This is a genomic window from Seohaeicola zhoushanensis, assembly GCF_014656415.1.
Taxonomy (GTDB): domain Bacteria; phylum Pseudomonadota; class Alphaproteobacteria; order Rhodobacterales; family Rhodobacteraceae; genus Seohaeicola_A; species Seohaeicola_A zhoushanensis.
Genome location: NZ_BNCJ01000005.1, coordinates 121,717 through 177,742, shown reverse-complemented (window position 1 = coordinate 177,742; position 56,026 = coordinate 121,717). Strand labels below are relative to the sequence as shown.

Below are 56,026 nucleotides of genomic sequence, written 5' to 3'. Positions count from 1 at the left end.
CGCGGGCGGAACCGCGCCACAGTTCCACCTCGTAGTCGAGGCCGAAGCCGCCGCGGTGCTGCCCGGCGCCGCCGGAGCCCTCGTGCAGGGCGTAGCGGCGGTAGAGCACCGGGAATTGCTGCTCCATTATCTCGATCGGCGGCGCCTTGGAGATGCCGATGGTGGAGCAGCCGTTGGCCAGCCCGTCGTGGTCGGCATTGCCGCCATAGCCGCCGCCGCTGATCTGATACATGACGAAGTCGCGGCCGCGCGCCGGGTCGTGGCCGCCAAGGGCGAAGTTGCCCGAGGTGCCGGCGGGGGCGGCGGTGACGCGGTCGGGCAGGGGGGTGACCAGGGCGGCGAAGACCGCCTCGGCGATGCGTTGCGAGACCTCTGCCGCGCAGCCGGAGACGGGGCGGGGGTAATGGGCGTCGAGGAAGGTGTCTTCGATGCCGGTGATGGTCAGCGGCTCAAAGGCGCCGGTGCTCATCGGAACCTCGGGGAAGATGTGGCGCATGGCGAGGTAGACGGCGGAATAGGTCGTGGCGCGGACCGAGTTCATCGGTCCGGCGCAGGGGGCGGAGGAGCCGGTGAAATCGAAGGTGAGGTGGTCATGGTCCTTGGTCACGGTGAGGCGGATGGCGAGCGGTTCGTTCACCACGCCGTCGCTGTCGATCCAGGCGGTGGATCGATAGGCGCCATCGGGGATGTCGGCGATGAAGGCGCGCATCTGGGTGGCGGCGCGGGCGCGCAGTTCGGCGATGGCGGCGCGCACGGTCTCGTCGCCGTAGCGGTCGAGCAGCTCGTTGAGACGCTGTTCGCCGACCAGCAGGGCCGCCGCCTGGGCCTTGACGTCGCCGATGCGCTGGTCGGCGACGCGGATGTTGGAGCAGATGATGGCGAAGATCTCGGCGTCGAGCTGGCCCTGCTTGAACAGGCGCACCGGGGGCAGGCGCAGGCCTTCCTGTTCCACCGCCGTGGCCGAGGCGGAGAATCCGCCGGGCACCGCGCCGCCGGTGTCGGGCCAGTGGCCGGTGTTGGAGAGCCAGCAGAAGATCTCGCCGTTGCGGTAGAAGGGGCGGGCGAAGCGGACGTCCATCAGGTGGGTGCCGCCGAGGTAGGGGTCGTTGACGATGTAGATGTCGTCGGGCTGCGGCGCGGCGGCCTTGCCGGCGGCGATCATCTCGATCAGCGTGCGGGTGGAATACTGCATGGTGCCGACGAAGACCGGCAGGCCTTGCGAGCCCTGCGCGATCAACGAACCGTCCTCGGCGGCGTAGATGCCGTCGGAGCGGTCGTTGGCCTCGGCGATCACCGGCGAGAAGGCGGCGCGGGAGAAGGAGAGGTCCATCTCGTCGCAGACCTGTTGCAGGCCGGCCTGGATGACCGAGAGGGTGATCGGGTCGAGGGTCATCGCGCGACCTCCACGATGAGATTGCCGCCGGCGTCGGTAGTCACGCGGTCGCCGGGTTCGATCAGGATGGTGGTGTCCATCTGCTGGATCACCGCGGGGCCGGTTAGCCTGGCATCGGCGGGCAGGTGGTCGCGCCAGTAGACCGGGGTCTCGTGCCAGTCGTGGAAGAAGACGGGGCGGCGGGTGATCTGTGCCTCGTGGACGGTCGCCTTGCGCTCTTCCTGGGCGATCAAGGTGGCGAGGTCGATTTCGGGGCGAGTACCGATCACCGAGCAGTTGGCGTTCACCAGGTTGGCCCGGATCTCGGGCAGTTCGACGCGGAAGCGGCGGAAGTAGGCTTCCTCGAACAGCCGTTGCAGGGTGTCGGTGTCGACGTCGGGGCGGTCGAGCGGCACGCGCAGCAGGTGGGTCTGGCCGATGAACTGCATGTCGACCGAGTAGAGGCGGCGGATGGCGGCGGCCTCGATGTTCTCGCGGGCGATCAGCGCCTCGCCCTCGGCGGTCTGGGCGGCGAAGACGGCGTGCAGGCGGGCCGGGTCGAGCCGGGCGAGCGGTGTGTTCAGGGTCTGCACGAAGTCGTGCCGCAGGTCGGCGACGAGGCAGCCGATGGCATTGGTGATGCCGGGGCGGCAGGGGACGAGGACGCGGGGGATGCCGAGTTCCTTGGCCAGCGCCGAGGCGTGCAGCGGCCCGGCGCCGCCGAAGGCGAAGAGGGCGAAGTCGCGGGGATCGGCGCCGAGCGAGAGCGAGACCATGCGGATGGCGCCGGCCATCTTGAGGTTGGCGATGCGGATCACCGCCGCCGCCGCATGGGTGGCGTCGAGACCAAGCGGCGTGCCCAGCTTCTCTTCGAAAACGGCGCGGACCGCCTCCAGAGAGGTGCCTTCGACCGAGGCGAGGCGGGCCGGGTCGAGGCGGCCGAGCAGCATGTTGGCGTCGGAGATCGTCGGCTCGGTGCCGCCGCGGCCATAGCAGATGGGTCCGGGCGTGGCGCCGGCGCTTTCGGGTCCGACCTCGAGCAGGCCCGCCGGGTTCACCCGCGCGATCGAGCCGCCGCCGGCGCCGACGGTGCGCACATCGACCATCGGGACGTGGATCGGCATGGCGTATTCGATCTCGATCTCGTTGGAGACGGTCGGTTCGGCGCCGCGGATCAGGGCCACGTCGGTGGAGGTGCCGCCCATGTCGTAGGTGATGAGGTTGGCGATGCCCGCCTGCCGGCCGGTATAGGCGGCGGCCATCACGCCCGAGGCGGGGCCGGACATCACCGTCTTGGCGGCCTCCTCGGCGACGCGGGCGGCCGAGACCATGCCGCCGTTGCCGTTCATCACCAGCACCTCGCCGTCATAGCCGGCGTTCGACAGTTCGGCGGTCAGGCGGCGGATGTAGCGGGCGATCAGCGGTTGCACCGAGGCATTCACCGCCGCCGTCACACCGCGCTCGAACTCGCGGCTTTCCGAGAGGAGGGCGTGGCCCATGGTGATGTGATCGTTGGGCCAGATCGCACGCAGGATCTCGGCCGCGCGCAATTCGTGGGCGGGGTTGGCGTAGGCGTGCAGGAAGTGGACGACCACCGCCTCGCAGCCCTGAGCGATCAGCGTCTCGCCAGCGGCCCGGACGGCGGCCTCGTCCAGCGGGGTCAGCACCTCGCCGGCGGCATCCATGCGTTCGGACACCTCAAGGCGCAGGTCGCGGGGGATCAGCGGGCGGAATTCGCCCTTCATGCCATAGGCTTGCGGCCTTGTCCTGCGGCCGAGTTCGAGCACGTCGCGGAAGCCCTCGGTGGTGATGAGCCCGGTCTTCGCCAGCTTGCGTTCAAGCACCGCGTTGGTGGTGGTCGTCGTGCCATGCACGATGAGGTCGAGCGCCGGCAGGTCGCAGCCCGCCGCCCGGAGCGCGTTCAGGACACCGAAAGCCTGGTTGTCGAGCGTGCTCGGCACCTTGGCGAGGCGGACGCGGCCGGTGGCCGGGTCAAGCTCGACCAGATCGGTGAAGGTGCCGCCGACATCGACGCCCACCACGGCGCCTGCGGATTTCTCTGCCATGACCGCTCCGGAAAATCATTCGTGTGCAAACATTCTTCCGAAGCGTGGCGGCCTGTCAACGGACGTCTATGAGCGCGATGGCCCCGACCGGCTCGCCACCGGCATAAAGCGCGCGGTGATCGTGCGAATTCAGCACCACGCGCAGGATGTGCTGGCCCTTGGGCAGGGCGCCGACATGGGCGGTCGTGCCATACATGCGTTGCAGCTTGAGGCCGCCGAGGTAGAGGTGCGCGTGGCCCTGGCCGGGCACGTTCTGGCCGTCGACCCCCTGGGCGGTGAGCTTGAAGGCCCCCGAATCGAGTGTGATTATCCAGCCCTCGCCATCGGGGCGCAGGTCCATGACCACCTTGGGGGCAACCTCGACGGGGCCGAGGTCGAGCTTGTTGTCCATGCCGTGGGCGGCATGGTCGCCGGGGGCGGGCGTGGAAATGCGCGCGCGGGTCGAGACCTCGCCGGCGGTCTCGAAGACCAGGGTGAGCGGCAGCATCCGGCCTTCGTCGAGCGCGCCGTCGATGCCGGAGAGCTCGACATGCGCGCCATCGGCCGAGAGGCTGGGGGTGCTGCCGGCCGGGATGGGCAGGCCTTCGGGCGCGGTGCCGCCGACAATCGCGGCGCTCTGCGCGGCGTCGGAGCGGACGGCGACCAACCGGTCGGGGCCGCCGCGGTTCTCGATCTGGATGGCCACCATCACCGCGCCGGGCGTGCCGGGCATGGCATAGGCGGTGGCCGAGGAGAGCAGGGGCGCAGGCGGACCGGCCAGCGGAGACAGCAGGTAGGCCCCTGCCAGAACGGCAATGGCCACCGCCAGAATGGCCAGCTGTTTTGCGACTTTCATCCCTGTCTCCGGCGGGTAATGTGGTCCGGCGATGACTCTCACCCAAGAAAACCTCTTTCGCAAGCGCAGGTTGGCCGGTTTTGTGACACTCATACCGGCCAAGGCGGGTGCGCATGCCTCCGAGCAGGGCCTCGTGCTGCTGCTGCCGACCGATGTCTATATCTCGGCCGGGGCGGCGAGCGTGGCCGCGACGGTGTTGTTGCTGGCGCTGGTGCCGGAGCGCTGGCTGGCGCGGCTCTTCGCGCCGTTGTGGCTGGGGCGGTGGCGGCGCGGGCACTGGCGGGTGGTGTCCAGCCTGGCCTCATTCGCGGTGCTGATGGCGCTGCTCTGGGCCGGGATCGCCGGGGCGCGCGATCCGCTGTCGAACCCCTTGCCGCTGGCGGTCTGGACGGTCTGGTGGATCGGTTTCACCGTGGCGGTGGGCACGCTGGGCGACCTCTGGGCCTGGCTGAACCCCTGGAGCGGGCCGGCGGCGGTGCTGCGCGCGCTGGGGCTGCGCAGTTCGTGGCACCTGCCGCATCGTGTTGCGCCCTGGCTGGCGCTGGCGGGGTTCCTTGGGTTCGGGGGCTTCCTGCTGGCCGATCCGGCGCCGTCGGACCCGGCGCGACTGGCGCGGGTGGTGGGGCTCTACTGGCTTGCGGCCTTCCTGGGCACGCTTGCCTTCGGGCCGCGCTTCCTTCTGCGGGCCGAGGCCTTCAGCGTGTTCTTCCGGGCCTATGCCCGGCTGGGTCTGTTCGCGCGCGGGCGGGTGGGGCTGACCGGCTGGCAGATCTTGCGGATGCGCGCGCCCTCGGTGGGGCTGGCGGTCTTCATGGTGGTGCTGCTGGGCAGCGGCAGTTTCGACGGGCTGAACGAGACCTTCTGGTGGCTCGCCCATATCGGCATGAACCCGTTGGAGTTTCCTGGCCGGTCGGCGGTGGTTTTCCAAAATCTGGCGGGGCTTTACGGCGCGAACCTCATGCTGGTTGCGGCCTTCGCGCTGGTGGTGCGGCTGGGGATCGTGCTGGCCGGGGGCGGCATCGGCTGGGCCGAGGGTTTCTGCCGCTTTGCCCCCACCATCCTGCCGATCGCGCTGGGCTATCACGTTGCGCATTACCTGACCGCGCTGCTGGTCGACGGGCAATATGCGCTGATCGCGGGGAGCGATCCGCTGGCGCGGGGCTGGGATCTGCTGGGGCTGGGGACGTTCTATGTCACCACCGGCTTCTTCAACACCACGGCGACGGTCAAGGTGATCTTCCTGACCCAGGCCGGGGCGGTGATTGTTGGGCACATGCTGTCGGTGGTGCTGGCCCATGCCATTGCCCTGCGCGCCTTCCCCAGCCCGCGCCGGGCGCTGCTGAGCCAGCTGCCGATGGCGGCCTTCATGGTGGCCTATACGCTGTTCGGGCTCTGGCTGCTGGCCTCGCCGCGGGGGGCCTGAGCGCAGGTCGCCGAAGCGGGACGCAGGCGGTCGGCGGGGCGGGGCGACGTAGGGGAAAGTGCTGGACAGGCCCACTTGGCCCTTGCACTATAACGACAAATCCCGCCCGAAGGGGCGGGACTCACCGCGCAACAGGGGAAATCTCATGTCCAAGCTGATCCAGCCGAGCCGCCGTGCGGCGCTGAAGACCATCGCCGGCGCCGCCGCCGGGGCGACGCTGCCGCTCTGGGCGCGCTATGCCCAGGCGCAGAGTTCGGCGCCGATCAAGATCGGTTTCCAGATGCACGCGACCGGCATCGGGGCGGCCTATGGGCGCTGGTATGACCGCACCACCCAGGCGGCGGTGAAGAAGATCAATGCCGAGGGCGGGATCAACGGGCGGATGATCGAGATCGTCACCGAGGACGACGGCACCGATCCCAAGCGCGGCGCAGAGGTGGTGGAGAAATTCGCCACGCAGCACGGCTGCGACATCGCTTTCGGCACGCTGTTCAGCCACGTGGTGATCGGCTCGGCCCCGCGGGCGGGCGAGCTGAAGCTGCCCTATTTCGTGGTCTCCGAAGGCCACCACGTCGCCTCGGGGATGCTGAACCGCTACACGCTGCAGCCCGGCATCACCGACGTGAAGAGCCAGGTGCAGGCGATGGCGCCCTATGTCGCCAACACGCTGGGCAAGAAGGTCACCATGATCTTCCCCGACTTCGCCTTCGGCCACGATCACCGCGACTATTTCACCGCCGCGATTGAGGCGCAGGGCGGCAAGGTGCTGGAGCACATCGCGATCCCGCCGACCGAGACCTCGTTCACCAAGTATTTCCCGAAGATTCCGCGGGATACGGAGGTTATCTACCACGTGATGGTCGGTCCCGCCGTGCTGACCTTCGTCAAGGAACTGGGCGAGTTCTTCGGGCCGAGCCGGCCCGAGATGTTCGGCTTCATCGACAGCCTGGAAGCGGTCGACATCAGCTCGCCGGGGCTGGAGTTCCTCGACGGCACCTATTTCTGGGAGGGCAACCCGCGCTATGCGCAGGCCAACCAGAGCGCGTTCGACAAGGCCTATCGCGAAGCGGTCGGGGTCGATGCCAACGGCGCCTCGGTGAGCGATGCCAAGGACATCTCGACCTATGCCCACATGTTCGGCTGCTGGGAGACGCTGCACGTCGTCAATGCGGGCATGGAGGCGGCCGGCTATGCCGGGCCGGCGGATCGCGGCAAGCTGATCGAGGCGGTCGAGGCGATGACCGACATGCCCGAGTCGGCGGCGCATCCGCAGGGGGCGAAGCGGTTCAACGGCAAGACGCACCAGGTCTTCGGGCATCAGTACATCACCAAGGTCGAAGGCGGGAAGCTTGTGCTGCAGCACACCACCTCGATCGAGGACACGCTCTATCCGGACGAAGTCGATTACACGACACAGCCGCTCTGAGGCGCGGAAGGGCCGAGATCCCTCGCGGATTTCGGCCCGTTTTCCTTCAATGAAAACAGCGGCCAGGCAGCGAATTCCTCGCAGGAATTCGGACGTTTTCCGTTCCGGAAAACGCGCGCGGCAGCGTCGTCGGGAACCAATTCACGATTTCGGCATTTAAACCACGACATAGGAAACGTGGGGCCGACAAACATGCCTGGAATAACCTGCAAGACCTGCCCGCTGCGCAAGCACAACCTGTTCACGCCGTTCAGCGAAGACGAACTGGCCTTCATGGGCACCTTCAAGACCGGCGAATTGCGCGTCGACCGGGGCTCGACCATCCTGCTGGAGGGATCGAGTAGCCCGCAGCTCTTCACCGTGCTCGACGGCATGGGCACGCGCTACAAGACGCTCGAAAGCGGGCGGCGGCAGGTCATCAACTTCGTCTTCCCCGGCGATTTCGTCGGCCTGCAGGCCGGCATGATGGGCGAGATGAAGCATTCGGTCGAGGCCACGACCGACATGACGCTCTGCGTGTTCCGCCGCGACGACCTCTGGCGTCTGTTCAGCCATCACCCCGAGCGCGCCTACGACCTGACCTGGATCGCGGCGGTCGAGGAGCATTTCCTGGGCGAGACCATCGCCTCGCTCGGCCAGCGCGACGCGATGCAGCGGATCGCCTGGGCGCTGGTGCGCATCTTCGAGCGGCTGAAGGCCACCGGGTATGGCAAGGGCGACACCGTGCCCGTGCATTTCCGCCAGCAGGACCTGGCCGATGCGCTGGGCCTGTCGCTGGTGCATACCAACAAGACGCTCCAGGCGCTGAAGGCCAAGGGACTCGCCACCTGGCGCGATGGCAAGCTGCAACTGCGCAAGCTGGCGGAACTGGCCGAGTTGGCGCTGATCGACCCGGAGGGTTTGCAACAGCGGCCGCTCATGTAAGAGCGCCGGCCGGTCTCGGCGGAGACCGGCCGAAAATTAAGAAACATTAACCAGGTATGTCACAGTTTATTTCGCGCCCTCAGCGGGTTGGTTAGACAGGCCGGGTAAACCGCGCCGAACTCTCAAGGTTCCTCAGGACAGCGCCGGCGCCGAAGGAAGTGCAACAGTGCCCTTCGGATTTTCTGGCGTAGCCGCGCGGCGGCAGCGCCGAATTTGGGGGTCTGCCGACCATGTGTGACGATTGCTCCGACATGTCTCCGGATCTGGCTTGTCCGGAGGTGGATGAAGTGCCTGCCCTCTACGAGCCGGACGTGGGGCAGGTGCCCGGAAGGCCGGCGCGTCTTGCGGCTGCGCTGATCCTCGAGGACAACATGATCATCGCCCTGGATGTGAAGGATATCCTGGCCGAACTCGGCGCCGGGACAGTGCATGTCGCGAGACGCGTCTCGGAGGCGCTGCGCATCCTCGACGAAACCCATGTGACCTTCGCGCTGCTGGACGCCGACCTAGGCATCGAGACCTCGCAGAGGGTGGCCTGGGCCTGCGTCGAGCGCGGCATCCCCGTGGTCCTCGCTACCGGCTATGGTGACGACGCTGCGGTCATGGCGTCGTTCCCGAAGATCCCGGTGCTGGACAAGCCCTATTCGACCGCCGGGCTGCGCCGGGCCGCGCTCGACGAACCGGACGCCTGATCGTGTTCAGCCGCGACGGGCGGCGTCGATCTGCGCCACGTCGATCTTCTGCATCTCCATCATCGCGGCGAAGGCGCGCTGCGCCTCGGCGCCGCCTGCGGTCAGCGCCTCGGTCAGCGTGCGCGGGGTTATCTGCCAGGAGACGCCCCACTTGTCCTTGCACCAGCCGCAGGCACTTTCCTGGCCGCCGTTGCCCACGATGGCGTTCCAGTAGCGGTCGGTCTCTTCCTGGTCGTCGGTGGCGATCTGGAAGGAGAACGCCTCGGTCTGCTGGAAATGCGGGCCGCCATTGAGGCCGAGGCAGGGGAGGCCGAAAACGGTGAATTCGACCGTCAGCACATCGCCCTGGTGGCCAGAGGGATAATCGCCCGGCGCATGGTGCACGGCCGTCACCTCGCTGTCGGGGAAGGTGTCCGCGTAGAACCGCGCCGCGGCTTCGGCGTCCTTGTCGTACCAGAGGCAGATGGTGTTCTTGGGGGTGGGCATGGGATGCTCCTGTGCATGTCGGGTCCGGGCGCGACATCAACGTCCCGCGCGCGCCGATGTTCCATGTCGGCCCGGCGCGGCGGGGTTCTCAGAAAAAGAACATGTCGCTGTAGATACCGGCATCGACGATGCTGACCTGGTCTTCCCTGATGATCGTGCCGGGCGTGAACCGGATAGCCTCCTGGCCCGAAAGCATCAGGATTCCGCTCGCCGGATCGTATTCGACGTATCTGCCCGGCGTGGAAGGTGTCAGCGCGACGGCATCCATGGAACCGACGATGGTCGCCGCGATCTCCAGCCGGTCGTTGCCGCGAAAGTCGCGGATGTCGGCGCCTACGCCCTTGGGAAAGAAGCCGTTGTAGAACACGAATGTATCGGCCCCCTTGCCGCCCCGGTAGATGGTGGCGTCGCCCGCGTCGCTGCCGGATATCGGCGACAGCAGAAAGGTGTCGCGTCCCGCGCCGCCCAGGACGACTCCACCGGGGTCGTTGTAATAGATGCGGTCGTTGCCGGCGCCGCCCCGAAGGGTCATTTCGTTCCTTGCACCGTCGCGCAGCAGCCCGTTCACGACGATGGTGTCGTGGCCGCCGCCGCCGTCGACCACCAGCCTGTCGTAATAGCCTCCGGTCACGGCGATCCGGTCGTTGCCGCCGCCTGCGTCGAGTCGCAGGGTCAGGTCCTGGGTGTTGCGGAAACCGAAGGCGGCGATGATGTCTTCGCTGCGGGCGGTCCCGGTGACGTCATAGGCAACCACCGGGTCGGATGTGGTGCGGCCTTGATGGTCGGTGACGAAAAAGTCGATGTGCTCCACCGAGGTCAGCGTGCCGCCATAGGTGCCGAGGTCGATCACCGTGTCTTTCGGCTCGTAGATCACCCTGTATTCGATCCGGTCCTGGCCACGTCCGCCGTCGAACCAGACCGCGCGATTCAAAGCGCTCAGGCCGCCGTATTCGTCCCAGATGAACCAGTCCATCCTCAGTTCGTCGGCACCGGCATTGCCGAACAGCCGATCGCGTTCCTCGAACCAGGCAATGGTATAGCTGTCGTCGCCGCCCCGGCCGATGAAGGTCTCGTTCCGGTCGAAATCGGTCGTGAAATCGTTGTCCTGGCCGTCGCCAATTACTCTGTAGCGCATAATATCCCGTCCTCTGAAAATTGCCTGGAGGGTAGGGCGGAGCCGCCTCGGGTTCAACCGCGGGAAACACATTCCATGGGCAATCGGGGGCGCTTTGGTGAGCATAGGGCGCCGGATGCGAATTCCTTGCGCCAAGCCTCTTGCCCGGTGCCTGCTTCGCTGGCAGGGTCGCGCCAATGGACTTTGGCCCCTATCTTTTGCTCGCCTCGCTCGAAGGGGCCGTGACCGCGGCGGTGCTGGCACTGACGGCGGTCGGACTGTCGCTTGTCTTCGGTGTCATGCGGGTGGTGAACGTCGCCCATGGCGAGTTCTTCATGCTCGGCGCGGTGCTGGCCTGGTGGGTCGCGCATCTGGTGGGTGATGCGCATCCGGCGGTGGGCTTCCTGCTGGCGCTGGTGGTGGCGCCGCTGCTGGTGGGCGGTATCGCGGTGCTGGCCGATGTCACGGTGCTGAAACGGGTGAACTACGACCCCGAGCGGACCATCGTGGCGACCATCGGGATTCTCTATATCCTCCAGCAGGTTACGCTGATGACCTACGGCCCGGACGCGCGGCCGGTCGAGCCGCCCTTCAACACTCGCCTGGCGCTGCCCTTTGTCGAATGGGGCGAGAATGGTTTGCAGCTCTACTGGCCCTGGGGTCTGTCGACCACCTCCTACAAGCTGGCGGTGATCGGGGCGGCGGTTGTGGTGCTGCTGGGGGTCTGGGGGCTGATGGCGCGCACGCGCATCGGCCTGTTGATGCGTGCAACGCAGCTCGACCGCGACATGGCGCTGGCCTTCGGGATCCCGGTCGAGCGGGTCTATGCCATGGTCTTCGGCATCGGCGCGGGGCTGGCGGCGCTGGCGGCGGTGCTGATCGTGCCGATCCAGCAGGCGCATTACCTGATGGGGGGCGACCCGCTGCTGCTCTCCTTCATCGTGGTCATCATCGGCGGGCTGGGCAGCCTGCCGGGCACGGTTCTGGCGGCGGTGCTGATTGGCCTCAGCGATGGCATCATCTCGGTCTTCTTCTCGCCGACGCTGGCCAAGATCCTCGCCACGCTGCTGGTGGCGCTGGTGCTCGTGTTCCGCCCGCAGGGGCTGTTCGGGGTGCGGCGCGCATGAGCGACGGCGCGCGGAGCCTGGCGCTGCACGGCGCGCTGCTGGCCCTGCTGCTGGCCGGGGCCTTCGTGCTGCCGGCCTATCACCACGGCGTGCTGGCGCGGGTCATGGTGCTGAGCGTCTATGCCGCCGGCTACAACATCATGTTCGGCTATACCGGGCTGCTGAGCCTCGGCCACGCGCTGTTCTTCGCCGCGGGCATGTATGGCATGGGGCTGGCGGTGCAGCACGGCGGGGTGACGCCGGCGCTGGGGCTGCTGGCCGGGCTCGGCTGCGGGCTTGCGGTGGCCTTCGCGCTGGGGCTGCTGGCGCTGCGCACGGCGGGCGTGGCCTTCATGATCGTGACGCTGATGTTCGCGCAGGCGGGCTACCTGACGGTGCTCTACTTCGGCCCCTACACCCGGGGCGACGAGGGTTTCGTGCTGCAGGGCGCGCAGCGGGTGCTCTTCGGCTTCGACCTGTCCGATGCCGGGGTGCGCTACATCGCGGCGCTGATCCTCTTCGCGGCGGTGCTGGTCGGGGTGCTGGCGCTGGTGCGATCGCGCTTCGGCCGGGTGCTGGTGGCGATCCGCGAGAACGAGGAGCGGGCGCGGATGCTGGGCTATGACACCTTCGCCCACAAGCTGGGCGCGGTGGTGATCTCGGGCGGGATCGCGGCGCTGGCGGGGGCGGCTTATGGGCTGCTCTTCGGCTATGTCGGCGCGACCTTCGCCTCGGTGCAATATTCGATCTTTCCGCTGCTCTGGGTGCTGCTGGGCGGCGCGGGCACGGTGATCGGGCCGTTTCTCGGCACGCTGTTCATGTTCTATCTGATCGACCTTTCAAGCGGTTACACCTCGGCCTACATGCTGATCGCCGGCGTGGTGCTGGTGGCGTTGACGCTCTTCGCGCCGCAGGGGCTGGCAGGCGAGCTGCGCCGCCGCATCTGGCGGGGGCTGCCGTGAGCCTGCTGCAAACCCGCGCGCTGACCCGGCATTTCTCGGGGCTGAAGGCGGTCGAGACCGTCGACTTCGACCTGCCCGAAGGCGAGGTGCGGGCACTGATCGGGCCGAACGGGGCGGGCAAGACCACCTTCGTCAGCCTGCTCTGCGGGCGTATCCCGCCGACCTCGGGGCAGGTGATATTCGACGGGCGCGACATCTCGGCCCTGCCGGCGCACCGGCGGATCAACCTCGGGATGGCCTATACCTTCCAGATCACCTCGGTCTTCGCCAACCTGCCCGTCGCCGAGAACGTGGCGCTGGCGGCGCGCCGGCGCGAGGCGACATCGGCTGGCGTGGCCCGCGCCGTGGCCGATGCGCTGGAGCGGGTCGGGCTGGGCGACCGGGGCGACCAGAACGCGGGCGACCTAAGCTATGGCCACCAGCGGCTGCTGGAAATCGCCATGGGCCTGGCGCAGGCGCCGCGGCTGCTGATCCTCGACGAGCCGACCCAGGGGCTGGCCGATGCCGAGATTGCCGCCTTCAAGGCGCTGGTGCGCGAACTGGCCTCCAGCACGACGATCCTGCTGATCGAACACAACATGAGCGTGGTGATGGAAACCGCCGACCGGGTCAGCGTGCTGAACTTCGGCCAGATCCTGGCCGAGGGCACTCCGGCCGAGATCCGCGCCAATCCGGCGGTGCAGGCCGCCTACCTGGGGACCGCCTGATGCTGGAGATCGACCGCATCGACGCCGGATACGGCCGCGCCCAGGTGCTGCGGGGGCTGTCGCTGAGGATCAGCCCCGGCGAGATCCTCTGCCTGCTGGGACGCAATGGCGCGGGCAAGACCACCACGATGAAGGCGATCATGGGCCTGCTGCCGCTGACCGGCGGGCAGGTGCGGCTGGACGGCCAGGTGATCTCGGAGCTGCCGGCGCATCGCGTGGCGGGGGCGGGGATCGGCTATATCCCGCAGGGGCGGCGGCTCTTCTCGGAGCTGACGGTGGCGCAGAACCTGGAGATCGGGCTGCGGGTGAAAAATTCCGGCCCTGAGGTGCTGGAAGGCGTGCTGGAGCTTTTCCCGCGCCTGCGCGAGCGGATGGGGCAAAGGGCGCAGACGCTCTCGGGCGGCGAGCAGCAGATGCTGGCCACCGCGCGCGCGCTCTGCGTCGAGCCGCGCTACCTGCTGCTGGACGAGCCGACCGAGGGGCTTCAGCCCTCGATGATCGAGGCGATCCGTCAGGTCGTGGTAGTGATGCGCGACCGCGGCGTCGGCGTGCTGCTGGTCGAACAGCGGGTGGACGCCGTGCTCTCGGTGGCCGACCGGGTCGCTTTCATCGAGAACGGGCGCAACCTCGAGACGGTGGCGGCCGACGACCTGCGGCGCGATCATTCGGTGATCGAGCGGCATCTCGGGGTGTAAGGCGTCGCCTTGGGGGCGCTGCCCCCGCCGCACCTGCGGCGCGACTCCCCTGGAGATATTTGAAAAGAAGAGAAATATGGGGGCGGCGGTCTCTTTCCCCGTTCTCGGATATCCTTTCTGCGGCGGCATCGCCGCAAGGGCGATTTCGTTTTGGCGGCTAGCCTTCGGAAACCATCTCGAAGCCGCCGAAGACCATCCGCTGGCCGTCGAAGGGCATCTCGCCCATCTCGCCAAAGCGTGGGTCGGCCTCGATCTTCTTCCAGCCCGCGTCGCGGGCCTCCTTCGAGGGCCAGAGCACCCAGGAGAAGCAGACCGTCTCGTCCGCTTCGAGTTTCACCGCCATGGGGAAGGACGTCACCTTGCCCTCGGGCACGTCCGTGCCCCAGCAATCGACCACTTCGAGCGCCCCGGCCTCACGGAACAGCGCCACGGTCGCCTGCGAAAAGTCGATGAAGGCCTGTTTCTTCGCAGTCTTCACGGCGGTCAGCACGCCATCGATGTATTTCATGATACCTTTTCCCCCTCATGCGCCGCCCGCAAGGCGGCGAGGTCGAGTTTCACCATGCCGCGGATTGCCTCCTGCACCCGCAGGCTCGCCGCCTTGTCGTCGGAGAAGGCGAGGTCGAGGACCGCCTCGGGATAGACCTGCCAAGTCACGCCCCAGCGGTCGGTCAGCCAGCCGCAGAGTCCCTCGCGCCCGCCATTGTCGAGGATCGCCTGCCAGACCCGGTCGGTTTCGGCCTGGTCCTTCGTCATCAGCGAGATCGAGGCGCTGGCGCTGGGTTTTTCAGTCGCGCCGCCGTTCAGCGCCGCGTAGGGCGTGCCGGCGAGGGTGAATTCCACCAGCATGGCGGGGCCGTCGCGGCCGGGCCGCAGCACCTGGTCGATCCTGCTCTCGGGCGCCAGGGTGCAGTAGAAGGCGGCCGCCGCCTCGGCCTCGCCCTCTCGGGCGAACCAGAGGCAGGTGCGAACGCGGCTCACCGGTGTTCCTCGGGGATGGTCGAGGCGTCGTACCAGAAGGGTTCCCAGACATGCCCGTCCGGGTCGCAGAAGCTGCGGCCATACATGAAGCCATGGTCCTCGGGGGCGCGGAACACCGAACCGCCGGCCGCCACCGCGGCCTCGACCATCGCGTCCACGGCGTCGCGGCTGTCAAGCTGCAGCGCGGTCAGCACCTCGGTGGTCTGGGTGGCATCGGCAATCGCGCGCGGGGTAAAGCCCTGGAACTTGTCCCGGTGCATCAGCATGGCGAAGCAGCTGTCGTTGATCTGCATGCCTGCGGTGTCTTCACCGCTGAAATGATCGTTGAATGTGAACCCCAGCGCGGAAAAGAACGCCCGCGACCGCGTGACGTCTGCAACACAGAGGTTAATGAAGGTATTCATGGCAAATGTCCTTGTCTTCCTGGTCCGGTCAGGTTGATTGACAGATATGTTGAAGTCAACTTAAATTGGATCCATGAGAGAAGACCTGCCGATCGACGTCACCCACGAGGTTCGCGACAGCTGCCTGTGCCTGCACCTGCAACGTGCCGCACGGGCGGTTGGCCGCCGGTTCGACGAGGCGCTGCGCCCGGTGGGCCTCAGCCACGGGCAGTTCTCGCTGCTGATCTCGTTGAACCGCCCCGAGGCGCCGCGCCTGGGCGACGTGGCGCGGCTGCTCGGCATGGACCGCACCACGTTGACCGCCAACCTCAAGCCGCTGGAGCGGCGCGGGCTGCTGACCGTCAGCCCCGACCCCTCCGACCGCCGCGGGCGGCGACTGGCGCTGACGCCGGACGGGGAGGATTTGCTGGTGCAGGCGGTGCCGGTCTGGCGGCAGACGCTGGCGCAGCTGCCGCCGGTCGACTTGCTCGGCGGGCTGGCGCAGCTGGTCGGCATGGCGCCAGAAACCGCTGGAACTCCGGACGGCAAGGCGGGATAAGACCCTGCCCCCTGACCTTCGGTCCCGGAGATCCTTTCGCGTGAACCAGAGCGCCGCATCGCACCATCCCCGCGCCACCCGCCGTTCCGGAGGGGGCAGCCGCCTGCTTGCCCTTGCCGCCTGGGCCGTTGCGCTGGCCTGCCTGCTGCCGATGCTCGCGGTGGCGCTGGCGGCGCTGACCGGGGGCACCGGCACGGTGGCGCAGCTGATGGAGACGGTGCTGCCGCGTTATGCCGGCACCACGCTGGCGCTGGTCTCGATGGTGGCTTGCGGCACCTTCGCGCTGGGCGTCGGCTCGGCCTGGCTGGTGACGATGACCCGCTTTCCCGGCGTGCGCCTGTTCGAGATCGCGCTGGTGCTGCCGCTGGCCTTCCCGGCCTATGTGCTGGCCTATGCCTATACCTATATCCTCGACCATCCCGGCATCGTGCAGGCGACCCTGCGCCAGATCACCGGCTGGGGTCCGCGCGACTACTGGTTCCCCGAGATACGTTCGCTGCCCGGCGCGGCGGCGATGCTGATCCTGGTGCTTTATCCCTATGTCTACCTGCTGGCCCGCGCCGCCTTCCTGCAGCAGAGTTCGGCCGCTTTCCTCGCCGCCCGCACGCTCGGCCATTCGGCCTGGAGCGCCTTCTGGCGGGTCAGCCTGCCGATGGCGCGGCCGGCGATTGCCGGTGGCGTGCTGCTGACGGTGATGGAGACCATCGCCGACTATGGCACCGTCGACCATTTCAGCGTGCAAACCTTCGCCACCGGGATCTACACCAGCTGGTTCACCCTGGCCGACCGTTCGGCGGCGGCGCAGCTGGCGCTCTGCCTGCTGGTCTTTGCGCTGCTGCTCGCCGTGGCCGAGCGGATGCAGCGCGGCAAGGCGCAGTATCACCACACCGGCAAGGCCCATGTCCGGATGCCGCCCGAGCCGCTGGAGGGCTGGCGCGCTGGGCTGGCCGTGGCGCTCTGCGCGGTGCCGGTGACGCTGGGCTTCGCGCTGCCGGTGGCGGTGCTCTTCGCGATGGGGATCGGTTCGGAACAGGACCTGTTCAGCCGCCGCTACATCGCCTTCACCTCGAACTCGCTGACGCTGGCGGGCACGGCGGCCGCGGTGACGCTGGTGGCGGCAATCGCTGTCGGCTTCTACCAGCGCAGTCGGCCGACCCGCGCCGGCGCCTTCGCCGGCCATGTCGCGCGCCTCGGCTACGCGGTGCCGGGCGGCGTGATCGCAGTGGGCCTGCTGGTGCCTTTCGCCGCCTTCGACAATGCGCTCGACGCATGGATGAGGTCGACCTTCGAGATATCGACCGGCCTGCTTGTCACCGGCTCGATCTGGCTGCTGGTCGCCGCCTACATGGTGCGCTTCCTGGCCGCCGCGCTGGGCGCCTACGAGGGTGGGCAGGCGACGGTCCACGCCAATATGGATGCCGCCGCGCGCTCGCTGGGGCAGGGGCCGCTGGGCACGCTGACGCGGGTGCACCTGCCGATCCTGACGCCGAGCCTGCTGACCGCGCTGCTGATCGTCTTCGTCGACGTGATGAAGGAGCTGCCGGCCACGCTTATCATGCGGCCCTTCAACTTCGACACGCTTGCCGTTCAGGCCCACCGCCTTGCCGCCGACGAGCGGCTCGACGGGGCGGCGGTGCCCTCGCTGGTGATCGTCGCCGTGGGCCTGCTGCCGGTGATCCTGATCTGCCGGCAGGTCGGCCGTCGCCGCTGAGCGGCTACTTCAGCCGCGCCTGCAGCACGCGGAGCATGTTCTCGCCCATCACCTTGCGCACCTGCGCCTCGCTCAGTCCCTGGTCGAGCAGCGCGCTGGTGAGCGCGGGCAGTTCCGAGGTGTCGAAGGCCGTCTCGACCGAACCGTCGAAATCCGAGCCGAGCGAGACATGGTCCTCGCCCACCACCGCGATCGCCGCCTTGACCATCTTGGCGATATTGCCGGGCGTGAAATCGCCGCAGGTCACCTCGTCCCAATAGCCGATGCCGATCACCCCGCCTGTGGCGGCAATGGCCTGCATCAGATCGTCGGGGAAGTTCCGCTTGTTGGCGCAGAAGCTGTGTATCCCGGTGTGGCTTACCACGATGGGCATCTTCGTCATCGCCAGCACGTCGCGCGCCACCTGCGGGCTGGAATGGGCGACGTCGAGGATCATCCCGCGCTTTTCCACCTGCGCCACCACGGTCCGCCCGAATTCGGTCAAGCCCTGGTCGCCGATCCCGTGCAGCGAGCCGCCGAGTTCGTTGTCGAAGAAGTGCTGCAGCGCCACCAGCCGGTAGCCCGCCGCCTCGATCAGGTCGAGGTTGTCGAGCTTGCCCTCGAGCGGATGGGCTCCCTCGATCCCGAGGATCCCGGCCACCGTCGTTGCGCCCTTGGCCCGCGTCTCCAGCACCGCGTCCAGATCGGCCCGCGTGGTGACGATCTTCAGCGCCTCGGGGGCTTCGGCCTCGAAGCGATGCAGCTTCTCGGCCTGGTAGAGCGCCCGTTCAAGCAGGCTGTTCCAGGTCCGCACTGGCCAGAGCTGGCCGACCGCCAGCAGGGTGATGTTGTCCGTCGTTTCGGCCGAATTGCTGTCGTAATTCTGCCCCGCCGGGCTCTTGGTGACGGCGGTGAAGACCTGGACGGCGACGTTGCCCTCCTGCAGGCGCGGCAGGTCGACCTGGCCGTATGACCCTCGCTTGGTGAGGTCGCGGTTCCACAGCAGGCTGTCGGCGTGCCAGTCGCCGATCACCAGGGTCTGGTGCAGCGCGCTGGCGGCCTCGGAGACGGGGTAGGGTTCATGCACGACGACGTTGTTACGGCTGCGTTCGACGTAGCCCGGCGCGAAGACAAAGAAGGCCCCCGCCGCGATGATCGCCAGCAGCAGGAGACGGCCAAGCCATTTTCCGAAAGTTCGCATATCTGTCCCTCAAATCAATGCTCGCCGGCACGCTATTGCCCGGGCCGAAAAACGCAATGGCGGGGTGCCCGAAATTGCGACAGAATATGCGATGGGGGCGTATCGGGCGGAGACTGGACATGATTGTCAGATGGGGAATCCTCGGTGCGGCCAATTTCGCGCGCCAGCACATGGGGCCGGCGATCCACGCGGCCAAGGGCGCAGACCTCGTCGCCCTGGCAACAGGCAGCGCCGACAAGGCCGAGGGCTTCCGCGCCTTCTGTCCCGGCCTGAGGGTGCATCCCACCTATGACGCCCTGCTGACCGACCGCGAGATCGACGCGGTCTATGTCCCGCTGCCCAACCACATGCATGTCGACTGGACGCTGAAGGCGCTGGACGCGGGCAAGCACGTGCTTTGCGAGAAGCCGATGACGATGCAGGCGGCCGAGTTCCACACGCTGATGGCCCGGCGCGACCAGACCGGGCTGCTGGCGGCCGAGGCCTTCATGATCGTGCATCACCCGCAGTGGCAATGGGTGAAGGAACAGGTCGCCGGGGGGGGTATCGGCAACCTCGTGCATGTCTCGGGGCGGTTCAGTTACGACAACCGCGACCCCGGCAATATCCGCAACCGGTCCGACACCGGCGGCGGGGCGCTGCGCGACATCGGGGTCTATGTCTTCGGCTCGACCCGGTTCGTCACCGGAGAGGAGCCGGTCGAGGTTGCCAGCCGGATCCGCTGGGAGAGCGGGGTCGACACCTTCTCCGAGATCACCGCCAGCTTCCCCGGCTTCACCTATTCCGCCTATGTCTCGACCCGCCTGCACCCGGCGCAGGAGATGGTGTTCCATGGCGAGGCCGGGCTGATCCGGCTGGCCACGCCCTTCAACGCCAATGTCTTCGGCATGGCGCAGGCCGAGCTGCACCGGCCGGGGCTGGAGGTGATGGTGAAACGCTGGCCGGGCGAGAACCACTACGTGCGGCAGGTCGAGGCTTTCGGGCATTCGATCCGCACGGGCGAGGCCTATCCCTGTCCGCTGGAATTCTCCTATGGGACGCAGGAGATGATCGACCGGGCCTTCGACGAGGCGGTGACGCTCTAGCCTTTCAGGACCATCCGCATCACCAGCTGGGGGCCGGCGGTGCCGCCCTCGTAGATCTCGCCGGTATCGGTGAAGCCGGCCGAGCGATAGGCGCGCACCGCGACCGGGTTGGCCATGTTGACGGTGAGGGCGATGCTGGCGATCTCGGGGTATTGCTGCTGGAGGTAGCCGTCGAGCGCGCGGATCGCGGCGGTGGCGATGCCCTGGCCCTGGTGGTCGCGGTCGATCATGAAGGCCTTCAATCCCGGCTCGCCGGGGCGGGCGAACCAGTGATGCTCGGCGTAGTCGTGGTCGACCTTGAAGAATCCGACCGGGTGGCCGTCGAGGCAGATGGCGTGGAAATCGGTGCGGGGCGCGTCGGTTTCGAAGGCGCTCTCGATGGTGCCGGAAAAGCGGACCTGGTCGGGGTGGACGTGGATATGGGCGACGCGGTCCCGCTCGGAGGGGGCGATCGGGGTGAGGGTCAGGCGGGGCATCGGCGCGGCCTTTCGGGGTGGAAATCGGTCCGGATCAGAGTGTCCTAGCTAGGACGGGGGGTCAACATGTTGAAAAGTAATGGTTTTCATTGGGAGTGGTTTTTGTCCTCGGTTTGTCCTGGGGTTGGCTTGGGCGTCTGGTGGGCGAAAGGAGCCCATTGGGAAGGTTAGGAGCAATGGGTCGGGGTGAGCAATGGTCTGCTTTTGAGGCTGGGGTGACCGTCCGGGTATGGCGGTGGTGTGAGGTCACGTTGGACGCGCGGAGACGGGGCCGGGCACCCGTCCTGTGCGTGCCGTATCCCGTTCAAGATCGATGAGCCATCCAGTGATCATTTCGCGTAGATGTGCTAAACCCGGACCCTTGCTTGAAGCGGTGTTTTTCGTCGATCTTATAACTTGTCAATTGACAATTTAATGAGGCGCAATATCTAGGGTGCCAAGGAAGACGCACACGTCAAAGGAAATCGAGGCTGTCATCCAGGAGCTCGAAGGGCTGGGATGGGAGCTTGTCGAAGGCAGAGGGCATGCGTGGGGGATCCTTCGTTGCCCGGCAAATGACAAGTAATGCCGCTGTGGTGAATTTTGCCAGATGTCTGTCTGGTCGACCCCCAAGAACCCGCAGCAATTTGCCAAGAGGCTCCGGCAAAAGGCTCTGGCCTGCGTGAAGCTTCGGAAGAATGACGAAGGATAGGCCCGATGGCTGAGGAATTCGAATTCGAACTGGTATTCGCGCTCCCCGAAGGGGAGCATGATCCATTTGCGCTGTCCGACGCCGTTTTCGAGGCGGGATTTGAAGATGCCCTCGTGGGTACCGGACATGCCGGTCTGCTGGGTGTCGAGCTGGAGGTCGAAGGGGAGGAGGCCGAGAGCGCGATCCTTGATACGGCGCGAGCGCTGATCAGGGCGCTGCCGCCGGGCACCGTCCTGCGCGAGGTGCGTCCTGATCTGGTGAGCCTCGCGGATGTGGCCGAGAAGCTGGAGGTAAAGCGGCAGGCGCTCCAGCAGCGCAAGATGCCTCTGCCTGTTGCAGGCGGGCTTTATCGCATTGACGAGATGATCGAGGTGCTGACCGAGGCCTCGCGTCCGGCGAAGGGCCAGCGCCGTCCGCGCTTCAATCTGGCTGCGGCTGAGAAGTGGTTGCGCGCGGGCCCTGCGGCCCGCAGGGTGAACGCTCAGTTGACAATGCGCGAGATCGACCCGGCGACGATCGAGCGGGCGCCTCGCCGGGAGTGGGCAGAGCCAGCTTCCCTTCACCCATGAGACAGGCGGGCTACTCTCTCCGCCGAGGTTGCGCGGCCATCCGTTCAGGGTTGCAGGCCGGTCACGTTCAACTCTGAATCAAACGGGCAAGCCCATTATTCAGAAGGCTTCGCTTTCCGAAACCTTCGCCAGTTCCGCTCACGCCCCGGCGTGGCGATGAATCCGCGCGGGACAGGCGAACCCGCCTGTCCCCGATGCCGACCGGGGGTTTACCCCTCCATCGCCTCCAGCTCGTCGATGAAGCCCTCGATCATGCTGAGGCCCTTGTCCCAGAACTTCGGGTCCGTCGCATCCAGGCCAAAGGGCGCCAGCAGCTCCTTGTGGTGCTTGGAGCCGCCCGCCTTCAACATGTCGAAATACTTGTCCTGGAAGCCCGGCGCGCCCTCGGCGTAGACCGAGTAGAGCGCGTTCACCAGGCCGTCGCCGAAGGCATAGGCGTAGACGTAGAAGGGCGAGTGGACGAAGTGGGGGATATAGGCCCAGAAGCTTTCGTAGCCCTCCATGAAGTCGAAGGCCGGCCCAAGGCTTTCGGCCTGCACCGACATCCAGAGCGCGCCGATGTCCTCGGGGGTCAGTTCGCCCTCGCGGCGGGCGGCGTGGAGCTTGCACTCGAAGTCGTAGAAGGCGATCTGGCGCACGACCGTGTTGATCATGTCCTCGACCTTGCCGGCGAGCAGGACCTTCTTCTGGGCCGGGGTCTCGGCCTTGTCGAGCATGGCGCGGAAGGTCAGCATCTCGCCGAAGACGGAGGCGGTTTCGGCCAGCGTGAGGGGCGTGGAAGAGAGCATTTCGCCCTGGCCGGCGGCCAGCACCTGATGGACGCCATGGCCGAGTTCATGGGCCAGCGTCATCACGTCGCGCGGTTTGCCGAGGTAGTTCAGCATCACGTAGGGGTGCACCTCGGTGACGGTCGGGTGGGCGAAGGCGCCGGGCGCCTTGCCGGGTTTCACGCCGGCGTCGATCCAGCCCTTGCGGAAGAAGGGCTGGGCGATCTCGGCCATGCGCGGGTCGAAGCCGGCATAGGCCTCCATCACGGTCTTCTCGGCCTCGTCCCAGGGCACGGTGCGCTTGTCCTGCATCGGCAGGGGGGCGTTGCGGTCCCAGACCTGCATCCGGTCGAGGCCGAGCCACTTGCGCTTCAGCTCGTAATAGCGGTGCGACAGGCGCGGGTAGGCGGCGACGACGGCGCTGCGCAGCGCCTCGACCACCTCGGGTTCAACGTCGTTGGAGAGGTGGCGGGCGGTCTGCGCGGTCGGCATCTTGCGCCAGCGGTCGACGACCTCCTTCTCCTTGGCCTGGGTGTTGTGGACGCGGGCGAAGGTCTTGATGTTCTTCCCGAAAACCTCGGCCAGCTCGTGCGCCGCGGCCTCGCGTTTCGCGCGGTCGGGGTCGGTGAGCAGGTTCAGCGTGCCCTCGATGTTCAGCTCTTCGCCGTCGACGGTGAAGGTGAGGCCGGCGATGGTTTCATCGAAGAGCCGTTCCCAGGCGTCGCCCACCACGCCGAGGTCGTGCAGGAACTTCTCCAGCTCGTCCGAGAGTTGGTAGGGCTTCATCGCGCGGATGCGGTCGAAGACCGGCTTGTAGCGGGCGAGGTCGGCGTTGGCGGCGAAGAGCTTGGCCAGGTGGTCGTCTTCCAGGCGGTTCAGTTCCAGCGTGAAGAAGACCAGCGGGGTGGTGAAGTTGGTGATCTTCTCCTGCGTGTCGCCCATGAACTTGGCGCGGCTGGCGTCGATGGTCATCTGGTAATAGCGCAGGCCGGCGAAGGACATGATGCGCCCGGCGATGGTCGAGATGCGCTCGTTGCGCTGCACGCAGGCGAGCATCCCGGCGGCGTCGAGCGTGGCGAGCTTGCCCTCGTAGTCGGCGGCGAAATCGGTGCAAGCCTTTTCCAGCCAGTCCATGTCGCGCTTGAGCTCGGGAGCGTCCTCGGAGGTGTAGAGGTCGCTCAGGTCCCATTCGGGGAGCGGGCCGAGGTCCTTGCCTCCGGCGGGGTTGGCGTCGCGGACGGGGAAGGGGAGCTGGAACATCGGATACCTCTTTGTCATGCATTGCCAGAACACTTAGGCGCGCGGCGCGGCAGAGACAATGGAGCAGGCTGGCTCACTTGCAGCCGAGGCCCTGTTCCAGCGCCGCAAGCCGCTCGACCTCGGCGCGTTCGGCGGGGCTGAGCGGCACCTGGGCCACGGTCAGGCCGGGGATGCAGTTGGCGGGCGGAAAGGCGGCGCGGCCGCGCGGGCTCTGGAAGCAATAGCCGTGGCGGGCGAAATAGGCGTTGCGCTGGTACCAGAGGTCTTCGCACTGGTTGGTTGCGGGGCGCGCGGCGGCGGGGGCGGTGGGGCGGATCCAGTTGGAATGCGCCCAGCCGCGCAGGCCGGTCTCGGTTTCGACCAGGAGCCAGGGGCCATCCTGGCCCAGCAGGTTGAGCCGGGTGCCCTCGGTCATGCGGGCGAGGCGGCGGGCGGCGGAGGTGGTGCCGTCGCGCAGGGCGAGGAAGCCGTCGCCATTGGGGTCGAGCCCGGCGACCTGGTGCGAGAATTGCGGGGCGGGGGCGGGTTGCATGGCCGGGGCTGTGGTCGCGGCGCCGAGGTACAGCTCTTCGATCAGCGAGGAGTTCTCCCAGGGGATCTGCGTGTCGCGGGTGACCTGGCGCACCTCGGCGCGGACGTTGCGCATGATCGCGTGGATGTCGGCGCCCGGCGTTGCCATGTGCCGGAGCAGCGCGGCGGTGAAGGGGCTGTTGCGCCCGGCGCCGTCGGAGGCGACGTTGTTGGGATCGGTCGAGAAGGCGATGAAGCTGCCGATGCCGGCCTCCATCCGCCCGAGGCCGCTGCGCACCGCGCCCGAGCGGCTGGCCGAGCGGTTGACGAAGGGGTTGTCGCGGCAGGCGTCGAGGATGATGACGCGGGTGTTCGAGCGTTCGCCGATGGTGCTGAGGATGCTCTGCATCCGGATCGCGCTGGCCTTGAGCTCGTCCTCGGTTCCGAAACCGGCATCGACCGGCATCAGGAAGTTGTCGCTGCCGATCTGCGCGGCGTGGCCGGCGTAGTAGAACAGCGCGACGTCGTCGCGGTCGAGCTCGTCGGCGAAGTCCTGGACCGCGCGCATCGCCTCGGCGCGGGGCAGGTCGATGCCCTCGTGCACGACAAAGCCCATCTGGCGTAGCTTGGCGGCGACGTCGCGGGCGTCGTTGGTGGCGTTGTCCAGCGGGTTGCTCGGGTATGCGCCATTGCCCAGCACCAGCGCCCGCTTCTCGGCGAGGCCGGGCAGGGCGGTGGCAATCAGCAAAAGGCAGGCGAGCAGGAATTTCATGGCGGGCCATGGGGTAAATGCGGTTGCCCGAAGTTCTACATCGCGTGCGCCGGGGCGCAACCGCCTGTCAGCCATAAGCGGCGAGCATGGCCTTGAGGTCGGCCAGGGTGTTGGCCTCCTGCACCGGCTTGTCCTTCCTCCAGCGCGCCATGCGGGGAAAGCGCAGGGCGACGCCGGACTTGTGGCGGGGGCTGGCCTGGATGCCCTCGAAGGCGATCTCGAAGACATGTTCGGGCACCACCTGCCGCACCGGGCCGAAGCGTTGTTGCGTGTTGCGGCCGACCCAGGCGGTGATCTGGCGGAATTCGTCGTCGGAGAGGCCGGAATAGGCCTTGGTGAAGGGCACCAGCGCGTTGCCGTCCCAGACCGCGAAGGTGAAATCGGTATAGAGGTTGGCGCGGCGCCCGCTGCCGGCCTGGGCATAGATCATCACCGCGTCGATGGTGAAGGGGTCGAGCTTCCATTTCCACCAGTCGCCGCGCTTGCGCCCGGCGTGATAAGGGCTGTCGGCGCGCTTGAGCATGAGGCCCTCGGCGCGCCGGTCGCGGGCGGTGGCGCGCTGGGCGGCAAGGCCCTCCCAGCTGTCGAAGGCCAGCGGCGGCGAGGGCAGGATCGGGGCGTCGCCGGGCAGGGGGGCAAGCAGGGTATCAAGCTGCGCGCGCCGCTCTGCGAAGGGGACGGCGCGCAGGTCTTCGCCCTGCCACTCCAGCAGATCGTAGGCGATCATCAGCGCCGGGGCCTGCGCCAGCACCGATTTCGGCACCTGCTTGCGCCCGATCCGCTTTTGCAGGGCGGCGAAGGGCAAGGGCGCGGTGCCGTCCCAGGCCAGCACCTCGCCGTCGATCACGGTGCCCTCGGGAAGGAAGTCCGCCGCGCGGGCGAATTCGGGGAAGGCGTCGGAAATCAGCTCCTCGCCGCGCGACCAGAGGTGCCAGGCGCCGCCGCGCAGGATCAGCTGGCCGCGGATGCCGTCCCATTTCCACTCGGCGCGCCAGTCGGCGGGGTCGCCCAGACTGTCGGGGCCCGCCTCCAGCGCATGGGCGAGGCAGAAGGGGTAGGGGCGCGAGGCGTCGGCAACCGGGTCTTCGGCCTCGATCAGGGAATGCCAGGTCACGGTGTCGGGTGTCCAGTCGCCCATCAGGCGGTGGGTCAGCCCGGCCTCGTCGCGGCCGGTGGCCTCGGCCAGGGCGCGGGTCATCAGCTTGCGGCTGACGCCGACGCGGAAGCTGCCGGTGATGAGCTTGTTGAAGAGAAAGCGGCGGGCCATGTCCATCTGCGCCCAGGCCGCAAGCACGGTGGCCTTGCGCTCTTCCTCGGGGGCCTTGGCGGCGTCGCGCAGCACGTCGATCCAATGGGCCAGCGTTTCGTCCTCGTCGCCCTCGGGCGGCGGCAGGATCAGGGCGATGGTCTCGGCCAGGTCGCCGACGACGGGGTGCGCTTCCTCGACCAGCCAGAGCGGCAGGCTGGCGCGTTCGGCGGCCCATTCGCGCAGGCGGGTGGCGGTGACGGCGCGGCGGGGGCGGCGGCCGGAGAAGAGCGCGACCGTCCACAGCCGGTCGGGTTCGGGCGCCTCGCGGAAGTAGGCGGCAAGGGCCGCGACCTTGCGCGAGGTGCGGGTGGTGGCGTCGATCTCGGCGTAGAGGCGGGCGAAACGCTTCATGCGGCGTCGTCCTCGGCGGCTTCGCCACGGAACTCGGTTTTCACGATGCCGGCGTTGAGGCCGCGCTCGGTGAGCCAGCGGCTGAAGATCTCGGTATAGCCATGGGTGACAAAGACGTTTTCCGCCCCCGTGGCGGCGATGGCGGCGTTCAGCCCGTCCCAGTCGGCATGGTCCGAGACGACGAAGCCGCGGTCGACCGAGCGGCGCCGGCGGATGCCGCGCAGCTGCATCCAGCCGCTGGCAAAGCCGGTCGAAACCGCGCCGAAACGGCGGACCCATGTGCTGCCGAGCGCCGAGGGCGGGGCGAGCACCAGCGCGCCGGGGTGGTCCGTGGCCCTGGTCTCGGGCGTGACCTGGACGGTTTCGGGCAGGCGCAGCCCCTGGGCGCGCAGCACGGCGTTGGTGTTCTCGACCGCGCCATGGGTCAGGATCGGGCCGATGGCGGGGTCGAGCATGGCGAGCAGCCGCTGCGCCTTGCCGAAGGAATAGGCGCCGAGCAGGGGCGTCACCCCGGCCTGCGCGCAGTCGCGCCACCATTGGTTCAGCTCGGCGGCCACCTCGGCCTGCGGGCGCCAGCGGAAGACCGGCAGGCCGAAGGTGCTTTCGGTGATGAAGCTGTGGCAGCGGACCGGCTCGAAGGGCTCGCAGAGGCCATCGGGCTCGGTCTTGTAGTCGCCCGAGGCCACGCAGACCTCGCCGCCGACCTCGACCCGGATCTGCGCCGAGCCGGGGACATGGCCGGCGGGGTGGAAGGAGACGGTGGCATCGCCGATGCGGCGCCTCTCGCCATAGGCGATGGTGTCCAGCTCGATCGCCCCGAGGCGGTGGCGGATCACCGGGGCGGCGGCTGCGGTGGCGAGATAGCGGGCGTGGCCCGCGCGGGCGTGGTCGGAATGGCCATGGGTGATGAGCGCGCGGTCGACCCGGCCCCAGGGGTCGATGTGGAAATCGCCTGCCGGGCAGTAGATGCCGTTGGGCGTGAAGGTGAGGACGGGCGCGCGCATGTCGGACAGACTAGCGCGGGCGGTGTCCCGGTCCAGTGGCTCAGGCGCTGCGGGCAGCGGGCGGGGTGTCGCCCGAGAACAGGGTGCCGAGGCGGGAGAAGAGGATATCGCGCGTTTCGGGCGCCTCGATCAGCACTTCGTGTTCGGCGCCGGGGAGCACCACCAGCTCGCCGCCGGGCCAGCGCTGCATCCGGGCGCGCACGGCGGCGGTGTCGATGATGCGCTCGTTGCCGCCCAGGAAGGTGACGCAGGGCAGGCGGGGCGAGGGTTGCCGGGCAAGCCAGGCGCATTCGTTCATCGCCTCGCGCAGCCAGATCAGGCTGGGGCCCCCCAGCGCCAGGCCGGGTTCGGCGGCGAGCTGGTCGCGCATCATGGTGTAATTGTCGGCGTCGGTCGTCAGCATGTTGCCGGGGAAGCCGTTCGACAGCACGTAGGGGTCGTAGGTTGTCGAGGGCGGCAGGCGGGTGCCCATACCAACGAGGTTCGCCACGCGCGGCAGCGCCCAGCCGAGCGGCTTGAGCAGGGCCGACATGTAGATGCCCCACATCGGGCCGGTGAAGGCGGCGGTCTCGACCGGCAGGCCCTCGATCAGGGCGCGCAGCCCGATGGCGCCGCCCATGGAATGGCCGATCAGGTGCCAGGGCCTGGGCAGGTTCTGCGCCTCGGCCAGGGCGAGGGCGGCGGCGACGTCCTGCTGGTAGTCGGGGAAATGCGCGACATGGCCGACGCGGGGATCGGGCAGCAGCCGGTCGGCAAGGCCCTGGCCGCGCCAGTCGACCACCAGGGTGGAATAGCCGAGCCGGCAAAGCGCGGCGGCGGTGCGGCCGTATTTCTCGATGTATTCGGTGCGTCCGGGGAACAGCAGGACGCTGCCGCGCGCCCCCTCGCAGGGCCAGATGGCGACGCGGATGCGCGTGCCGTCGGCCGTGCCGCACCACCATGCCTCGCCGCCGGACGGGCCGCCGGCGATGGCGGTGTGCAGGGGCGCGCGGGCCTCGTTCATCAGGCCAGGACCGAGGCCAGCTTCATCGCCAGGCCCATGTCGCCGTCGACCGAGAGCTTGCCGGTCATGAAGGCGCCGGTGGGGTTCATGTCGCCCTCGAAGATGGCGCGGAAGGTGTCGGCATCGGCGCTCAGCGTCACGTCGGCCTCTTCGTCGCCCACGCGGGCGCCGTCGGAGTCGAGCATGATGGCGCCCACATCGGTCACGACGAATTTCGCGTTACCGTCGAAACCGCCGCCCGCCATCTTGGCGTTCAGCTCTTCGGCGGCCTGGGCAAGAAAATCGCTCATAGTTGGTCATCCTCATGGAGTTGTGACGCGCTGTCTCTGGCTTTCGCCGCGCGTCGCGTTACACTTGATTGTTATGAGCTTTCGTCATCCCAGACTCAAACCTATCGTTGCGGCATTCTGGCTGATAGTCGGGTATTCCATACCCGCCGGTGCACAGGTTCTGGGCCCCGACGCCATGCCCCCCGAGGAACTGCCGCAATTCGCGCCGGATGCAGCCGAACTGGAGGCGGCGCCCGAGGCGGATCTGACCGACGAGGCCGAACTGCTCGACCAGCTGGCCCATGCCGATGCCGCCTCGGCCAAACGCTATGAAAAACAGCTGCAACGGCTGTGGAACCGCAGCGGATCGCCCTCGGCCGACCTGCTGCTCAAGCGCGGGCGCGAGGCGCTGGAGGTGAAGGACGTCAAGACGGCGATCGAGCATCTGACCGCGCTCACAGACCATGCGCCGGATTTCGCCGAGGGCTGGCACGCGCGGGCGAGCGCCTATTTCGCTGCCGACCTGCTGGGTCCGGCGATTGCCGACCTGGAGCATACGCTGGCGCTGAATCCGAACAACTACGGCGCGATCTTCGGGCTGGGCGTGATCCTAGAGGGGTTCGGCGACAAGAAACGCGCCTACGAGGCCTATCTGCGCGCGCAGTCTATACATCCGCACCACGAAGACATATCTGCAGCGGTGGAGCGGCTGAGGTCGCAGATCGAAGGCAAGGCCCTCTAGGCGCCGACGCCGCAGTAAGAGGGCGCCGATTGTGACCGGCTCGTCGCAGGTAGTGGCCGTTCTGGGCCCGACCAACACTGGCAAGACGCATTATGCCATCGAGCGGATGCTGGGCCACCGTACCGGCGTGATCGGCCTGCCGTTGAGATTGCTTGCGCGCGAGGTCTATGACCGCATCGTCAGCCTGCGCGGCCCTTCGGTGGTGGCGCTGGTTACCGGCGAGGAGCGGATCGTTCCTCCGCGCACGCAATACTGGGTCTGCACCGTCGAGGCGATGCCCGAGGGCATGGGCTGCGAATTCCTCGCCGTGGACGAGATCCAGCTCTGTGCCGATCCCGAACGCGGCCATGTCTTCACCGACCGCCTGCTGCGCGCCCGCGGGCTGCGCGAGACGCTGTTCCTCGGTTCGGACACCATGCGCGGGCCGATCCAGTCGCTGGTGCCGGGCGTGCGCTTCATCCGGCGCGAACGGATGTCGGAGCTGGTCTACTCGGGCCAGAAGAAGTTGTCGCGGATGCCGCCGCGCTCGGCCATCGTCGGCTTTTCGGTCGAGAACGTCTATGCCATCGCCGAACTGATCCGCCGCCAGAAGGGCGGCGCGGCGGTGGTGATGGGCGCGCTGTCGCCGCGCACGCGGAATGCGCAGGTGGCGCTCTACCAGAACCACGACGTCGACTACCTTGTCGCCACCGATGCCATCGGCATGGGGCTGAACCTCGACATCGACCATGTCGCCTTCTCGTCACTGACCAAGTTCGACGGGCGGCGGATGCGCCCCCTGCAACCGAACGAGCTGGCGCAGATCGCCGGCCGCGCCGGGCGGGGCATGTCGAACGGCACCTTCGGCGTCACCGGCGAGGCCAGCCCGCTGGACGAGGGCGTTGCCAATGCCATCATGGAGCACCGCTTTGCCCCGCTGAAGCGGCTGAACTGGCGCAACTCCGACCTGCGCTTCGGCTCGATCGAGGCGCTGATCGCCTCGCTGGAGGTGATGCCGACCGGCGAGGTCCTGAACCGGGCGCGCGAGGCGGACGACCTGCTGGCGCTCAAGGCGCTCTCGGCTGTGCGCGACGTGGCCGAGCGGGCGACCGACGGCCCCTCGGTGCGGCTGCTCTGGGATGTCTGCCGGATTCCCGACTTTCGCGGCATCAGCTCGGGCGAACATGCCTCGCTGCTGGAGGCGATCTTCGGCCACCTTGTCGAGGGCGGGCAGGTGCCCGACGACTGGCTGGCACGACAGATTCGCAGGATCGACAGAACCGATGGCGACATCGATGCGTTAAGCAAGCGGCTGGCGTTTATCCGCACATGGACCTATGTGGCCCAGCGGAAGGGGTGGACGGCGGACGAAACCCATTGGCGCGAGGAAACCCGCGCGGTAGAAGACAGGGTGTCGGACGCCCTTCATGACCGTCTGACGCAGCGATTTGTGGACCGCCGAACATCGGTTTTGATGCGGCGGCTCAACCAGAAGGAGGCCCTTTTGGCCGAAGTGAACGATAAAGGTGAAGTGACCGTCGAGGGCGAATTTGTCGGACGGCTCGAGGGATTCCGCTTCAGCCCGGACCGCGGCAGCGCCGGCGCCGAGGAAAAGGCGATCCGCGCGGCCTCGCTGCAAGCTCTTGCGCCGCAATTCCATCTGCGCGCCGACCGCTTCTACAATGCGCCCGATACCGAGATCGACTTCACCGAGCAGGGTGGCCTGATGTGGGGCGAACATGCGGTGGGCAAGCTGGTCTCCGGGTCGGAGCCGCTGAAGCCGCAGGTCGCGGTCTTCGTCGACGATGTCGCCGGGCCGGACGTGGCGCAGAAGGTGCAGCGCCGCCTGCAGCATTTCATCGACCGCAAGGTCGCCGCGCTGTTCGAGCCGCTGCTGGCGCTCCAGCGTGACGAGACCCTGACCGGGCTGGCGCGCGGTTTCGCCTTCCGCATGGTCGAGGGCTTCGGCATCCTGAACCGTTCGGACATCGCGCAGGAGGTCAAGGATCTTGACCAGGACGCGCGCGGCGCGCTGCGCAAGCACGGGCTGCGGTTCGGTCAGTTCACCATCTTCATGCCGCTGCTGCTGAAGCCGGCGCCGACCCGGCTGCGGCTGGTGCTCTGGTCGCTGGCGCAGGGGCTGGCCGAGTTCCCCTCGCCGCCGCCTCCGGGGCTGGTGACGATTCCGGCGATGAAGGGAATGCCCAAGGGCTTCCACACCATGAGCGGCTATCGCGAAGCGGGCGACCGGGCGATCCGGATCGACATGCTCGAGCGGCTGGCCGACATGCTGCGTGGGGACAACACGCGGGCAGGGTTCGAGGCCAAGCCCGAGATGCTGTCGATCACCGGCATGACGCTGGAACAGTTCGCGGACCTGATGCGCGGCCTCGGCTATCGCGCCGAGCGCGGCGAGCGGACCAAGGTCAAGCCGGTGGATGCGGTTGTGGCCGGTGGCGAGACGCAGGTTGAGGCGGATACGCCGGTGATGGACGTGGCCGAGGCGGCAGCCGAGGGCGCCGTGACCGAGGCGGCGGAGACCCCGGCGCCTGCGGATGTGCCCGAGGGCACCGAGGCCATCGTGGCCGAGGGCGAGGCGCCGGTGGCGGCCGAGCCGGCGGAGGAGACTGTCGTTGCCGACGGGATCCCCGAAGTCGCGGCGGACGAGGTTGCCGTCGGCACCGCCGCCGATGCGGCGATTGACACGCCCGAGACCGAGGTCTTCTACACCTTCTTCTGGGGCCGCGAGCGCAGCCATGCGCCGCGCGGTCAGGGGCAGGGCCAGGGCCAGGAACGCCAGGGTGGCCGTCCGCGTCGTCGTGACGGCGAGGCCGGCGAGGGCCGGGGCGAGCAGGGCAAGGGCCGGGGCAAGCCGAAGGGCGGCAAGCCGCAGCACGGCAAGGGCAAGGGGCCGCGCCCCGAGCGCGAGGGGGGCAAGACCTTTGCCGCTCGTCCGCCGCGGGAAGAGAAGAAGATCGACCCCGACAACCCCTTCGCCGCGGCGCTTGCCGGGTTCAAGGTGAACAAGTAGGGCCATGGCCGACCCCGCGGCCAAGCTCCGCATCGACAAGTGGCTCTGGTTCGCGCGTTTTTTCAAGACGCGCACGCTGGCGGCCAAGCAGGTTGGTGCCGGGCATGTGCGGCTGAACGGAGAGCGCATCGCCAAGCCGGCCGAGACGGTGGTGGCGGGCGATGTGCTGACCTTCGCGCAGGGCAGCCGCATCCGGGTGATCCGGGTGCTGGCCACTGGCGAGCGACGCGGGCCGGCGCCCGAGGCGCAGGCGCTCTACGAGGATCTGACCCCGGCTGATTCTGCAGAAGAGACGGCGGAACGCGCCGGGGCGCGGCCGACCAAGCGCGACCGGCGGGCAATCGACGCGCTGAAGCCCGACCTCTCGGACGATTGAGAAGAACAGCGGTCTGCGCTTTGCGGCGCAGGCGGAACGTCCGCCCGCCCGGCAGGCAGGGGACGCGACTGAACGTCCTTGTCGTCGGCTTGTGCTTGAATGCCCCGAGCCGCTGGACTAGCTAGGCAGGGAAACGCGCACGGAAACGGCCCATGACCTATATCGTCAACGACAACTGCATCGCCTGCAAATACACCGACTGCGTCGAGGTGTGCCCGGTAGACTGTTTCTACGAGGGCGAGAACATGCTGGTGATCCACCCGGACGAATGCATCGACTGCGGCGTCTGCGAACCGGAGTGCCCGGCCGACGCGATCCGCCCCGATACCGAACCGGGAACCGAGAAGTGGGTCGAGTTCAACCGCAAGTATTCCGAGCTCTGGCCGGTGATCGTGACCCGCAAGGACCCGCTGCCCGAGGCCGACGAGCGCGATGGTGAGCCCGGCAAGCTGGAGAAGTATTTCTCGGAGGCGCCCGGCGAGGGCGGCTGAGCCTCGAAAGGCCGCCCCTGGGGGCGGCTGACCGATTCGGCAGGTACTTTTAGCGGGTTTGTGCCTATCAAGCCCCCATATTTTCAGGTTTATCTCAAGGTTTACCCTACGTCCGCTTTTTTTTGGCGTATTTTTGTGCTATATGTAACAAATCAACGATGGAAACACCCGGAACACCCCGGTGGGCACTCAAACTGGGGCGATTAGCTTGCGCATATGATCAACGGTGGACGGGGCGGGGAACCCCGTGCTCGGCTTGTTGTTGCGTAAGACCGGGAAGCTAGGGATGAACCTGAATGACCAAGTCGAAGAAGCTCGAATTCCGTCCGAATGACTATGTCGTGTATCCTGCGCATGGTGTCGGACAGATCGTGTCGATCGAGGAACAGGAAGTTGCCGGCATCACGCTGGAGCTGTTCGTCATCTCCTTCGAGAAAGACAAGATGACCCTCCGTGTGCCGACCCACAAGGCCACCGAGATCGGCATGCGCTCGCTCTCGACCCCGGATGTCATCACCAAGGCCATGTCGACCCTGAAGGGCAAGGCGAAGGTCAAGCGCGCGATGTGGTCGCGCCGCGCCCAGGAATACGAACAGAAGATCAACTCGGGCGACCTGATCTCGATCGCCGAAGTCGTGCGCGACCTGCACCGCACCGACGACCAGCGCGAGCAGTCCTATTCCGAGCGTCAGCTCTACGAAGCCGCGCTGGAACGCCTGACCCGTGAAGTCGCGGCCGTTGTCGGCGGCGACGAGCTGCTGGCGGCCAAGCAGGTGGACGACGTCCTGACCTCGCGCGCCGCCTGAGCGGTTGCGCCCGCATGATCTGCGATAGGGAAAGCCGCACCTTCGGGTGCGGTTTTTTCGTGCCGGCATGAGCGAGGCGGTGCAGCGCTCGTGGTTCCAGCGCGTCTTCGTCGACCTCGCGCTGCAGATGCGCTGGTCGTTCCTGCCGCCGCTGATGGTCTATTTCTCGGCCGGGGTCTCGGGGCTGACGGCGATTGTCGGGGCCTTCTTCGTCAAGGATCACCTCGGCCTCTCGGCGGCCTTCCTGGCGGGCCTTGCCTTCTGGGCCGGGCTGCCCTGGGCGCTGAAGATGCCGCTGGGCCACCTGGTCGACCTGATGTGGCGGTGGAAGGCGGCGCTGGTCTTTGTCGGGGCCGGGCTGATCGCGGCGAGCCTGACCATCATGTATTACCTGATCGCCGAGCGCGAGATGATGGCCGCGATCATGCCGGTCGGGTCGTGGTACGTGATCTCGGTGCTGCTCTCGCCCGCCGGCTACGTGATCCAGGACGCGGTGGCGGATGCCATGTCGGTCGAGGCGGTGCCGGTGACGGATGAGGCGGGCCAGCCGCTGGCCGAGGCGCAGTCCAAGGCGCTGCACACGACGATGCAGACGCTGGGCCGCTTCGCGCTGATCGGCGGCACGGTGGGCGTGGCGCTGCTGAACATCGTGATGTTTTCGGGCACCGAGGCGCTGTCGGTGGCCGAGAAGGCGCCGATCTATGCGCGCATCTACCTGATGGCGCTGGCGATCCCGGTGCTCTCGGTCTCGGGCGTGGTGCTGGCGGCGGTGCAGAAGCGCCTGTCGGGGGGCGATCCGCGGTTTGACCGGCCGGAGGAGGCGCCGGAGGTCAACTGGTGGTATTTCATCGGCGGCGGGGCCTTCGTGGCGCTGTCGCTGGCGGTGGGGCTGACCGGGCTGCCTTTCGGGCAAGAGCTGGTCTTTGTCGGCTCGATGGCCGTGGTCGTCTTCCTGATGGTGCAGCTGTCGCGCGCGCTGGAGCCGAAACAGGCCAGGATGCTGTTCGGCACCGCCGTCATCATCTTCGTCTTCCGCGCCACGCCGCTGGCCGGGCCGGGCTATACCTGGTTCGCCATCGACGAACTGGGCTTCGACGAACAGTTCCTCTCGGTGCTCTCGCTCATCACCTCGGTGCTGACGCTGGCGGGGATCATCGTGCTGCGGCCGCTGATGGCGTCGAGCTCGATCACCCGGATCGTGGTGCTGCTGAGCCTGGCGGGGGCGGTGCTGTCGCTTCCGAACATCGGGCTCTACTACCGCGTGCAGGACTGGACCGCGCCGCTGACCGGCGGGATCGTCGATGCGCGGTTCATCGCGATCATGGACACGGCGGTGGAAAGCCCGCTGGGGCAGGTGGCGATGATCCCGATGCTGGCCTGGATCGCGCGCAATGCGCCGGCGCAGCTGAAAGCGACCTTCTTCGCGGTGATGGCCTCCTTCACCAACCTGGCGCTCTCGGCGTCGAGCCTGCTGACGCGCTGGCTGAACGAGGTCTTCCTGGTGACGCGCGAGGTGCGCGACGCCAGCGGACAGGTCACGGTGCCGGCGGATTACGGCGAGTTGGGGGTGCTGCTGATCACCGTTGCCTTGGTGGGCGTGCTGGCGCCGCTGCTGGCGATCCTGGTGGTGCAGGCCTCGCCGCTGCGCACCACCGATTAGAGCGCGAGCAGGGTGAGCAGCACGGCGATCTCGCCCAGTTGCTGCGATGCGCCGAGGACGTCGCCGGTCTGCCCGCCGATCTTGGCGCGGGCGAGGGCGGCGAAGGCGGTGAGCAGCAGTGCGGTGGTGAGCAAGGCGGCAAGGGCCGCGGGGCCGGTGAGCGCGTAGGCGAGGCCCAGCCCCAGCGCCAGGGCGGCGGCCGACACCGTCCAGCCCGGCACGCCGACGCCGCGCGAGAGGCCGCCGGCGCGGGCCGGGGGCAGGGCGGTCATCAGCGCCGGCAGGGTGGCGCGCGAGAGGCAGGCGGCGGCGATCAGCGCGGCGGGGTCTTGCGGCAGCAGCAGGCTCAGCGCCGACCAGCGCAGGCCGAGCGAGAGGATCAGCGCCAGCACGCCATAGCTGCCGATGGCGCTGTCCTTCATGATCTCGAGCCGGCGCGCGCGGTCGAACCCGCCCCAGAAGCCGTCGGCCACATCGGCCAGCCCGTCCTCGTGCATGGCGCCGCTGAGCATCACCTGCGCCGCCAGCGCCAGCCCGGCGGCGATGCCCGCCGGCAGGCCGAGACGCAGCGCGGCGAGCCCCGCCAGCGCGGCCAGGGCGCCAACCGCCAGCCCGGCCAGCGGGAAGGCCCAGGCGGCGCGGGCCTGTTGCGCGAAGGCACTCTCGGGCAGGCGCGGCAGCGGCAGGCGGGTCAGCAGGGCGAGCGCCACCAGCGGGTCCAGCGCGATCCGGCGGGCGGGGCTGTCGGTTTCGGACACTGAGGCGGCCTTTCCGGGGTTCAAGGCGTCGGGCGCATTGGTTAAACACCGCTCACACCAACGATGCAACGAGGCTCATCCATGCTGCCCGACTTCTCCGATCTCGCGGGCTTCCGCAAGCTGCTTGCCGATCTGCCAGGCGCAGATGCCGCCGCCACCGAGGGCGCGCAGGCGCGCAACGGGCAGCTTACCAAGCCGCCGGGGGCGCTGGGGCGGCTCGAGGAGCTTGCGATCTGGTATGCCGGCTGGCGCGGCAACCCGCGCCCCGAGATCGCGGCGCCGCAGGTCATCGTCTTCGCCGGCAACCACGGGGTGGCGCGCCTGGGCGTCTCGGCCTTCCCGCCGGCGGTCACCGCGCAGATGGTGGCGAACTTCTGCGCCGGGGGCGCGGCGATCAACCAGCTGGCCAGGCTCGCCGGGGCGCGGATCGACATCCATGCGCTGGACCTCGACCGCCCGACCGCCGATTTCACCCGCGAACCGGCGATGAGCGAGGCCGAGTGTGCCGCCGCGCTGAAGACGGGTTGGGAGGCGGTCGATCCGCAGGCCGACCTGCTGGTGGTGGGCGAGATGGGGATCGCCAATACCACCGCCGCCTCGGCGCTGGCCAATGCGCTCTTCGGCGGCGCGGCCGAGGACTGGACCGGGCGTGGCACCGGGGTCGAGGGTGACGCCCTGACGGCGAAGACCCGCGTGGTTGCCGACGGGGTCAAGCGGCACTTCGGCGGGGACGGGATCGAGCTGCTGGCCCGGCTCGGCGGGCGCGAGATCGCCGCCATGGCCGGAGCCATCGCCGCGGCGCGGATGCTGCGGATCCCGGTGATCCTCGACGGGTTCATCTGCTGCGCCGCCGCCGCCTGCCTGCGGGCGGTGAACCCGGCGATGCTCGACCATGCGGTCGCCGGTCACCAGAGCGCCGAGAGCGGCCATGCGGCGCTGCTGGAGCGCATCGGCAAGGCGCCGCTGCTGGCGCTGGGGCTGCGGCTGGGCGAGGGCACCGGCGCGGCGCTGGCGATCCAGGTGCTGAAGGGGGCGGTGGCCTGCCATTCCGGCATGGCGACCTTTGCCGAGGCCGGCGTCTCGGCGGGCTGACCTTCCGGCTGCGCGCGCGTCGAGGGCGCATGGGGGCGCTGCCCCCGCCGCCTTCGGCGGCTCCCCCGGAGGTATTTGTTGAAGAAGAGAAGCCAGGGGCGCGGTCGCCGTGCTAGGCTTGGCGCGCGCGGGACGGGGGAGGCGTGAATGGGCGTGGTGCGATCGACGGAGGCGATGATCGCCGGCATGGCGCCGGCGTTGCAGCCGGGGCGCTTCGTCTTTGTCTCCACCGCCGACTCCGATCTGGCGGCGCGGGCCGGGGTACTGGCGCTGGGCTGGTTCCGCGAGGCGGAGGGGCTCTCGCTGATCCTGCCGGAGGGCGCGGCGCTGGAGCTGGGGTTCGGGGGCGGGCTGGCGATGGCCTGCATCACCCTCACGGTGCATTCGGCGCTGGACGGGATCGGGTTGACGGCGGCGGTGAGCGCGGCGCTGACCGAGGCGGGCATTCCCTGCAACATGGTGGCGGCCTATCACCACGATCATGTCTTCGTGCCCGTGGAGCGCGCGGAAGATGCGGTGGCGGTCTTGCGGGCGCGGGCCGGAGGCTAGAGCGCGCCGACCCGTTCCAGCACCTTCCGCACCACCGCGACCTCATCGGGTTTCAGCGCCGGTTGCGGCGGCGCGGGGTCGCCGCAGTCGAAGCCCTGCAGCCGCAGCCCCGCCTTGACCGCGCCGGCGAGGTTGAAGCGGGCAAAGACCTGGTTCACCGCCCAGAGTTCGCGTTGCAATTCCATGGCCGCGTCCCACTGGCCCGCCTCGCAGAGCTCGAACAGCCGCACGCTCTGGCGCGGGATCAGGCAGGAGGGCCCCGCGAGCCAGCCGCGCCCGCCGATCAGCATCACCGCCGTGGTGACATGCGATGAGGCGGCGAAGACGCCGATGCGGCCTTCGGTGCGGTTCAGGATCGAAAGCAGCCGGCCGGTATTGGTGGAGGCATCCTTGACGAAGCGGATGTTGGGGTGGTGCGAGAGCCTGTCGATGGTGTCGAGCGAAAGGTCGGAGCGCTGGAAGTTCGGGTTGGTGTAGAGCGTCACCGGCAGATCGGTGGCATCGGCGATGGCGGTGAAATAGTCGGCGATGCCGGAGTCGGGCACCGGGAAATAGGCCTCCATCACCGCGAGGATGCCGTCGGCGCCAAGCTCGGCCCAACGGCGCGCCTGCCGGGTGGCGTCGCGGATCGTCGTCGCGGCGACGCCGGCGATCACGGGCACCCGGCCGGCCGCAGCCTCGACCGTTGCGGCGACGACCTGTTCCTTGGCGGCGAAGTCGAGATAGGCGAATTCGCCGGTGGAGCCGAGCGGTGTCAGCCCGTGCACGCCGCTGTCGATCAGGTGGATGCAGAGCCGGCGCAGCGCGGCGGCATCGACCTCGCCCTCGGCGGTGAGGGGCGTAGGAAGGTAGGGAACGACGCCACGCAGGTCTGCGGCACTGGTCATGAGGGCCTCCTTTGTCCTGCCCGGAGCTAAGCCGCTTGACCGCGCCTTGTCCACCGGCGGCGGGCCGATTGACCGGGACGGGCGTTGCTGTAGCCTGCGAGGCACCGCAACCGGAGCCGCCGATGACCGCCAGAGTGATGCGCCTGACCCCCGAGATCGTCGCCCGGGTGCCGCCCTTCAGCGGCGAGGCGGGGCGGCTTGCGGGGCGCAGCGACCGCCCGGAGGAGGCCGATTACGCGGCGGCGGCCGATCACGTGCTGGCCGGGGCGCCGGAGACCGGCGAGGTCTGGGTCTTTGCCTATGGCTCGCTGATCTGGAACCCGGAGTTCGATTTCGACCAGGAGCGGCTGGGGCGGGTCGCCGGATGGCACCGCTCTTTCTGCCTGGGCTGGGTGCGGATCTACCGCGGCACGCCCGAGCGGCCGGGGCTGATGCTGGCGCTCGATCACGGCGGTTCGTGCAAGGGCGTGGTGTTCCGGCTGCCGCCGGAGCGGATGCGCGAGAACCTGCTGAAGATCCTGCGCCGCGAGATGCCGCTGAAATGGGAGCGGATCTCGGTGCGGTGGATCACCGTGCAGACCGCCGAGGGGCCGGTCAGGGCCATCGTCTTTCCGGCCGACCGCCGCAAGGACAGCTACCTGAGCGGCGTGCCCGAGGAGCTGGTTGTCGAGGCGCTGGCGACGGCGGCGGGCGAGCGCGGGTCGATGGCCGAATATCTCGCCAGCACCATCGCCCACCTGGAAGAACGCGGGATCCACGACCGCTATCTCTGGCAGATGCAGGAAGCGGTGGCGGCGCGGATCGAGGCCGGGCCGCCCGGTCCCTCGGCGGCGCTGCTGGCGGCGGCGCAGGGGGCGGCGCGGTAGGGGGCGGTTCAGAACACCGACCAGTCCATCGCCGCGGCCAGCCGCTCCATCGCCTCGGTCCCGAGCTTGGAGTTGCCGTTGGCGTTCAGGCCCGGCGACCAGACGGCGATCGAGGCGCGGCCCGGCACGATGGCGAGGATGCCGCCGCCGACGCCGCTCTTGCCGGGCAGGCCCACGCGGAAGGCGAAGTCGCCCGAGGCGTCGTAGTGGCCGCAGGTCAGCATGATGGCGCAGAGGCGGCGCATCCGGGCGCGCGAGATCAGCCGGGGCATCCCCGGCGCGGCGACCAGGAAGCGGCCGGCGAGCGCCAGCTGCCTGGCCGTCATCTCGATGGCGCATTGGTGGAAATAGGTGCCGAGCGTCAGCTCGGGCGCGTTCTTCAGGTTGCCGCAGGCATAGAGGAAATTGGCGAGCGCAAAGTTGCGGTGGCCGTGGCTGCGTTCCGAGGCCGCCACGGCATCGTTGATGAAGATGGTATCGTCATCGGCGGCGGTGCGCACGAAGGTGAGCAGTTCGGCCAGCGCCTCGCGGGGCGGACGGTGGGCGAGGATCTCGTCGGTGGTGACGATGGCGCCGGCGTTGATGAAGGGATTGCGCGGGATGCCGCGTTCGTATTCGAGCTGCACGATCGAGTTGAAGGCGCTGCCCGAGGGCTCGCGCCCGACCCGCGCCCAGAGCTGGTCGCCGCTGCGCCCGAGCGCCAGGGCCAGGGCGAAGACCTTGGAGATTGACTGGATGGAAAAGCCGGTATCGGCATCGCCGGCGCTATATAGCCCGCCCTCGGCGCTGGCGACGGCGATGGCGAACTGGTGCAGCGGGACGCGGGCGAGCTCGGGGATATAGGTCGCGACCTGGCCCCAGTCGGTGCTGGCGCGCAGCTCGGCGTCGATATCGGCAAGGGCCTGCTGCAAGCGGTCGGACATGGCGCGCCTCCTTGCCCGCCTTGTTCCATGCAGGCGCATGGCGCGCAAGCCTCGCACCTTGTGGGCGGCGTCACTTCCCCCCATTGTGCGCCCGCGCGAGAAGAAGGGGTGCGGCATGATTCCGGTTCAGGGTGTTCAGGGCAGGCGGGTGGCGGTGCTGGGGCTGGGCCGGTCGGGCCTCGCCACGGCGCGGGCGCTGAGGGCAGGGGGCGCCGAGGCGCTCTGCTGGGACGACAACCCGGCGGCGCGCGCCAAGGCAGAGGAGGAGGGCTTTGCCTGCGCCGACCTGCTGAAGCAGGGGGCCTTCGACGCGGTCTCGGCGCTGATCGTCTCGCCCGGCATTCCGCATCTCTACCCCGCGCCCAACCCGGTGGTGGCGGCGGCGCTGGCGGCGGGGGTGCCGGTCGACAATGACATCGGGTTGTTCTTCCGCTCCTTCGCGACCTCGGACTGGGACGGTTTCGACGTAACCCCGCGGGTGGTGGCGGTGACCGGGTCGAACGGCAAGTCGACCACCTCGGCGCTGATCCACCACATCCTCGACATGGCCGGGCGGCCGACGCAGCTGGCGGGCAACATCGGGCGCGGCGTGCTGGATATCGAACCGGCGGGCGATGGCGAGGTGGTGGTGCTGGAGCTGTCCTCCTACCAGACCGACCTGGCGCGTTCGCTGACGCCGGATATCGCGGTCTTCACCAATCTCTCGCCCGACCATCTCGACCGCCACGCCGGGATGGGCGGCTATTTCGCGGCCAAGCGGCGGCTGTTCGCCGAGGGCGGGCCGGACCGGGCGGTGATCGGGGTGGACGAGGTCGAGGGGCGCTTCCTCGCCAACCAGATGGCCGAGGGGCCGGTGGACGACCGGGTGATCCGGGTCTCCTCGGGGCAGAAGCTGACCGGTGCGGGCTGGAACGTCTTTGCCCGCAAGGGCTTCCTCGCGGAATGGCGCAAGGGGCGGCAGGTGGCGGCGATCGACCTGCGCGGCGTTGCTGGCCTGCCGGGCGCGCACAACCACCAGAACGCCTGCGCGGCCTATGCGGTGGCGCGGGCGCTGGGGCTGGCGCCCAAGGTGATCGAGGGTGCGCTGCACAGCTATCAGGGCCTGCCGCACCGCAGCCAGATCGTCGCCACGGCCGGCGGCGTCACCTATGTCAACGATTCCAAGGCCACCAATGTCGACAGCGCGCTCAAGGCGCTGGCGGCCTTCCGGCGCATCCGCTGGATCTGCGGCGGGCTGGAGAAGGAGGGCGGGCTCGGCGCGCTGAAGGGGCAGACCGGGGCGGTGGCCAAGGCCTATGTGATCGGGCGCGAGGCGGCAGGCTTCGCGCTCCAGCTCGATGTCGAGGCCGAGGTCTGCACCACCATGGCGCAGGCGGTCGCGCAGGCGATGGCCGAGGCCGAGCCGGGCGACACAGTGCTGCTGGCCCCGGCGGCGGCGAGCTTCGACCAGTATGACAACTTCGAGAAGCGCGGCGAGGATTTCATGGCCGAGGTGCGCGCCCGTCTCGGAGAGGGCTGAGGCGCACCCAGGGGCAGCGATGCCCTCGGGACCGTCGCGCCGCGCCCCTGGCTTCTTCTCTTCAAAGAATACTCAAGAAAATCCGACGTTCGCCCAGGGGCGGGCGTCCGGGCAGGGGCGCTATTCCGCCGCCCGGACGGGTTTTTCCTCGGACACCTGGGCCTCCTCCGCCTCGTCCTCCTCGCCCGCTTGCGGCGCGATGCCGTCGATCAGCGCCAGTGCCTCGGTGACGTCCTCGCGGCTGGCCGGGGTGTCGGGGGCCTCTGCGGCGCTGTCTTCGGGCGCGACATCGTCCCAGAGGATCTCGGTCGTCGCCAGCTTGCGGGCCGAGCGGCGCAGGCGCATGTCCTGCGCGACGCGGCCCGAGCGGCCCGAGCTGATCCGGGCGAGGATCATGCCCATCCAGCCGATATAGGTGCCGATCCAGACCCGGATCGCCAGCAGCGCCGGCGTTACCACCAGCGTCAGCACGGTGGCGATACCGAGGCCGAAGACCACCGCGGTGGCGAGCTGCTTCCACCAGAGCGAGGTCGGCGAGTCGATCGAGTAGCCGCCGTTGATGAAGTCGAGGCTGAGGCCGAACATCATCGGGGCAAGGCCCGCCATCGTGGTCAGCGTGGTCAGCAGCACCGGGCGTATACGGTCCTCGGCGGTGCGGGTGATCGCCTCGATCCGGGGCATGTAGGCCGAGTATTCCTGGTAGGTGTCGATCAGCACGATGTTGTTGTTCACCACGATGCCCGCAAGGGCGACGATGCCGGTTCCGGTCATGATGATCGAGAAGGGCTGGCCCATGACCATCATCCCGATCAGCACGCCGGTGGTGGAGAGCACCACCGCCAGCAGCACCAGCACCGAGTTGTAGAAGGAGTTGAACTGCGCCAGCAGGATGATGAACATCAGCCCGAGCGCGCCGGCGAAGGCCTTCATCAGGAAGGCGCCGGATTCCTCCTGCTCCTCCTGGTCGCCGGTCCATTCCCAGCCGATCGAGGCGGGCAGGGGGTTGGAGTCGAGCCATTCGGTCAGCACCGCGATGCGTTCGTTGGCGTTGATCGGGGCGATGCGGGCCTCGCCCCCGGAAAGGGCCTCGCGGAGGGCGGCGGCGTCCTGCTCGCCGCTGAGCGAGACCAGGCCGTAGCGGGTGCCGTCGGCGGTGAAGATCTCGCCGGTGGCGGGCTGGTCTGGCGTTTCCGCCTGGACCACGGCGAGCCGGGTCTCGGCCGCGCCGCGCAACCCGCCGCTGACGATCTTGAACAGGTTCGGCGCGACATCCGCCTTGACGTCGTAATAGCGCTGCTGGTCGACCCGGCTGATCTTGGCGAGTTTCTTGACCGGTTCGCGGGTGACGAAGTTCGACAGCGGCACCAGCCCGTCGCGGGTGCGCACCTTGAGCGTGTCCAGCGTCGAAAGCACCCGGTCGCCCGCCGGCAGGCGGACGCGGATCTCGATCTCTTCCTCGGAGGTGTCGACGCGCATGGTGTCCAGCAGGATGCCCCGAGTGACCAGCTGCACCATGCCGCCGACGGTGGCGACATCGGCGCCGAAGCGGCCGGCCTTCTCGACATCGACGTTGATCTGCCAGTCGATGCCGGGCAGGGGCAGCGTGTCCTCGATCTGGATCAGGCCCGGCGTCGCCTCGAAATGGGCGCGGGCGAGGGTGGCGGCGGCGGTCAGGTCGTCCCAGTTGTCGCCCATCAGGCGCAGGTGGATCGGCTTGCCCGAGCCGGGGCCCTGTTCCAGGCCGCTGATCTCGGTCTCGAAGCCGGGGAGCTTGTTCAGTTCCGCCTCGAGCTGTTCTATCACGAAGTCGCCGTCATAGGCCGGGGCGGCGACCTGACGGTGGAAGCGGCCGCCGAACATGTCTTCGCGCACCTTGGGGCGGTTTTCCCAGGGGATGATCTCGAACTGGACCTGGCCGACGGTGTCCTGCGGCGAGCGCTGGCCGGGGCCGCCGGTGTTCAGTCCGCCGTCGCCGGCGAAGGCAAAGACGTTGATGACTGCCGGGTGGGCGCTGACGATGGCCTCGACCTGGCGGACCATGGCGTCGGTCTCGGCCAGCGAGAGGTTGCCGCGGGCGCGGACATAGACGGTGGCCTGCTCGGGTTCGGATTCGACGAAGAACTCGACCCCCTTGTTGTGGGTGCCGTAGAGGGCGAAGACATAGCCGACCGCCATGACCACGGCGACAATCGCGACGATGGGCATGACCGGGTTGCCGGCGATGGCGTGGATCACCCAGCCGAAGACCGAGCGGCGATAGCCCGACTTGATCTTGCGCGGCGCGCGGCGGAGGGCGGCGGCGTCGAGCGTGACCGAGGCGGCGAAGGCCGAGAAGCAGAACAGCAGGCCGCCGGCCAGCGAGGTGACCATGACCGGCAGGCCCTGCGGCAGCAGGTAGGCCGGGTTCAGCACCTGCATGATGCCGGCGAACATGCCCCAGAGCGCGAGGGGCACCAGCGTGGCGCGCGCTACCCAGGGCAGGCGGACGCGCAGGCCGTCGGCCAGGCGGCCGAAGACGCGCGACATCCGCCCCGAGACGCCGCCCATCACCGGCAGGTAGACCAGCGCCACCACCAGCGAGGCGGAAAGCACGAAGATCAGCGTGACCGGCAGCATCCCCATGAACTCGCCCGGCACGCCGGGCCAGAACAGCATCGGCAGGAAGGCGCAGAGCGTGGTGGCGGTGGAGGAGACCACGGGCCAGAACATCCGCTGCGCCGCCTCGACATAGGCGTGCATCGGGCCGACGCCTTCCTTGATGCGCTTGTCGGCGTATTCCACCACGACGATGGCGCCGTCGACCAGCATCCCCACGGCGAGGATCAGGCCGAACATCACGATGTTCGAGATGGTGACGCCCATGAGCGCGAGGAAGGCGAAGCAGAGCAGGAAGGAGGTGGGGATGGCGAAGCCCACCAGCAGCGCGGCGCGGCTGCCGAGCGAGGCCAGAACCACGATCATCACCAGCGCCACGGCGGTCAGCACCGAGCCTTCGAGCTGGCTGACCATCGAGCCGACGACGCGGCTCTGGTCGTTGGAGGTGCCCAGTTCGACCACGGCCTGCAGCTGGGTCGGCCAGCCCTTTTCCGAGTGGGCGATGGTCTGCTTCACCAGCGCCACGGTGTCGATCAGGTTGTAGCCCTTGCGCTTGACCACCTGCAGCGCGACCGTGTTCTCGCCGTTGAAGCGGGCGGTGCCCTTGCGGTCCTCGAAGGTCAGGTTGATCTCGGCCAGTTCGCCCAGCGTCACCACGCGGTCGCCGTTGGTCTTGACCGGCAGGGCATAGACGTCGCGCGGTTCCTTGAACGAGGAGGGGATCTTGACCGAGAACTTGCCCTGGTCGGTCTCGACCTCGCCGGCGGCGATCAGCTGGTTGTTGTTCTGCACCACGCCGATCAGTTCGGCGGCGGTGACGTTGTAGGCCTCGAGCCGCAGCGGGTCGATCACGACCTCGAGCATCTCGTCGCGGCTGCCGGCGATCCCGGCCTCGAGCACGGCGTCGAGGCCTTCCAGATCGTCCTGCAACTCCTTGGCGATGCGCGCCATGGTGCGTTCTGGCACCGGGCCGGTCAGGTTGACGATGACGATGGGGAACTCGGAGAAGTTGAGCTCGGAAATGGTGTATTGCTCGGCGCCCGAGGGGAACTTGGCGCTGGCGGCGTTCATCGCGTCGCGCACGTCGGCCATGGTGGCGGTCTTGTCCCAGCCGAACTCGAATTCGAGCGCCAGGCCGGCATAGTTCTCGGCAGCGGTGGCCGACATCTTCTTGAGCCCGTCGAGATCGGCGAGCTCGGTCTCCATCGGCTTGACCAGCAGGCTTTCGCTGTCCTCGGCCGAGATGCCGGGGAACTGGACCGAGACGAAGAGGGCGGGGATCTCGATGTCGGGCTCGCCCTCTTTCGGCAGGCTCCAGTAGGCAAAGCCGCCGATCAGCAGGGAGAGCACGATGAAGGCTATGACCATCCGCGCGCGCGCGGCGGCCCAGTCGACGATTCCGATCATTTGTCGGCCTCGCGCCAGGTCGGGGTCACCTTGACCCCGGCGGTGACGAAGTCCTGGCCAACGACGATGACGGAAACCTCTTCCGGCAGGCCGGTGACCCAGATGCCCTCGGGCGTGTCGCGGACGAGCTTCACCGGCAGGAAGGCGACGAGGTTGCCTTCGCCGACGGTGCGCACGCCCAGCGTGCCGTCGTTGTTCAGCGTCAGTGCGGATTGTGGCAGCCGGTGCGCCCGCACCCCGTCCGAGGCGATGGCAATGGTGGCGGTCTGGCCGTCGCGGATGGCGAGGTCGGCGTTGGGCACGGTGATCTCGACCTGGAAGGTGCGGGTGGTCGGATCGGCGGCGCGGCTGAGGAAGGTGACCGCGCCGACGATACGCTCGCCGCTGACCAGTTCCGCCCCGGCCTTCGCGCCGACATGGACGCGGTCGACATCGGTTTCCGGCACGTAGCCGACCAGGCGGATCGGGTCGAGCTGGATCACGGTGGCGCAGAGCGCGCCGGGCTGCATCAGGCTGCCCAGTTCGGCGGCGTCCGATTCGAGCAGGCCGGCGAAGGGCGCCGCGATGGTCAGGCGGGCGATCTCGCGCTCGGCGGCGGCAACGGCGGCGGTGGCGGCCTGGATGCCGGCCTGGGTGTTCTCGAGCCCGGCCTCGGCCGAGGCGATGGCGGCTTCGGCCGAGCGCACGGTAGCGGCGGCGGATTTCAGCCGGGTTTCGCTGGCATAGCCATCCTTGCTGAGCTTCTCGGCGGCGTTGAAGTTGATCTCGGCCTCGTCCAGCCGCGCCTTGGCCTCGACCACGCGGGCCTCGGCCTCGGGAATGCGCGAATGCGCCTCGGTCAGACGGGCGCGGGCCTCGGCCAGGGCGGCTTCGCGGGTGCCGGGGTCGAGTTGGCAGAGCACGTCGCCGGCCTCGACGAAGGCACCCTTGCGCAGCGGGTCAGAGATCACGGTGGCCGAGGTTTCCGAGCGAACCTCGACCTCGCGCGCGGCGCGGGTCTGGCCGCGCAGGATCACGGCGTTCTCGACGGTCTCGGCCTTGGAGCGCAGGGCAACGACGCGGATGCCTTCGGCGGCGGGTTCGGCGGTTGCGGCGGTGGTCTCGGTTTCCCCGGCTGCCGGGGCGGGGGCATCGGCGCCGCGAGCAAAGGCCAGCAGGGCGTCGCGTTCGAAGACCGCGAGGTAAAGCCCGAGCGTCACCAGGATTGCGGTGATCATTGGTACGAGTCGCATGTCCGGCCTTCCAATCCCCTTGTCGCCCGGCCTCCCGCCGGAGCACAGGCCCACCGGGGCGCCGATATGGGCGCCGGGGCGGGCCGCTTCTATTCACTAAACTAACCAGTTCAATTTAAGTTTTTTCGGACCCCCGTGCAAGGCGCTCCCGAAGCGCCACTTGGCTTGGCCGGTATTGCGCGTTAATAGGATGCAATTCCGCCGCTTTTTGGGGCGGAATATGGCCCGGATGTGCGGGCGAGCCCGGCCCGCGCGCCGGAATGACGAGGCGCCGGAGGCAAGGCATGAGCGAGACGGACAGCTTTATCGAAGAGGTGACGGAAGAGGTTCGCCGCGACCGGCTGTTCGCGCTGTTCCGCCGTTATGGCTGGATTGCCGTGGTGCTGATCCTCGCCGTCGTGGGCGGCGCGGCCTACAACGAATACACGAAAGCCCAGGCGCGGGCCGAGGCCGAGGCGCTGGGCGACGGGCTGCTGGCGGCACTGCAAGCGAACGACGCGCAGGCGCGGGTGGCCAACCTGAGCGGCGTCACGGCGACGACGCCGGGCGGCAACGCGGTGGTCGAGTTCCTGCTGGCTGCGGCGCAGGCCGAGGCGGGCGAGGTTTCGGCGGCGGTGGCCTCGCTGGAAGGCATCGCCACCAATGGTGAGCTGCCCGAGATCTATCGCGAGATCGCCGCCTTCAAGGCGCTGACGCTGCAATCGGCGACGCTGCCGGCGGCAGATCGCCGCGCCGGCTTCGAGGCGCTGGCCCGTCCGGGCAAGCCGCTGCGGATGCTGGCAGAGGAACAACTGGCCATGATCGACATGGCCGAAGGGCAGACCGAGGCGGCGATCGAGCGCTTTCAGACCATCCTGAAGGACGCCGAAGTCACCCCGGACTTGCAACAGCGGGCGGCGCAGGCGATTGTGGCGCTTGGAGGCAAGCCCGAACTGCGCACCCCGTCGCAGGGCTGAGCCGGTGCGGGGCAATCGGGTTGGGGCAGTCGAGAGTTAGATGATGGCACCGTTCTTCGTATCCCGGGCCTGCACGGCCGCGTGTTTTGCCCTGCTGCTGGCCGCCTGTGGCGAGCGGGAGGTGATCCTTCAGGGCGAGCGCGAGGACATTCGTCCCGAGGGCGAGAGCCTTGCGCTGCTGCGTGCGCCCGACGAGGAGAACAACCGCTCGCGTGCGATCCGCCTGCCGGCGCAGCGCAACAACGCGGAATGGGCGCAATCGGCCGGTACCCAGAAGAACCGGGTCGATCACCCGGTGCTGCGGGTGGCCCCGCAGCTGGTCTGGTCCGCCAATATCGGCGAGGGCGATGCCCGCCGCGTGCGGATCACCGCCGATCCGGTGGTGGCCGGGGGCAAGGTCTTCGCGCTCGATTCGGGCGCGCGGGTGACGGCGGTCAGCACCTCGGGTGGGACCGTCTGGAGCACCGACCTGCTGCCGACCTACGACAGCGAGGAACAGGCCACCGGCGGCGGCATGGCCTATGACAAGGGCACGCTCTACGTCTCGACCGGCTACGGCCGACTGACCGCGCTGGATGCCGCCACCGGCGAGATCCGCTGGCAGCAGAAGCTTGGCGCCACCGGCAGCGGCACGCCGCTGGTGAACGACGGGCTGGTCTACCTGGTGGCGGGCGACGATACCGCCTGGGCGGTGGACACGCGCGACGGCAAGGTGGCCTGGACCGTGCAGGCGAGCCCCAGCGTCGCCAACGTGCTCGGCGCCCCGGCGCCGGTGATCGCGGGCGACTTCGTCGTCTTCGGCTTCGGCTCGGGCGAGCTGATCGGCAGCTTCCGCCGCGGCGGGTTCCAGCGCTGGCGCACCACCGTTGGCGGCGGGCATGTCGGCAAGGTGACGTCGCGCTACAGCGACCTGACCGGTAGCCCCGTCGTGGTCGGCGACACGATCTATGCCGGCAACCACTCGGGCCGGATCTCGGCTGTCTCGACCGCCGATGGCGAGCGCATCTGGACCGCGCCCTTCGGCGCTGTCTCGCCGCTCTGGCCGGCGGGGGACAGCGTCTTTGCGGTGACCGAGCAGAGCCAGCTGGTGCGGCTCGACGCGCGCAGCGGCGAGCTGATCTGGGCGCGCAACCTCTCGGCCTTCGTCAAGGAGAAGCCTGCACGGCGCACCGCGATCTATGCCAACTACGGCCCGGTGCTGGCCGGAGGGCGGCTGGTGGTGGCCTCGAACGACGGCTTCCTGCGCTTCTACGCGCCCGAGGACGGCACCCAGATCGCCACGGTTCCGGTGCCCGGCGGGGCGACCACGGCGCCGGTGGTGGCAGGCGGCACGCTCTATGTCGTGACGACAACGGGGCAACTGCTCGCTTTCCGTTGACGCGCGGATGAGGTAAGGCGCTCTCCGAAACCAACGGAAGCGCGGCGCATGTCCTTTACCCTCGCCATCGTGGGCCGGCCCAATGTGGGCAAGTCCACCCTGTTCAACCGCCTCGTCGGCAAGAAGCTGGCGTTGGTCGATGACCAGCCGGGCGTCACCCGCGACCTGCGCGAAGGCGCGGCGCGGCTGGGCGACCTGCGCTTTACCGTGCTCGACACCGCGGGACTGGAGGATGTCACCGACGACAGCCTGCAGGGCCGGATGCGCCGCCTGACCGAGCGCGCGGTGGACATGGCGGATATCTGCCTGTTCCTGATCGACGCCCGCGCCGGAGTCACCGCCACAGACCGCGTCTTTGCCGACATCCTGCGCAAGCGCGCCGATCACGTGCTGCTGGCCGCCAACAAGTCGGAAGGCTTCGCCGGCGAGGCGGGGGCGCTGGAAGCCTACTCGCTGGGCCTGGGCGAGCCGCTGCGGCTTTCGGCCGAGCACGGCGAGGGAATGCCAGAGCTCTACGAGATGCTGCGCCCGCTGGCCGACGCCTATGCCGAGGCCGCCGAGGCGGCAGAGGCCGATGCGCCGGAAACCGACGTCGACCTGCCCGAGGATGACGGCAGCGACGAGACGGTGCCGCCAGTGCGGATGCCGACCGCCGCCAAGCCGTTGCAGGTCGCGGTGGTGGGCCGCCCGAACGCCGGAAAATCGACGCTCATCAACAAGATCATCGGCGAGGACCGCCTGCTGACCGGCCCCGAGGCCGGGATCACCCGCGACGCCATCAGCCTGCGCACCGACTGGGAGGGCACGCCGATGCGGCTCTTCGATACGGCGGGGATGCGCAAGAAGGCCAAGGTGCAGGAGAAGCTGGAGAAGCTCTCGGTCAGCGACGGGTTGCGCGCGGTGAAGTTCGCCGAGGTGGTGGTCGTGCTGCTGGATGCGGCGATTCCCTTCGAACAGCAGGACCTGCGCATCGCCGACCTCGCCGAGCGCGAGGGCCGCGCGGTGGTGATCGCGGTCAACAAGTGGGACATCGAGGAAGAGAAGCAGGAGAAGCTGCGCGACCTCAAGGAATCCTTCGAGCGGCTGCTGCCGCAGCTGCGGGGCGCGCCGCTGGTGACCGTCTCGGCCAAGACCGGGCGCGGCCTCGACCGGCTGCACGCGGCGATCCTCAAGGCCTACGAGGTGTGGAACCGCCGGGTGAGCACGGCGCAGCTGAACCGCTGGCTCGCCGGGATGCTGGAGCAGCACCCGCCGCCGGCGCCGCAGGGCCGGCGCATCAAGCTGCGCTACATGACCCAGGCCAAGACCCGGCCGCCGGGGTTCGTGGTGATGTGCAGCCACCCCGAGCTGCTGCCGGACAGCTATTCGCGCTACCTCGTCAACGGGCTGCGCGCCGATTTCGACATGCCCGGAACGCCGATCCGGCTGCATTTCCGCAGCCAGGCCGACAAGAACCCGTTCAAGGACCGCAAGTCCCGGCCGGCGCCGTCGAAGCTGCGCAAGCACAAGGAAGGCCGCCGGTCCTAGCGACTGGGCGGCTTCGACCTGCAAGGTCCCGGTACAGGACAAAAAAAGCTGCCTCGGGTGGCTTGAAACCGGCTGTCCCGAGGCCGATCTGCGGTTGAGGCCGCCCGCGCTCCTCGCACCCGGAGGGCTGCGGGCGGTCATTTCAGAAACGTGAGCCATTCGGCGGAAATCGGATGACGGTCCTGCGCCGCGCCCCTTGGGCGCCTTTGCAAACGCGCGCAGGGTCGATGCAGACACGGATTGGGGCGACAGGTGCCGTTGCAGCGGCGCAGGGGACGGGGAAGGGCCGCGGTATCGACGATGACGGACGCCATGCGCGAACTGATTACACTCTTCGTGGTCATCGACCCGATAGGCTCGATCCCGGTCTTCCTCTACGCCGCCGCCAACGTCCCAGCGCGGCTGCACCGCGCCTATGCCCTGCGCGCCACGCTGATCGCGCTGGTGGTGCTGATGGGCTTTCTCGTCGGCGGGCAGTTCCTGCTCGAGGCGCTGGGCCTGCGGCTCGGCACTTTCCGCATTGCCGGCGGAATCGTGCTCTTCCTCTTCGCGCTCAACATGATCTTCGGCGAGAGCAAGCCGCAGCGCGAGATCGACGACGCCGGGCGCGAGGATCTCTCGAACGTGGTCTTTCCGCTGGCGATCCCCTCGATCGCCTCGCCCGGCGCCATGCTGGCGGTTGTGATCCTGACCGACAACCACGGGCATTCCGTTCCGGAACAGGCGCTTACGGCCTTTCTGCTGGTCGTGGTGCTGGCCGTGACCTTCGTCTGCCTGCTGCTGGCGAGCCAGATCCAGAAGCTGATCGGCACCACCGGGGCGAGCATCGTCAGCCGGGTGATGGGGCTGATCCTGGCCACGGTGGCGGTCGACGCGGTGCTGGGCGGGCTCGACATGCTGGGGCTGCTGGCGCTCGATCCTGCGGCGAATTGAGGCAATTGGCCCCGGCCCGTCAGGGAAGACATTGAAACTTGGCGCAAAACGCTTCAGATTGCCGGAGCATCGAAGCGGGACGCCACTGCCACAGCGACCGGAACCGGACATGAATCTCAGGGAACACACGCGGCTTTACGTCGAGAAGGACAACCGTCTCGCCGCGCTCAGCTATTTCGGCACCTTCGCGGTCTATTTCGCCTCGCTCTGGCTGGCGATCACACAGGTCTCGACCTGGTACCTGCTGGCCCCGGCGGTGATCGTCCACGCCTTTGCGGCGGTGCGGCTTTACGTGCTGCAGCATGACACCGGTCATCACTCATTGTTTCAGACCCGGGCGCAGAACGAGCTGGCGGGACACGTGCTCTCGCCCTTCACCTTCGCTCCTTTCGAGGTGATGAAGCAGAACCACAACCTGCACCACGGCAACCTCGGCAACCTCGACCACCGCGAGACGGGCGAGATCCACACCATGACACTGCGGGAATGGGAGAGGGCGGGCTGGGCCGAGCGGCTGTTCTACCGCCTCTACCGCAACCCCTTCGTGCTGATCCCGGTGGGGTCGATGTTCACCTATTTTATCCGCTACCGCTGGCCGAAGAACACCACGCGCTTCGGCGTGCGCGGCGTGCTGCTGCACAACGTGGCGATCCTGGTGTTCCTCGGCACGCTCTACGCGCTGGCCGGCTGGACCGGCATCTGGGTCTGGCTGGGGGCCAGTTTCCTTGGCGGGATGATCGGGGTCTTCCTCGTCTACCTGCAGCACAATTTCGAGGACACCTACTGGGACCGCCGCCCGGATCTCGACCCGCAGATGGCGGCGATCGAGGGGTCGTCCTGCCTGGATTTCGGCTGGTTCTTCGACTTCTGCGTGGCGAATATCACCCTGCATGACATCCACCACTTCAACGCGCGCATCCCGAGTTATCGTCTGCGCCGCTGCCACTACGCGCTGCCGCCCGAGATGGCGCCGCGGCGGATCGGCTTCATCGAGGCGGTGAAGGCGCTGAACCTCAAGCTCTGGGACGAGGAGCAGCAGCGCCTCGTGCCGTTTCCGAAGCATCTGCACCAGTCCGTTCCGGCGGGCGCCTGATATGGCCGAAGCGGCCGGGGGAGACGTGACATGACAGAAGTGGGCAAGGTGACCGGGATCGGTCCGGCGCTGGCGACATCGCTGGCCGCCGCCGGTTTCGCCACGGCCGAGGCGCTGGCGGCGGCGACGCCCGAGCGGGTCTCGGTGATCCCCGGCATCGGACGCCAGCGCGCCACCCGGCTGATCGCTGCGGCCAAGGCGCTGCTGGGGCAGGGCGAGGCCCCGGCCACTCCGCCGCGCCCGCTGCCGGTGCGCGAGGCGCGGGTGCGCAAGGTCAAGCCGGTGCGCGTGGCCGCCGCCGCGGTGACGCCCGCCGCGCCCGAGGCCGAGGTTTCCGCGCCCGAAGCGGCGGCTGCGAAGAAACTGTCGCCGGCGGCCCGCAAGGCAGCCCGCGCCGCGAAACGCGCGGCGAAGGCAGCCGATGCGGCGATGAAGTTCGCCGAAAAGCTGCGCGTGCGCGCCGCGCGCAAGGCCGCCAAGGCCGAGGCCCTGGCCAATGCGCCGGCCCCGGAGAAACCCGCCAAGCCCGCCAAGAAGAAGGCAAAGAAAAAGTCCTGAGCCGGCGGCTCAGGACTCTGATCGTGTCGTCGCAGCTGGTTCAGACCAGCGCGCCCTCGGCCGAGAGGCGCGTCTTGCCGCCGAGGTAGGGCGCGAGCACGGCGGGCAGTTCGACCGAGCCGTCCGCCTGCTGGCCGTTCTCCAGCACCGCGATCAGGCAACGGCCCACGGCAAGGCCGGAGCCGTTCAGCGTATGCACGAACTCGGGCTTGCCGCCGGCGGTGGGGCGGAAACGGGCGTTCATGCGGCGCGCCTGGAAGTCGCCGGTGGTCGAGACCGAGGAGATCTCTCGGTAGGTGTCCTGTCCGGGCAGCCAGGCCTCGATGTCGAAGGTGCGGCGCGCGCCGAAGCCCATGTCGCCGGTGCAGAGAACCACGGTGCGATAGGGGATCCCCAGCGCCTCGAGGATGCCCTCCGCGCAGCGCAGCATCCGCTTCTGTTCCTCGTCGGAGGTTTCGGGATGGGTGATCGACACCATCTCGACCTTCTCGAACTGGTGCTGGCGCAGCATCCCCGAGGTATCCTTGCCGGCGCTGCCGGCCTCGGAGCGGAAGCAGAGCGTATGCGCGGTCATCCGGATCGGCAGGGCGGCCTCGTCGAGGATCTCGCCTGCGACGGTATTGGTCAGCGAGACCTCGGAAGTCGGGATCAGCCACCAGCCGTTGGTGGTGCGATAGCTGTCTTCCTCGAACTTCGGCAGCTGGTTGGTGCCGAACATCGCCTCGTCGCGCACCAGCACCGGCGAGTTCACCTCGGTCAGGCCGTTCTGTTCGACATGGGTGTCCAGCATGAACTGCGCCAGCGCCCGGTGGATGCGGGCGACGGCGCCCTTCAGCAGCACGAAGCGCGCGCCCGACAGCTTGGCGGCGGTCTCGAAGTCCATCGAGGGAGCGACGGCGGCCAGCTCGTAATGCTCCTTCGGCGTGAAGTCGAAGGCGCGCGGCGTGCCCCAGCGGTGGATCTCGACGTTGTCGTGCTCGTCCTTGCCGTCGGGAATGTCGTCGGCGGGCAGGTTGGGCAGGCGGGCGAGAACGTCGGCGAGCTTCTCGTCCAGCTCCTTGGCTTCGGCGGTCATGGCCGCGATCTCGGCCTTCTTCTCGGCCACCAGGGCGCGGAGGCGTTCGAACTCGGCATCGTCGCCCCGCGCCTTGGCGGCGCCGACCTCCTTGGAGGCGCGGTTCTGCTCTGCCTGGGCCGCCTCGGCGGCGGCGATGCGCGCCCGGCGCTCGGCGTCGAGCGCCAGCACGGACGAGGCCGCACCCGTATCGCCGCGCCGCGACAGGGCGGCGTCGAAAGCGTCGGGGTTCTCGCGGATCGCGCGGATGTCGTGCATGGGTCGTGCCTTTCGCTCGAGTCGGTTGGCGGGGCTTATGCCTCAAAGCGCGCCTTTAGGGTAGGGGGTGGAGGTGTCCCAGCTGGGACAGGGGGTCAAGGGGTTGAGTTCGTTGGGGTTTCGGGGGGAGTGGGGTTTGGCGCGGTTCGATCCGCGGTGAAGTTTGCCCACCCGACGCCGAAATCCGGCGCGGATTTCGGGCTGTTTTCCTGCGAGGAAAACAGGGGCGTGCCGACAGGGGCGGGGCGTGGGCGAAATCCTCGCGAGGATTTCGGGCGTTTTCCGCGACGGAAAACGTCGCCCGTGCAAGGGCTGCGGGTTCCGGCCCGGACCCGACGGAAAGCCGCACCAGGGTGCCTTGCAAAGGGCGGGGTCAGCGCATAGGTTCCGCCAAACTTCAAAAGGCGCCCTCCCGCGGGGACAATGCGCCTCGGACAAAGGGAAGACTCCATGGAAGGTGCCGTTCAGTTTCTGCCGCTGATCCTTATTTTCGCGATCATGTATTTCCTGCTGATCCGCCCTCAGCAGAAGAAGCTGAAGGACCATCAGGCCATGGTGGCGGCGCTGCGGCGCGGCGATCAGGTGGTGACCCAGGGCGGCATTATCGGCAAGGTCAGCAAGGTCCATGACGACAAGGGCGAGATCGA

Annotated in this window: 51 protein-coding genes (2 of these 51 running past the window's edge); 29 read left to right on the top strand and 22 right to left on the bottom strand. The window is 68.4% G+C overall.

The features are described from left to right. The 3 genes in view from IE266_RS11920 to IE266_RS11910 are tightly spaced (at most 55 nt apart) and all read right to left on the bottom strand, a layout consistent with a single transcriptional unit that may run on beyond the window. Nucleotides 1-1,393: the 5' portion of a hydantoinase B/oxoprolinase family protein gene (locus IE266_RS11920; protein ID WP_189680312.1), read on the bottom strand. 347 nt of this gene lie to the left of the window's left edge; the window shows 1,393 of its 1,740 coding nt (coding positions 1-1,393); it begins with the start codon at nt 1,391-1,393; its stop codon lies off the left edge, out of view. Continuing rightward, nucleotides 1,390-3,438, bottom strand: coding sequence for a hydantoinase/oxoprolinase family protein (locus IE266_RS11915; RefSeq protein ID WP_189680311.1), 2,049 nt, complete (start codon nt 3,436-3,438; stop codon nt 1,390-1,392). Before IE266_RS11915 ends, IE266_RS11920 begins: the two co-directional genes overlap by 4 nt. A 55-nt stretch (nt 3,439-3,493) precedes the next feature. Continuing rightward, nucleotides 3,494-4,273, bottom strand: a complete 780-nt coding sequence (locus IE266_RS11910) for a copper chaperone PCu(A)C (RefSeq protein WP_189680310.1) — start codon at nt 4,271-4,273, stop codon at nt 3,494-3,496. Nucleotides 4,274-4,355: 82 nt separating this feature from the next. On the opposite strand from IE266_RS11910, the gene IE266_RS11905 reads away from it, so the two are divergent. The 4 genes from IE266_RS11905 to IE266_RS11890 all read left to right on the top strand — a co-directional run bounded on the left by IE266_RS11905 (nt 4,356) and on the right by IE266_RS11890 (nt 8,738). Further along, nucleotides 4,356-5,696, top strand: a complete 1,341-nt coding sequence (locus IE266_RS11905; RefSeq protein WP_189680309.1) for a hypothetical protein — start codon at nt 4,356-4,358, stop codon at nt 5,694-5,696. A 145-nt stretch (nt 5,697-5,841) separates the two neighbouring features. Continuing rightward, the gene (locus tag IE266_RS11900) at nt 5,842-7,122 is read left to right on the top strand and encodes an ABC transporter substrate-binding protein (RefSeq protein ID WP_189680308.1); all 1,281 of its coding nucleotides are present in this window, start codon (nt 5,842-5,844) and stop codon (nt 7,120-7,122) included. Nucleotides 7,123-7,314: 192 nt separating this feature from the next. Next, complete coding sequence (locus IE266_RS11895) at nt 7,315-8,046, top strand: Crp/Fnr family transcriptional regulator (RefSeq protein WP_189680307.1); 732 nt, start codon at nt 7,315-7,317, stop codon at nt 8,044-8,046. A gap of 287 nt (nt 8,047-8,333) precedes the next feature. Continuing rightward, the gene (locus tag IE266_RS11890) at nt 8,334-8,738 is read left to right on the top strand and encodes a response regulator (protein ID WP_189680306.1); all 405 of its coding nucleotides are present in this window, start codon (nt 8,334-8,336) and stop codon (nt 8,736-8,738) included. Nucleotides 8,739-8,744: 6 nt separating this feature from the next. On the opposite strand, the gene IE266_RS11885 is transcribed toward IE266_RS11890, so the two are convergent. Further along, nucleotides 8,745-9,224 (bottom strand): VOC family protein, encoded by a 480-nt coding sequence (locus tag IE266_RS11885; protein WP_189680305.1) that lies wholly within the window; start codon nt 9,222-9,224, stop codon nt 8,745-8,747. 88 nt (nt 9,225-9,312) lie between these two features. Continuing rightward, on the bottom strand, nt 9,313-10,359 hold the full coding sequence (locus IE266_RS11880) for a calcium-binding protein (RefSeq protein ID WP_189680304.1): 1,047 nt from the start codon (nt 10,357-10,359) through the stop codon (nt 9,313-9,315). A 176-nt stretch (nt 10,360-10,535) separates the two neighbouring features. Between IE266_RS11880 and IE266_RS11875 the strand changes: the two genes are divergently transcribed. From IE266_RS11875 to IE266_RS11860, 4 genes are read left to right on the top strand one after another with little or no spacing between them, the layout of a single operon-like run. Beyond that, nucleotides 10,536-11,465: a branched-chain amino acid ABC transporter permease gene (locus IE266_RS11875; RefSeq protein ID WP_189680303.1), complete on the top strand. Its 930-nt coding sequence runs from the start codon at nt 10,536-10,538 to the stop codon at nt 11,463-11,465. Further along, entirely contained in the window at nt 11,462-12,406 is a 945-nt protein-coding gene (locus IE266_RS11870; protein WP_189680302.1) for a branched-chain amino acid ABC transporter permease, read from the top strand. Before IE266_RS11875 ends, IE266_RS11870 begins: the two co-directional genes overlap by 4 nt. Continuing rightward, nucleotides 12,403-13,113: an ABC transporter ATP-binding protein gene (locus IE266_RS11865; protein WP_229864052.1), complete on the top strand. Its 711-nt coding sequence runs from the start codon at nt 12,403-12,405 to the stop codon at nt 13,111-13,113. The genes IE266_RS11870 and IE266_RS11865 overlap by 4 nt, the downstream gene beginning before the upstream one ends. Next, nucleotides 13,113-13,808 carry an ABC transporter ATP-binding protein gene (locus IE266_RS11860; RefSeq protein WP_189680301.1) on the top strand — a complete coding sequence of 232 codons (696 nt, stop codon included), beginning with the start codon at nt 13,113-13,115 and terminating at the stop codon, nt 13,806-13,808. Before IE266_RS11865 ends, IE266_RS11860 begins: the two co-directional genes overlap by 1 nt. Nucleotides 13,809-13,965: 157 nt before the next feature. Here the strand turns inward: IE266_RS11860 and IE266_RS11855 are convergent, their stop codons facing one another. From IE266_RS11855 to IE266_RS11845, 3 genes are read right to left on the bottom strand one after another with little or no spacing between them, the layout of a single operon-like run. Next, nucleotides 13,966-14,316 carry a DUF1428 domain-containing protein gene (locus tag IE266_RS11855; RefSeq protein ID WP_189680300.1) on the bottom strand — a complete coding sequence of 117 codons (351 nt, stop codon included), beginning with the start codon at nt 14,314-14,316 and terminating at the stop codon, nt 13,966-13,968. Further along, a complete protein-coding gene (locus tag IE266_RS11850) occupies nt 14,313-14,789 on the bottom strand; it encodes a VOC family protein (protein WP_189680299.1) in 477 nt (158 codons plus the stop codon). Before IE266_RS11850 ends, IE266_RS11855 begins: the two co-directional genes overlap by 4 nt. Next, nucleotides 14,786-15,193: a VOC family protein gene (locus IE266_RS11845; protein ID WP_189680298.1), complete on the bottom strand. Its 408-nt coding sequence runs from the start codon at nt 15,191-15,193 to the stop codon at nt 14,786-14,788. The genes IE266_RS11850 and IE266_RS11845 overlap by 4 nt, the downstream gene beginning before the upstream one ends. Nucleotides 15,194-15,266: 73 nt before the next feature. Between IE266_RS11845 and IE266_RS11840 the strand changes: the two genes are divergently transcribed. Both IE266_RS11840 and IE266_RS11835 read left to right on the top strand, forming a co-directional pair. Next, nucleotides 15,267-15,731, top strand: coding sequence for a MarR family winged helix-turn-helix transcriptional regulator (locus IE266_RS11840; protein WP_189680297.1), 465 nt, complete (start codon nt 15,267-15,269; stop codon nt 15,729-15,731). 103 nt (nt 15,732-15,834) lie between these two features. Next, nucleotides 15,835-17,442: an ABC transporter permease gene (locus tag IE266_RS11835; RefSeq protein ID WP_229864069.1), complete on the top strand. Its 1,608-nt coding sequence runs from the start codon at nt 15,835-15,837 to the stop codon at nt 17,440-17,442. 4 nt (nt 17,443-17,446) lie between these two features. Here IE266_RS11835 and IE266_RS11830 read toward each other — a convergent pair whose 3' ends face one another. Further along, nucleotides 17,447-18,622: a dipeptidase gene (locus IE266_RS11830; RefSeq protein WP_189680296.1), complete on the bottom strand. Its 1,176-nt coding sequence runs from the start codon at nt 18,620-18,622 to the stop codon at nt 17,447-17,449. Nucleotides 18,623-18,741: 119 nt separating this feature from the next. Here IE266_RS11830 and IE266_RS11825 point away from each other — a divergent pair, with 119 nt between their 5' ends. Next, entirely contained in the window at nt 18,742-19,707 is a 966-nt protein-coding gene (locus tag IE266_RS11825; protein WP_373310566.1) for a Gfo/Idh/MocA family protein, read from the top strand. Here IE266_RS11825 and IE266_RS11820 read toward each other — a convergent pair. After that, nucleotides 19,704-20,183, bottom strand: a complete 480-nt coding sequence (locus IE266_RS11820) for a GNAT family N-acetyltransferase (RefSeq protein WP_189680295.1) — start codon at nt 20,181-20,183, stop codon at nt 19,704-19,706. The genes IE266_RS11825 and IE266_RS11820 overlap by 4 nt on opposite strands. 696 nt (nt 20,184-20,879) lie before the next feature. Here IE266_RS11820 and IE266_RS11815 point away from each other — a divergent pair. Further along, nucleotides 20,880-21,443 carry a hypothetical protein gene (locus tag IE266_RS11815; RefSeq protein WP_189680294.1) on the top strand — a complete coding sequence of 188 codons (564 nt, stop codon included), beginning with the start codon at nt 20,880-20,882 and terminating at the stop codon, nt 21,441-21,443. Nucleotides 21,444-21,652: 209 nt separating this feature from the next. On the opposite strand, the gene IE266_RS11810 is transcribed toward IE266_RS11815, so the two are convergent. The 6 genes from IE266_RS11810 to IE266_RS11785 form a co-directional block, all read right to left on the bottom strand. Further along, on the bottom strand, nt 21,653-23,470 hold the full coding sequence (locus IE266_RS11810) for a M3 family oligoendopeptidase (protein ID WP_189680293.1): 1,818 nt from the start codon (nt 23,468-23,470) through the stop codon (nt 21,653-21,655). Between the two features lie 73 nt (nt 23,471-23,543). After that, nucleotides 23,544-24,752, bottom strand: coding sequence for a caspase family protein (locus IE266_RS11805; protein ID WP_189680292.1), 1,209 nt, complete (start codon nt 24,750-24,752; stop codon nt 23,544-23,546). A gap of 67 nt (nt 24,753-24,819) precedes the next feature. Next, a complete protein-coding gene (locus IE266_RS11800; protein ID WP_189680291.1) occupies nt 24,820-26,412 on the bottom strand; it encodes an ATP-dependent DNA ligase in 1,593 nt (530 codons plus the stop codon). Then, entirely contained in the window at nt 26,409-27,416 is a 1,008-nt protein-coding gene (locus IE266_RS11795; protein WP_189680290.1) for a ligase-associated DNA damage response exonuclease, read from the bottom strand. The genes IE266_RS11800 and IE266_RS11795 overlap by 4 nt, the downstream gene beginning before the upstream one ends. Nucleotides 27,417-27,456: 40 nt before the next feature. Further along, nucleotides 27,457-28,419: an alpha/beta fold hydrolase gene (locus IE266_RS11790; RefSeq protein ID WP_189680289.1), complete on the bottom strand. Its 963-nt coding sequence runs from the start codon at nt 28,417-28,419 to the stop codon at nt 27,457-27,459. Further along, entirely contained in the window at nt 28,419-28,709 is a 291-nt protein-coding gene (locus IE266_RS11785; protein WP_189680288.1) for an SCP2 sterol-binding domain-containing protein, read from the bottom strand. Before IE266_RS11785 ends, IE266_RS11790 begins: the two co-directional genes overlap by 1 nt. Before the next feature lie 175 nt (nt 28,710-28,884). Between IE266_RS11785 and IE266_RS11780 the strand changes: the two genes are divergently transcribed. From IE266_RS11780 to IE266_RS11755, 6 genes are all read left to right on the top strand, one after another. Further along, nucleotides 28,885-29,430 (top strand): tetratricopeptide repeat protein, encoded by a 546-nt coding sequence (locus IE266_RS11780; RefSeq protein ID WP_229864050.1) that lies wholly within the window; start codon nt 28,885-28,887, stop codon nt 29,428-29,430. A 31-nt stretch (nt 29,431-29,461) separates the two neighbouring features. After that, nucleotides 29,462-32,440, top strand: coding sequence for a helicase-related protein (locus IE266_RS11775; RefSeq protein ID WP_189680286.1), 2,979 nt, complete (start codon nt 29,462-29,464; stop codon nt 32,438-32,440). Nucleotides 32,441-32,444: 4 nt separating this feature from the next. Further along, the gene (locus IE266_RS11770; protein WP_189680285.1) at nt 32,445-32,816 is read left to right on the top strand and encodes an RNA-binding S4 domain-containing protein; all 372 of its coding nucleotides are present in this window, start codon (nt 32,445-32,447) and stop codon (nt 32,814-32,816) included. A gap of 152 nt (nt 32,817-32,968) precedes the next feature. Then, entirely contained in the window at nt 32,969-33,307 is a 339-nt protein-coding gene (gene fdxA, locus IE266_RS11765; RefSeq protein WP_189680284.1) for a ferredoxin FdxA, read from the top strand. Between the two features lie 296 nt (nt 33,308-33,603). Continuing rightward, nucleotides 33,604-34,113 (top strand): CarD family transcriptional regulator, encoded by a 510-nt coding sequence (locus IE266_RS11760; protein WP_189680283.1) that lies wholly within the window; start codon nt 33,604-33,606, stop codon nt 34,111-34,113. Between the two features lie 67 nt (nt 34,114-34,180). Further along, nucleotides 34,181-35,773 carry an MFS transporter gene (locus tag IE266_RS11755; protein WP_189680403.1) on the top strand — a complete coding sequence of 531 codons (1,593 nt, stop codon included), beginning with the start codon at nt 34,181-34,183 and terminating at the stop codon, nt 35,771-35,773. On the opposite strand, the gene cobS is transcribed toward IE266_RS11755, so the two are convergent. Further along, nucleotides 35,770-36,531 carry an adenosylcobinamide-GDP ribazoletransferase gene (cobS, locus tag IE266_RS11750; RefSeq protein WP_189680282.1) on the bottom strand — a complete coding sequence of 254 codons (762 nt, stop codon included), beginning with the start codon at nt 36,529-36,531 and terminating at the stop codon, nt 35,770-35,772. The two genes, IE266_RS11755 and cobS, sit on opposite strands and share 4 nt — an antisense overlap. An 81-nt stretch (nt 36,532-36,612) precedes the next feature. On the opposite strand from cobS, the gene cobT reads away from it, so the two are divergent. After that, entirely contained in the window at nt 36,613-37,623 is a 1,011-nt protein-coding gene (cobT, locus tag IE266_RS11745; RefSeq protein WP_189680281.1) for a nicotinate-nucleotide--dimethylbenzimidazole phosphoribosyltransferase, read from the top strand. Between the two features lie 147 nt (nt 37,624-37,770). Then, the gene (locus IE266_RS11740) at nt 37,771-38,172 is read left to right on the top strand and encodes an ACT domain-containing protein (RefSeq protein WP_189680280.1); all 402 of its coding nucleotides are present in this window, start codon (nt 37,771-37,773) and stop codon (nt 38,170-38,172) included. Here the strand turns inward: IE266_RS11740 and IE266_RS11735 are convergent. After that, a complete protein-coding gene (locus tag IE266_RS11735; RefSeq protein ID WP_189680279.1) occupies nt 38,169-39,059 on the bottom strand; it encodes a dihydrodipicolinate synthase family protein in 891 nt (296 codons plus the stop codon). The genes IE266_RS11740 and IE266_RS11735 overlap by 4 nt on opposite strands. A 122-nt stretch (nt 39,060-39,181) precedes the next feature. Between IE266_RS11735 and IE266_RS11730 the strand changes: the two genes are divergently transcribed. Continuing rightward, nucleotides 39,182-39,925, top strand: a complete 744-nt coding sequence (locus tag IE266_RS11730) for a gamma-glutamylcyclotransferase (RefSeq protein ID WP_189680278.1) — start codon at nt 39,182-39,184, stop codon at nt 39,923-39,925. 8 nt (nt 39,926-39,933) lie between these two features. On the opposite strand, the gene IE266_RS11725 is transcribed toward IE266_RS11730, so the two are convergent. Beyond that, nucleotides 39,934-40,848 (bottom strand): glutaminase, encoded by a 915-nt coding sequence (locus tag IE266_RS11725; protein WP_189680277.1) that lies wholly within the window; start codon nt 40,846-40,848, stop codon nt 39,934-39,936. Between the two features lie 115 nt (nt 40,849-40,963). On the opposite strand from IE266_RS11725, the gene murD reads away from it, so the two are divergent. Further along, complete coding sequence (gene murD / locus IE266_RS11720) at nt 40,964-42,367, top strand: UDP-N-acetylmuramoyl-L-alanine--D-glutamate ligase (protein WP_189680276.1); 1,404 nt, start codon at nt 40,964-40,966, stop codon at nt 42,365-42,367. A gap of 120 nt (nt 42,368-42,487) precedes the next feature. On the opposite strand, the gene IE266_RS11715 is transcribed toward murD, so the two are convergent. Both IE266_RS11715 and IE266_RS11710 read right to left on the bottom strand, forming a co-directional pair. Continuing rightward, nucleotides 42,488-46,369: an efflux RND transporter permease subunit gene (locus IE266_RS11715; RefSeq protein WP_189680275.1), complete on the bottom strand. Its 3,882-nt coding sequence runs from the start codon at nt 46,367-46,369 to the stop codon at nt 42,488-42,490. After that, nucleotides 46,366-47,601, bottom strand: coding sequence for an efflux RND transporter periplasmic adaptor subunit (locus IE266_RS11710; RefSeq protein WP_189680274.1), 1,236 nt, complete (start codon nt 47,599-47,601; stop codon nt 46,366-46,368). The genes IE266_RS11715 and IE266_RS11710 overlap by 4 nt, the downstream gene beginning before the upstream one ends. A 284-nt stretch (nt 47,602-47,885) precedes the next feature. On the opposite strand from IE266_RS11710, the gene IE266_RS11705 reads away from it, so the two are divergent. The 6 genes from IE266_RS11705 to IE266_RS11680 all read left to right on the top strand — a co-directional run bounded on the left by IE266_RS11705 (nt 47,886) and on the right by IE266_RS11680 (nt 54,046). Continuing rightward, entirely contained in the window at nt 47,886-48,557 is a 672-nt protein-coding gene (locus tag IE266_RS11705; protein WP_189680273.1) for a tetratricopeptide repeat protein, read from the top strand. A 43-nt stretch (nt 48,558-48,600) separates the two neighbouring features. Beyond that, nucleotides 48,601-49,935 (top strand): outer membrane protein assembly factor BamB family protein, encoded by a 1,335-nt coding sequence (locus IE266_RS11700; protein WP_308434589.1) that lies wholly within the window; start codon nt 48,601-48,603, stop codon nt 49,933-49,935. A gap of 48 nt (nt 49,936-49,983) precedes the next feature. Then, complete coding sequence (gene der, locus IE266_RS11695) at nt 49,984-51,462, top strand: ribosome biogenesis GTPase Der (protein ID WP_189680271.1); 1,479 nt, start codon at nt 49,984-49,986, stop codon at nt 51,460-51,462. 312 nt (nt 51,463-51,774) lie between these two features. After that, nucleotides 51,775-52,395: a MarC family protein gene (locus IE266_RS11690; RefSeq protein WP_229864049.1), complete on the top strand. Its 621-nt coding sequence runs from the start codon at nt 51,775-51,777 to the stop codon at nt 52,393-52,395. 109 nt (nt 52,396-52,504) lie between these two features. Further along, nucleotides 52,505-53,488, top strand: a complete 984-nt coding sequence (locus tag IE266_RS11685) for a fatty acid desaturase (RefSeq protein ID WP_189680269.1) — start codon at nt 52,505-52,507, stop codon at nt 53,486-53,488. A 30-nt stretch (nt 53,489-53,518) separates the two neighbouring features. Then, on the top strand, nt 53,519-54,046 hold the full coding sequence (locus IE266_RS11680; protein ID WP_189680268.1) for a helix-hairpin-helix domain-containing protein: 528 nt from the start codon (nt 53,519-53,521) through the stop codon (nt 54,044-54,046). A gap of 40 nt (nt 54,047-54,086) precedes the next feature. Here IE266_RS11680 and serS read toward each other — a convergent pair whose 3' ends face one another. Next, nucleotides 54,087-55,379 (bottom strand): serine--tRNA ligase, encoded by a 1,293-nt coding sequence (gene serS / locus IE266_RS11675; protein WP_189680267.1) that lies wholly within the window; start codon nt 55,377-55,379, stop codon nt 54,087-54,089. 450 nt (nt 55,380-55,829) lie between these two features. On the opposite strand from serS, the gene yajC reads away from it, so the two are divergent. Beyond that, nucleotides 55,830-56,026, top strand: partial view of a preprotein translocase subunit YajC gene (gene yajC / locus IE266_RS11670; protein WP_189680266.1) — the 5' portion only. The gene runs 85 nt beyond the window's last position; the window shows 197 of its 282 coding nt (coding positions 1-197); its start codon is at nt 55,830-55,832; the stop codon falls past the right edge of the window.

Bases quoted from the DNA above. Each gene is read 5' to 3' on its own strand.
- IE266_RS11915 (WP_189680311.1), bottom strand. From the start codon at position 3,438: ATGGCAGAGAAATCCGCAGGCGCCGTGGTGGGCGTCGATGTCGGCGGC.
- IE266_RS11910 (WP_189680310.1), bottom strand. From the start codon at position 4,273: ATGAAAGTCGCAAAACAGCTGGCCATTCTGGCGGTGGCCATTGCCGTT.
- IE266_RS11900 (WP_189680308.1), top strand. From the start codon at position 5,842: ATGTCCAAGCTGATCCAGCCGAGCCGCCGTGCGGCGCTGAAGACCATC.
- IE266_RS11895 (WP_189680307.1), top strand. From the start codon at position 7,315: ATGCCTGGAATAACCTGCAAGACCTGCCCGCTGCGCAAGCACAACCTG.
- IE266_RS11885 (WP_189680305.1), bottom strand. From the start codon at position 9,224: ATGCCCACCCCCAAGAACACCATCTGCCTCTGGTACGACAAGGACGCC.
- IE266_RS11880 (WP_189680304.1), bottom strand. From the start codon at position 10,359: ATGCGCTACAGAGTAATTGGCGACGGCCAGGACAACGATTTCACGACC.
- IE266_RS11875 (WP_189680303.1), top strand. From the start codon at position 10,536: ATGGACTTTGGCCCCTATCTTTTGCTCGCCTCGCTCGAAGGGGCCGTG.
- IE266_RS11870 (WP_189680302.1), top strand. From the start codon at position 11,462: ATGAGCGACGGCGCGCGGAGCCTGGCGCTGCACGGCGCGCTGCTGGCC.
- IE266_RS11860 (WP_189680301.1), top strand. From the start codon at position 13,113: ATGCTGGAGATCGACCGCATCGACGCCGGATACGGCCGCGCCCAGGTG.
- IE266_RS11855 (WP_189680300.1), bottom strand. From the start codon at position 14,316: ATGAAATACATCGATGGCGTGCTGACCGCCGTGAAGACTGCGAAGAAA.
- IE266_RS11845 (WP_189680298.1), bottom strand. From the start codon at position 15,193: ATGAATACCTTCATTAACCTCTGTGTTGCAGACGTCACGCGGTCGCGG.
- IE266_RS11840 (WP_189680297.1), top strand. From the start codon at position 15,267: ATGAGAGAAGACCTGCCGATCGACGTCACCCACGAGGTTCGCGACAGC.
- IE266_RS11830 (WP_189680296.1), bottom strand. From the start codon at position 18,622: ATGCGAACTTTCGGAAAATGGCTTGGCCGTCTCCTGCTGCTGGCGATC.
- IE266_RS11825 (WP_373310566.1), top strand. From the start codon at position 18,742: ATGATTGTCAGATGGGGAATCCTCGGTGCGGCCAATTTCGCGCGCCAG.
- IE266_RS11820 (WP_189680295.1), bottom strand. From the start codon at position 20,183: ATGCCCCGCCTGACCCTCACCCCGATCGCCCCCTCCGAGCGGGACCGC.
- IE266_RS11815 (WP_189680294.1), top strand. From the start codon at position 20,880: ATGGCTGAGGAATTCGAATTCGAACTGGTATTCGCGCTCCCCGAAGGG.
- IE266_RS11810 (WP_189680293.1), bottom strand. From the start codon at position 23,470: ATGTTCCAGCTCCCCTTCCCCGTCCGCGACGCCAACCCCGCCGGAGGC.
- IE266_RS11805 (WP_189680292.1), bottom strand. From the start codon at position 24,752: ATGAAATTCCTGCTCGCCTGCCTTTTGCTGATTGCCACCGCCCTGCCC.
- IE266_RS11800 (WP_189680291.1), bottom strand. From the start codon at position 26,412: ATGAAGCGTTTCGCCCGCCTCTACGCCGAGATCGACGCCACCACCCGC.
- IE266_RS11795 (WP_189680290.1), bottom strand. From the start codon at position 27,416: ATGCGCGCGCCCGTCCTCACCTTCACGCCCAACGGCATCTACTGCCCG.
- IE266_RS11790 (WP_189680289.1), bottom strand. From the start codon at position 28,419: ATGAACGAGGCCCGCGCGCCCCTGCACACCGCCATCGCCGGCGGCCCG.
- IE266_RS11785 (WP_189680288.1), bottom strand. From the start codon at position 28,709: ATGAGCGATTTTCTTGCCCAGGCCGCCGAAGAGCTGAACGCCAAGATG.
- IE266_RS11780 (WP_229864050.1), top strand. From the start codon at position 28,885: ATGCCCCCCGAGGAACTGCCGCAATTCGCGCCGGATGCAGCCGAACTG.
- IE266_RS11770 (WP_189680285.1), top strand. From the start codon at position 32,445: ATGGCCGACCCCGCGGCCAAGCTCCGCATCGACAAGTGGCTCTGGTTC.
- fdxA (WP_189680284.1), top strand. From the start codon at position 32,969: ATGACCTATATCGTCAACGACAACTGCATCGCCTGCAAATACACCGAC.
- IE266_RS11760 (WP_189680283.1), top strand. From the start codon at position 33,604: ATGACCAAGTCGAAGAAGCTCGAATTCCGTCCGAATGACTATGTCGTG.
- IE266_RS11755 (WP_189680403.1), top strand. From the start codon at position 34,181: ATGAGCGAGGCGGTGCAGCGCTCGTGGTTCCAGCGCGTCTTCGTCGAC.
- cobT (WP_189680281.1), top strand. From the start codon at position 36,613: ATGCTGCCCGACTTCTCCGATCTCGCGGGCTTCCGCAAGCTGCTTGCC.
- IE266_RS11740 (WP_189680280.1), top strand. From the start codon at position 37,771: ATGGGCGTGGTGCGATCGACGGAGGCGATGATCGCCGGCATGGCGCCG.
- IE266_RS11735 (WP_189680279.1), bottom strand. From the start codon at position 39,059: ATGACCAGTGCCGCAGACCTGCGTGGCGTCGTTCCCTACCTTCCTACG.
- IE266_RS11730 (WP_189680278.1), top strand. From the start codon at position 39,182: ATGACCGCCAGAGTGATGCGCCTGACCCCCGAGATCGTCGCCCGGGTG.
- IE266_RS11725 (WP_189680277.1), bottom strand. From the start codon at position 40,848: ATGTCCGACCGCTTGCAGCAGGCCCTTGCCGATATCGACGCCGAGCTG.
- murD (WP_189680276.1), top strand. From the start codon at position 40,964: ATGATTCCGGTTCAGGGTGTTCAGGGCAGGCGGGTGGCGGTGCTGGGG.
- IE266_RS11715 (WP_189680275.1), bottom strand. From the start codon at position 46,369: ATGATCGGAATCGTCGACTGGGCCGCCGCGCGCGCGCGGATGGTCATA.
- IE266_RS11710 (WP_189680274.1), bottom strand. From the start codon at position 47,601: ATGCGACTCGTACCAATGATCACCGCAATCCTGGTGACGCTCGGGCTT.
- IE266_RS11705 (WP_189680273.1), top strand. From the start codon at position 47,886: ATGAGCGAGACGGACAGCTTTATCGAAGAGGTGACGGAAGAGGTTCGC.
- IE266_RS11700 (WP_308434589.1), top strand. From the start codon at position 48,601: ATGGCACCGTTCTTCGTATCCCGGGCCTGCACGGCCGCGTGTTTTGCC.
- der (WP_189680271.1), top strand. From the start codon at position 49,984: ATGTCCTTTACCCTCGCCATCGTGGGCCGGCCCAATGTGGGCAAGTCC.
- IE266_RS11690 (WP_229864049.1), top strand. From the start codon at position 51,775: ATGCGCGAACTGATTACACTCTTCGTGGTCATCGACCCGATAGGCTCG.
- IE266_RS11685 (WP_189680269.1), top strand. From the start codon at position 52,505: ATGAATCTCAGGGAACACACGCGGCTTTACGTCGAGAAGGACAACCGT.
- IE266_RS11680 (WP_189680268.1), top strand. From the start codon at position 53,519: ATGACAGAAGTGGGCAAGGTGACCGGGATCGGTCCGGCGCTGGCGACA.
- serS (WP_189680267.1), bottom strand. From the start codon at position 55,379: ATGCACGACATCCGCGCGATCCGCGAGAACCCCGACGCTTTCGACGCC.